39 protein-coding genes and 2 pseudogenes are annotated in these 57671 nt (G+C 68.5%); 24 read left to right on the forward strand and 17 right to left on the reverse strand.

The window, feature by feature from the left end; translation table 11 throughout:
- Positions 1–294: 294 nt before the first annotated feature.
- On the forward strand, positions 295–2316 hold the full coding sequence (locus tag AQJ30_RS24390) for a hypothetical protein (protein ID WP_159052381.1): 2022 nt from the start codon (positions 295–297) through the stop codon (positions 2314–2316).
- Positions 2317–2389: 73 nt separating this feature from the next.
- Here the strand turns inward: AQJ30_RS24390 and AQJ30_RS37245 are convergent, their stop codons facing one another.
- Positions 2390–3337: an SMI1/KNR4 family protein gene (locus tag AQJ30_RS37245; protein WP_245727066.1), complete on the reverse strand. Its 948-nt coding sequence runs from the start codon at positions 3335–3337 to the stop codon at positions 2390–2392.
- Between the two features lie 712 nt (positions 3338–4049).
- Positions 4050–4454 (reverse strand): PIN domain-containing protein, encoded by a 405-nt coding sequence (locus AQJ30_RS24400; protein ID WP_245727068.1) that lies wholly within the window; start codon positions 4452–4454, stop codon positions 4050–4052.
- A gap of 281 nt (positions 4455–4735) precedes the next feature.
- Here AQJ30_RS24400 and AQJ30_RS24405 point away from each other — a divergent pair, with 281 nt between their 5' ends.
- Together AQJ30_RS24405 and AQJ30_RS24410 are read left to right on the forward strand one after the other, a co-directional pair.
- Complete coding sequence (locus AQJ30_RS24405; RefSeq protein WP_067237844.1) at positions 4736–5020, forward strand: hypothetical protein; 285 nt, start codon at positions 4736–4738, stop codon at positions 5018–5020.
- 109 nt (positions 5021–5129) lie between these two features.
- On the forward strand, positions 5130–5432 hold the full coding sequence (locus AQJ30_RS24410; RefSeq protein ID WP_067237847.1) for a hypothetical protein: 303 nt from the start codon (positions 5130–5132) through the stop codon (positions 5430–5432).
- Here AQJ30_RS24410 and AQJ30_RS24415 read toward each other — a convergent pair.
- Entirely contained in the window at positions 5411–5677 is a 267-nt protein-coding gene (locus tag AQJ30_RS24415; RefSeq protein WP_067237850.1) for a hypothetical protein, read from the reverse strand. The genes AQJ30_RS24410 and AQJ30_RS24415 overlap by 22 nt on opposite strands.
- A gap of 87 nt (positions 5678–5764) precedes the next feature.
- Here AQJ30_RS24415 and AQJ30_RS24420 point away from each other — a divergent pair, with 87 nt between their 5' ends.
- Entirely contained in the window at positions 5765–6367 is a 603-nt protein-coding gene (locus tag AQJ30_RS24420) for a hypothetical protein (RefSeq protein WP_067237854.1), read from the forward strand.
- 10 nt (positions 6368–6377) lie between these two features.
- Here AQJ30_RS24420 and AQJ30_RS24425 read toward each other — a convergent pair whose 3' ends face one another.
- A complete protein-coding gene (locus tag AQJ30_RS24425) occupies positions 6378–6941 on the reverse strand; it encodes a DUF6233 domain-containing protein (RefSeq protein ID WP_211279111.1) in 564 nt (187 codons plus the stop codon).
- A 49-nt stretch (positions 6942–6990) separates the two neighbouring features.
- Positions 6991–7821 (reverse strand): hypothetical protein, encoded by an 831-nt coding sequence (locus AQJ30_RS24430; RefSeq protein ID WP_067237858.1) that lies wholly within the window; start codon positions 7819–7821, stop codon positions 6991–6993.
- Between the two features lie 255 nt (positions 7822–8076).
- On the opposite strand from AQJ30_RS24430, the gene AQJ30_RS39510 reads away from it, so the two are divergent.
- The 4 genes and pseudogenes from AQJ30_RS39510 (at position 8077) to AQJ30_RS24460 (ending at position 11882) form a co-directional block, all read left to right on the forward strand.
- A complete protein-coding gene (locus tag AQJ30_RS39510) occupies positions 8077–8991 on the forward strand; it encodes a hypothetical protein (RefSeq protein WP_245727070.1) in 915 nt (304 codons plus the stop codon).
- An 881-nt stretch (positions 8992–9872) separates the two neighbouring features.
- Positions 9873–10603: pseudogene (locus AQJ30_RS37255) on the forward strand (IS5 family transposase); the annotation flags it as partial.
- Positions 10604–11015: 412 nt separating this feature from the next.
- Entirely contained in the window at positions 11016–11615 is a 600-nt protein-coding gene (locus AQJ30_RS24455; protein ID WP_079084264.1) for a P-loop domain-containing protein, read from the forward strand.
- Between the two features lie 45 nt (positions 11616–11660).
- Positions 11661–11882, forward strand: a complete 222-nt coding sequence (locus AQJ30_RS24460) for a hypothetical protein (protein WP_067237867.1) — start codon at positions 11661–11663, stop codon at positions 11880–11882.
- A gap of 22 nt (positions 11883–11904) precedes the next feature.
- Here the strand turns inward: AQJ30_RS24460 and AQJ30_RS24465 are convergent, their stop codons facing one another.
- The gene (locus AQJ30_RS24465; protein ID WP_067237868.1) at positions 11905–15984 is read right to left on the reverse strand and encodes a CHAT domain-containing protein; all 4080 of its coding nucleotides are present in this window, start codon (positions 15982–15984) and stop codon (positions 11905–11907) included.
- Positions 15985–16040: 56 nt separating this feature from the next.
- Here AQJ30_RS24465 and AQJ30_RS38095 point away from each other — a divergent pair, with 56 nt between their 5' ends.
- The 9 genes and pseudogenes from AQJ30_RS38095 (at position 16041) to AQJ30_RS24505 (ending at position 29438) form a co-directional block, all read left to right on the forward strand.
- A complete protein-coding gene (locus AQJ30_RS38095; protein WP_067237871.1) occupies positions 16041–16412 on the forward strand; it encodes a hypothetical protein in 372 nt (123 codons plus the stop codon).
- Entirely contained in the window at positions 16409–17302 is an 894-nt protein-coding gene (locus tag AQJ30_RS24475; protein ID WP_067237874.1) for a hypothetical protein, read from the forward strand. The genes AQJ30_RS38095 and AQJ30_RS24475 overlap by 4 nt, the downstream gene beginning before the upstream one ends.
- Positions 17303–17505: 203 nt before the next feature.
- Positions 17506–18678, forward strand: coding sequence for an IS701 family transposase (locus AQJ30_RS24480; RefSeq protein ID WP_067237877.1), 1173 nt, complete (start codon positions 17506–17508; stop codon positions 18676–18678).
- 253 nt (positions 18679–18931) lie between these two features.
- Positions 18932–19237, forward strand: coding sequence for a hypothetical protein (locus AQJ30_RS24485; protein WP_079084266.1), 306 nt, complete (start codon positions 18932–18934; stop codon positions 19235–19237).
- Positions 19234–19770 (forward strand): IS3 family transposase, encoded by a 537-nt coding sequence (locus AQJ30_RS38100; protein ID WP_107119686.1) that lies wholly within the window; start codon positions 19234–19236, stop codon positions 19768–19770. The genes AQJ30_RS24485 and AQJ30_RS38100 overlap by 4 nt, the downstream gene beginning before the upstream one ends.
- Positions 19713–20117 (forward strand): IS3 family transposase, encoded by a 405-nt coding sequence (locus AQJ30_RS38105; RefSeq protein WP_245727083.1) that lies wholly within the window; start codon positions 19713–19715, stop codon positions 20115–20117. The genes AQJ30_RS38100 and AQJ30_RS38105 overlap by 58 nt, the downstream gene beginning before the upstream one ends.
- Positions 20118–20242: 125 nt before the next feature.
- On the forward strand, positions 20243–23974 hold the full coding sequence (locus AQJ30_RS24495) for a CHAT domain-containing protein (RefSeq protein ID WP_067237879.1): 3732 nt from the start codon (positions 20243–20245) through the stop codon (positions 23972–23974).
- A gap of 184 nt (positions 23975–24158) precedes the next feature.
- Positions 24159–28151, forward strand: a complete 3993-nt coding sequence (locus tag AQJ30_RS24500; protein ID WP_067237882.1) for a CHAT domain-containing tetratricopeptide repeat protein — start codon at positions 24159–24161, stop codon at positions 28149–28151.
- A 106-nt stretch (positions 28152–28257) separates the two neighbouring features.
- A pseudogene (locus AQJ30_RS24505) lies at positions 28258–29438 on the forward strand (IS701 family transposase).
- Between the two features lie 197 nt (positions 29439–29635).
- Here the strand turns inward: AQJ30_RS24505 and AQJ30_RS24510 are convergent.
- The 8 genes from AQJ30_RS24510 to AQJ30_RS24545 form a co-directional block, all read right to left on the reverse strand.
- The gene (locus AQJ30_RS24510; RefSeq protein WP_067237885.1) at positions 29636–30955 is read right to left on the reverse strand and encodes a TIGR02679 family protein; all 1320 of its coding nucleotides are present in this window, start codon (positions 30953–30955) and stop codon (positions 29636–29638) included.
- Positions 30952–35178: a TIGR02680 family protein gene (locus AQJ30_RS24515; protein ID WP_067237887.1), complete on the reverse strand. Its 4227-nt coding sequence runs from the start codon at positions 35176–35178 to the stop codon at positions 30952–30954. Before AQJ30_RS24515 ends, AQJ30_RS24510 begins: the two co-directional genes overlap by 4 nt.
- Complete coding sequence (locus AQJ30_RS24520; protein ID WP_067237890.1) at positions 35175–36428, reverse strand: TIGR02678 family protein; 1254 nt, start codon at positions 36426–36428, stop codon at positions 35175–35177. The genes AQJ30_RS24515 and AQJ30_RS24520 overlap by 4 nt, the downstream gene beginning before the upstream one ends.
- On the reverse strand, positions 36425–38020 hold the full coding sequence (locus tag AQJ30_RS24525) for a DUF2397 domain-containing protein (RefSeq protein WP_067237892.1): 1596 nt from the start codon (positions 38018–38020) through the stop codon (positions 36425–36427). Before AQJ30_RS24525 ends, AQJ30_RS24520 begins: the two co-directional genes overlap by 4 nt.
- A gap of 155 nt (positions 38021–38175) precedes the next feature.
- On the reverse strand, positions 38176–38718 hold the full coding sequence (locus AQJ30_RS24530; RefSeq protein ID WP_067237895.1) for a hypothetical protein: 543 nt from the start codon (positions 38716–38718) through the stop codon (positions 38176–38178).
- Positions 38715–39860, reverse strand: coding sequence for an ImmA/IrrE family metallo-endopeptidase (locus tag AQJ30_RS24535; protein ID WP_159052382.1), 1146 nt, complete (start codon positions 39858–39860; stop codon positions 38715–38717). Before AQJ30_RS24535 ends, AQJ30_RS24530 begins: the two co-directional genes overlap by 4 nt.
- 413 nt (positions 39861–40273) lie before the next feature.
- Positions 40274–43468, reverse strand: a complete 3195-nt coding sequence (locus tag AQJ30_RS24540; protein WP_067237900.1) for an AAA family ATPase — start codon at positions 43466–43468, stop codon at positions 40274–40276.
- Positions 43465–44748, reverse strand: coding sequence for a metallophosphoesterase family protein (locus AQJ30_RS24545; protein ID WP_079084268.1), 1284 nt, complete (start codon positions 44746–44748; stop codon positions 43465–43467). The genes AQJ30_RS24540 and AQJ30_RS24545 overlap by 4 nt, the downstream gene beginning before the upstream one ends.
- Positions 44749–44881: 133 nt before the next feature.
- Between AQJ30_RS24545 and AQJ30_RS24550 the strand changes: the two genes are divergently transcribed.
- The 6 genes from AQJ30_RS24550 (at position 44882) to AQJ30_RS38515 (ending at position 53284) form a co-directional block, all read left to right on the forward strand.
- Complete coding sequence (locus AQJ30_RS24550; RefSeq protein ID WP_067237905.1) at positions 44882–45724, forward strand: hypothetical protein; 843 nt, start codon at positions 44882–44884, stop codon at positions 45722–45724.
- Between the two features lie 38 nt (positions 45725–45762).
- Entirely contained in the window at positions 45763–46911 is a 1149-nt protein-coding gene (locus AQJ30_RS24555; protein WP_067237907.1) for a hypothetical protein, read from the forward strand.
- The gene (locus tag AQJ30_RS24560) at positions 46908–48374 is read left to right on the forward strand and encodes a hypothetical protein (RefSeq protein ID WP_067237910.1); all 1467 of its coding nucleotides are present in this window, start codon (positions 46908–46910) and stop codon (positions 48372–48374) included. Before AQJ30_RS24555 ends, AQJ30_RS24560 begins: the two co-directional genes overlap by 4 nt.
- Positions 48371–49693, forward strand: coding sequence for an AAA domain-containing protein (locus tag AQJ30_RS24565; protein WP_067237913.1), 1323 nt, complete (start codon positions 48371–48373; stop codon positions 49691–49693). Before AQJ30_RS24560 ends, AQJ30_RS24565 begins: the two co-directional genes overlap by 4 nt.
- 16 nt (positions 49694–49709) lie before the next feature.
- A complete protein-coding gene (locus AQJ30_RS24570; RefSeq protein ID WP_067237916.1) occupies positions 49710–51959 on the forward strand; it encodes a DEAD/DEAH box helicase in 2250 nt (749 codons plus the stop codon).
- Between the two features lie 425 nt (positions 51960–52384).
- Entirely contained in the window at positions 52385–53284 is a 900-nt protein-coding gene (locus AQJ30_RS38515) for a hypothetical protein (RefSeq protein ID WP_159052383.1), read from the forward strand.
- 167 nt (positions 53285–53451) lie between these two features.
- On the opposite strand, the gene AQJ30_RS24575 is transcribed toward AQJ30_RS38515, so the two are convergent.
- From AQJ30_RS24575 to AQJ30_RS24585, 3 genes are all read right to left on the reverse strand, one after another.
- The gene (locus AQJ30_RS24575) at positions 53452–54762 is read right to left on the reverse strand and encodes an AlbA family DNA-binding domain-containing protein (protein WP_067237919.1); all 1311 of its coding nucleotides are present in this window, start codon (positions 54760–54762) and stop codon (positions 53452–53454) included.
- 62 nt (positions 54763–54824) lie between these two features.
- A complete protein-coding gene (locus AQJ30_RS24580; RefSeq protein ID WP_067237922.1) occupies positions 54825–56198 on the reverse strand; it encodes an AlbA family DNA-binding domain-containing protein in 1374 nt (457 codons plus the stop codon).
- A 105-nt stretch (positions 56199–56303) separates the two neighbouring features.
- Positions 56304–56921 (reverse strand): hypothetical protein, encoded by a 618-nt coding sequence (locus tag AQJ30_RS24585; protein WP_159052384.1) that lies wholly within the window; start codon positions 56919–56921, stop codon positions 56304–56306.
- A 96-nt stretch (positions 56922–57017) separates the two neighbouring features.
- On the opposite strand from AQJ30_RS24585, the gene AQJ30_RS24590 reads away from it, so the two are divergent.
- Positions 57018–57380: a hypothetical protein gene (locus AQJ30_RS24590; protein ID WP_067237928.1), complete on the forward strand. Its 363-nt coding sequence runs from the start codon at positions 57018–57020 to the stop codon at positions 57378–57380.
- The last annotated feature ends 291 nt before the right edge of the window (positions 57381–57671 follow it).

Below are 57671 nucleotides of genomic sequence, written 5' to 3' on the forward strand. Positions count from 1 at the left end.
CCGCCAATACCCCCACACCGGCCATCAGGCCGCTCGCCCTCTGGCCCGGAGAATTAGGCGGCGCAGGACGCGAACCGTCAGGCCGCCGGTGACTACCAGCGTCAGGAGAAGCAAGGCACTGCTTTCCTGGCCTGAATGAGTTCCCGGCCTGCAAACCATGACTTCAGTCATATGGCTTTTGGTGCGGTCGTGATGAGGTCCGGGCTGTCGTGCACAAGTCACCAATTCGTGAGGGGAATTGAGGAAATGAGACTCTTACGCACGTCGGCATGGAGGCCTGCTGCCGCGGGTGCCGTGCTGGCGTTACTGACCGGGGTGGGCACCGCAGCGGCGGCGCCCACCCCGCCTGCGCCCGGCCTGGAAGCTTCGCCCGCGACCGTGGCGGCCGCCGGCCCGCAGAATTTGGGGGCGATCGCTGCTGGAGGCGAGCGGCCAGTCTCGGGTAAGACACCATCTGCCGGCCCGAAATTCTCGAAGGCGGGCACCGTCTGGCGGGTCATCACTCCGGAGGTGGTGCTGCGCAATACGGTGACCGACGCGGACGGTGATACCGCTAACCTGACGTTCCAGGTGTACACCACGAACGCGGACGGCACCCCGAAGGCGCAGGTCGACCTCGACGGGTCCGGGCAGTACGGCGTGCTGGTGTCGCCCTACGTGGCCTCGGGCGGCACCGCGAAGGTGACGGTGCCCTATGGCATCCTCAAGCCCGGCGTGCTGTACAAGTTCCGCACATCCGCCTACGACGGCAGCCTCTACGAAACGAACTGGTCGCCGTGGGCGGACTTCCGTATCGAGCCGTACATGAAGTTTCCTGCTGCGCAGACGTCGTCGGCGATCGATCCGACTGTCCAGGCGATACAGGAGTTCACTCGGTCCGATCCGGGGCCGGCCCTGCCGACGTTCGCCGCGAACGGTGCGGTGAAGCGGGAGGCCACCCAAAGGCGTACCTGCGGCAAACAGGACCTTCAGGGACGCAAGCTGTGCATCGATCTTTCCCCTCCCACCGCAGAGTCCAAAGCGCGTGCGAAGAAGCGCGCCGAGGCGCTGCACGACACGGCGGAGGCCAAGGCCCACAAGAGCGGTACGCCTCCTACGGCGGTGGCCGTCGCGCCTGCCGTGGAACTGGTCGACTGGTGCTACGACAAGCCGGCAGGCAAGGACTACATCACCCGCACCGAGGCGTGCCTGAAAAACATCGGGTCGGGCAACCTCATCTTCATCGACGCCGACAACAAGCAGATCGGCTTCGCCACCTTCGACTTCGAGCAGAGGATCAAGGCCTACCCGAACAAGGCCGCCTCCGGGTCGGACTTCGGGGAGTTCGACCAGCAGATCGTCATCGTGCCGGTCGCAATCGACGCCGCGCTCAAAGGCGTCACGATGAAGTGGAACATCCAGTCGACGTGCTCGTCGTGTGTGACGTCGAAGACGCGGTGGGCCGACAACCAGAACAACCCCGCGGGCGATACCGCCTACTGGTCAGCACAGGACGCAAGCGCATACAGCGGCCGGTGGGGAACCACCCAGACGACCTGGTCCGGCACGGGCAAGGAAACCATCGACCTGGGCTGGTCGGTGACCGCGACCGTGGACGCCAGTGACACCGCAAAGGCCACGGCGAACTTCGGAACCTCCGGGACGCAGCCGAGGCGCGAGCTGGCGCCACGCTGCGACGACATCCTCAAGTCATCGGCGCCGGGCTGCGTATTGCCGTCCTTCGCGCTGAACTGGACCGTGGACACAAATCTGTACCCGGCCGCGGGGGCGTACTACTGGTACATGCAGCAGGTGATGCCCGATCACGCAGGCTCTCGGCGATGGGACTCGCTGATGCACTACCTGGGTCCGGACACCACCCTGAAGAACAGCGCTGGCGGTACGTGGACATCGGACAACAGCCGCACCCGCGTGTGCGACAGCACATGGAGTGTCCACAAGTCGGACGCGTCCGTGGGATCGGTCGACTGCGATGAGTTCGCGATGGCTTCGACGCACGAGTCCGGCGGCTTTCCCAACAGCGTCAACCTGGTGACCTCGGGCAGCAAGTGCGCCCAGTTGTTCACGGACAAGATGGGAGACGGTTCGGCGAACTTCGGCATCCTCGCCGACACCCGTACTGCCACGAACGGTCCGAGCGGCACGGAGCGGTGCGGGCGCGCGGCAATCCCCAGCGTGCAGAACCAACGCGCGTTCAGCGGGTTCCCGGCTCCGTCCTGGCGGATGCTGGACGGTGACGGCTTCTTCCTCACCCTCCCGGGATTCGAACACTGCACGTCTACCGCGACCACCTGTACGTGGAGCAAGATCAGCTGACGTGCGCCTGAGCGACAGGCAGGTGGAGCCGGAGGGGACCGGTCCGCAGGACCGGCCCCCTCCCTCCTTCGGGTCAGCCGACCAGCGGCTGCCACCGGCCTTCCTGCGCGGAATCGAGCCTGCTGCCCCATACCAACGCCCCGCCCACCAGGCCGGGCCTGTCCCGGGTGGCCAGGGCAGGAAATTCGAGCATGTCCGCGACGCTCTCCAAGTAGGTAGCCAGCGTGTCGAGCTCATCGCCCAGGCTCTCGTTGTAACGGGACCAGCGGCCCAGATAGCCAGTCTCAGCGTCCAGATACGAGCCAGAAGTGCGATCAGCGACGCCATAGGAGACCACTGGGATCCAAGCCGCATTCCACACAGTGACCCGGTCGTCCTCGGTGCGGCGGTCGTTGAGGGTGTCCTGATGGGCTTGAGCGTCCATCTGCTGCCGGTAGAAGTCAGTTACGCCGTCCAATGGCATCAACGCCTGGTTACCGGGCAGACATCCCGAGCCGTCGACCCCGTCGTCGCCCGCCGTGAGAGACCACCAGGCCCGCAGGTCGGCGGGTATGGACATGCCGAGTTCCTGCTCCAGGCTGGCGAGGGTGGCGGGGCTCGCGCCGTGGCGGAGCGCCGCGTGGGAGTCGGGAGCGTTGTGCTGGAGCCAGTGTGTGATGCGTTGCCAGGCGTCGGCAATCTGCCGCTCCGCCACCTCATCGAGGCCGGGACCGGCAGGCTGACTGTCGCTCTCGCCCTGCCCCTGGCTCTCGGCGTTCGTGGCGGCCTCGGTGACCGGGGCCCGGTTCACGTACCGGATCTCGATCCGATCGGGCTCGCGAATGTAGCCAACGGCCAGGGCAGGACAGTCCTCGAACTGGTCGCCGTCGATCATCACAGTGAGGATGCCGGGCAGAGTTGAGGGCCTGCCCATCTCCGGATTGTCCGCCAGCTGGCCAGCCAGGACCTTCAGGGCGTAGGGCGCGCCCGACCCGAACTGTAAGACGGTGTCGCGCACGTGTGGAGAGATTTCGACGTTCACGGCCTGGTGCTCCTTGCTGGTCGGGTGGAGGGCAGTGCCGTTCACACAGTAAGACGCGGACGCTGACAGCAGCCCAGGCGTACATTGTCCGATACAGCGTGCAGTTGGTGTGGCGGCGACCGACAACCTCCGAGCGGCCATCGTCTGGCTACCACGGCAGCACGTGCACTGACCTTGTCGTTAACCTTGCCGCTTGACGAGACGGGCCAGTGATTCCCAGCAGAACCACTATAGGAATGGGTCGCTGACCCCGAAGTAGTGGACGCTGACCCATCCCCGCTCTTGACCGGAGCTTGCACGGTCTACCGGCCGGCGGAGCGGGCGGGCGCGGCGACACGCGCCGGTGCCCCGACTCGCGGCCACCGGCGATGTGACGCCCTCGGCGGCCGAGGCCGCGGATGATGAGCAGTTGGTCCCGCCCGGTCCCCGAGCCGGCGCAGGACCCGCACACCATGCCCGGCATGCACATGCCTCACGGCGGCCGCGCCAGGCGCGATGCCGCGCTGCTGCGCGCCGGACGCCGCGGCCGGTCACCGGACCGCGCGTACACGTCCGGGGCGACCTGGCCGCACACACGTGAGCCCGAGGGGGCGTGGGCACGCTCCCGGGCCGCCGGAGATACGCCGGTGACCCGGTGCCGGAAGCCCGCTGCTGCAGCACCCGGCGCCGCGCGGCCGACCAGGCTCGGGCCGACGCGACGATCGCGCGTCTGTCAGCGGGGGTGGCTGGCGGCTATTGGTCGGGGTGGACGGCTTGGACGCCGGTGCCGGCGTATGCCTTGGAGGTCAGGGTGAGCAGGTAGCGCCCGGTGGGTGGGTGGGTGGGTGGGGGAGGGACGGGCGGAGTGGATGGCGTGGACGGCGGCCCAGGAGTGTCCGAAGCGCAGCAGTTCGGTGGCGGTGACCGCGGCGTCGGTGTCGAAGGCCTCGATCCGGATGAACCGCAGTCCTTTGATGTAGCCGAGCAGGCCCGGCCGTTCGGCGTCGCCGGCCGTCAGGGGCAGGACCGGCGCGTACAGGTCACCGAGTCCGCCGGAGGCCTGCACGTAGAACGCGGCGACCGCCTCGTTGAACGGGTCCTTCGGGTCGTACAGGGCGCCCGCGGTCGTGTGGTCCAATCAGCAGGGGGCCGGTCACGGGGCGTTGGTGATGGTGTCCTCCAGCATCTTGTTCTCGTCCAGGTTGCCGCCCTCGTCGGTCCAGCCGAGGTCGTTGGAGGCCGCGGCGCGGGAGCCGACCGAAGCGGACGCCAAGAAGGGCCGCGGCCTGTTCGGGCGTCGCTGGTAGGAGCAGGGCGCGACGCTAACGAACCCGGCGCCCTACGTTCCCGCCCGCTCGGTCCCGCGACCGCGTCTCCAACCGGGAGACCAACGGGGCCGGGCGGAAAGGGACCGTCACCATGACCTCCATCGAGCCCGGCCTGGTCGTACGCAACGGCTTTGCCGAAGGGCCGCTCGCCGACGCCGCGCTGTCCCGTGCGTACCGCGCCGGGCAGCGCCTCGCCGAAGTGCAGGAGCAGGCGTCCACGATGACCGACGGCCAGCTGCGCGACGGCGTCTACCGGGCGCTGCGCCGCTTTACCCAGGAGCAGCCGCGCACGTGCCAGGTCGACAGCCTCACCGCGCTGATCCGCCGCGGGGTGCGCATCGACTGGCCCGCCTGCGACCGTCTGCCCTGCGCCTGACGCCCGCCCTGCGGGAGGGAGCTCTGGTGCCCTCCCGCAGGGCGGGAGAGGCCGGGCTTCCGGTCGCCGCCGGCCTTCCGCCGTCGGCGGTGGCTGGGAGGCGGGCCGGATGAACGCCGATGACGAGCAGCTGCTGCGCGGCCGGGTGTACGGCCGCGACCACGACGCCCCCAACCCGGGCTCGTTGCCGCACCAGACGTACGCCGCGCTGGTCGGCGGGCCGCTGGACGGGCTGCTGCTCGACATACGGGCTGGCGACCGGAAGAAGATAGACAACGGTGTCGCCCTGATGACCGAGCTGGGACGGTGGCCGGGCAGGCGGGCGCTGTACGACCCGCGCCCCGACGACCCGCGTCCGGGGAGCGGCCCGGGTGTGGTGTGCCGCTTTTACTACTCCGGCGACACACCCTGACCCCGGCCGCCGACCCCGGCGCCAGGGGTGCCCTCGGTCAGCTGGGCGGCGGTGTTCTCCATCCACAGCAGCGTCCACTCGACTCCGGCCCGCCACCCGGGTTCCGCGCTGTCGTACCGGCCTTCGGCGTGGGCGCGGATGTTTGCGGCAAGGGCGCGCAGGTCCTTCTGCAGTCCCTGCCGCTTGGCCGCGTCCATGGCCTGGATCATCTCGTCGGTGATGTCACCGGGTCGCAGTGCGCTCATCGCCCCACCTTGGACGACGTTCCCCGCTGATGGCCATATCTCCAGGGCGCTGACCTGTGACGGGTGGTGGCGATAGCGTCCTGCCTCATGACCACCACCGACACGATCGCGGCCCTGGCTCTGGCCGTCGCGGTCGTCGCTGCCATCGGCTCCTGGAAAGCCGCGCGCAACGCTAACGGGGCCGCGCAGACCCTGTCCCGGATCGAGCAGCAGCGCCTGCACGCCGACCTCACCCCGCACTTCCGCTGCACGATCGTGGCCAACGAGGCCTGCTCCACCGCCATGCTGTGGGTCCACCTCGAAGGCCCGCCCGGCTTGCTGTCCCACGGCACCATCGAGATCACCGCGTCCCTGCGCAACGACAACCCGCACCGCGGCGACGGGCCACAGCTCGCCGGCGCTCCGACTCCCGAAGAGGTCCGCGCTCACATCTGGAGGCCGTGGAAGTTCAGCGCGTACGGCCGCGACGACACCGGCCGTACGGTCGCCCCGCAGCAGCTGGCGATCCGCGAGTGGACGCGATACGGCCTGACCCCCACCACCCCGCCGCCGTGGTCGACGACCACCGCGGACGTTTGGCACCGCGACTACGCGAACGAACCAGTGCGCCTGAGTATCACCGCTAGGTCCAAGGGCAGCGAGTGGACCGTGCCGCTGGAAGTCCCCGTCACCATCGAGGCCGGCTCCTGACCATGACCGGTCAGGAGCCGGTGATGTGGTCGAAGCCGTTCAGCAGCGGCGTCAGCTCTTGAGCGCACCCGCACAGCGTGTACAGCTGAGTCCCCGGGTTCTCCGCGACGTCCAGGGCCCGCTGGACATCGAGCAACGGTGCACCCTCGGGTGCCTTTTCGCAGTCCGGCGCGTGCAGCACGCTGCGGGCCGGCCCCTGCCCCTCGCGGACCTTCGCCAGAACCCAGCCCGAAGGTCGGCGCTCCCCGAGGACCTCGCCCACCGTCGACGTCGGCGGCGCCGGCGGAAGAGGCTCGGTGGGGACGTGGTCGTAGTCGACGCCGTCGACCGGCCGTACGTGGTCGGGGGCACGCACCCACACCCGGTACTCCGCCGCCTCCACCCTGCCGTCCTCGAGGTCCCGGTACGACGGCAACCCCACGAGGTAGGCCCAACCGGTCTCCGTTTGCCGCCGCTTCCACAGTCGCGCGAGGACTTCCTGCTCGGGATGCCCCAGCGCCGGGGCGGCGGGCAGTACGACCCGGACCGCCACGGGTACCGGCTCAGAGTCGGCAGCATCGTCGGAAGGCGTCATCACGGCCCCACGGTAAGCAGGGGAGCTCAAGGCGGACAGGGCGGTCAGATCAGGCGTGGAGTTGGATGGGGTAGCCCATGTCGTCGATGTCTCGTAGCACGCTAACGGCGAGCATAATCCCGGTTACGGCGTTGACCGGGGTGTACTGCGTGGTCGCGGCTGCGTGAGCCGTGGCGTGCCGGTTGAAGTGTTCAGGAACCGGGGCTGGCGGCCAGAACGGCTCCAGCGCCCTCGGGAATGGCAGGAAGGCCGCAGCCTCGCGGAACTGGCGGATTGTGGGGTCGTCGTCATCCACGACCGGGATGTTGTCCAGGACCTTGGCGTAGCCCGACCACTGGCGGTTGGGCCTGAGCCAGCCGGGGTTGGCGAAGGCCAGGCCGCGGATGAGGGTGTCCCACACGTTGGCAGCCAGGGCCTGGGCGCCGCTGAACATGCCGTGCTCAGCCATGTGCACGCACTCTTCGAGCAGTGCCTTCTGCTCACTGAACCGTGCGTCGGTCACGGCTGCGAGAGTCGCCTGGCAGGAGGTAAGGATGGCCGGGCGGCAGTCGTCAATGACCTGCGCACGGGAGGCTGCGTCGTCAGCGGTGAGCAACTGGCGGATCACATCGGCCGGGGGAACCCAGGCTAGTGGAACGCCCTCCTGCATCAGGACGATCATCTCCGAGTAGGCGAGGTGGCTGCCCTGCCAGTTGGCGGGCATCATCGCATCCAGACGTTCCAGTGCTGGCTGGAGGGGGGCGATCGCCTCCGCCAGGTGATCCATCGCGGGTATGCGGATCGCCACCGGCGGCATGACCGTTGATGCGACGGTTCGCCGGATGTTCTCGGTGGCCGCAGCCAAGATCCGCGTCAGATCCGGCCGAAAGCTGCTGTTCATCCCGATGCCCTTCCCTTGTGCGTGGCGAGCATCATCCGACACGTGGGCGTCCGGCGGCCTCCGCTTTTGCCGCTCGGTGTCGCCGAAGGGTGGCGGCAGGCTCCCACGGTAGACACGCAGCCGGGCCTGGACCTCCGACGAAGGATCCCCGCCCGGCTGTGACCAGCGGGTAGTCAGAGGATCTGGCGGTCCTGCGCTGGATGAGCGCGCAAAACTACCCGTCGGATGTCAGCGCGTGAGCCTAGAGTTCTAATCATGTTCATGCGCGGCCGCAGACGGCGTGATCCGCAGACGGATCCTCAACCGTTGATCGAGAAATCCCTCACTGAAGGCGTCCCTAGCCACTTGGAGACGCCCCTTCGGCGATGGATCTTCAGCATCCTCCAGGACGACGAGGACAACGCGGAACGGATCGCGTTGGACCTGCGGATGACAGTGAACACCGGCAGCGTGTACTCACCCGCGAAATTCCTAGCGCTGGGCACCTCCCGGGATCAGCTGATCGACGTTGTCAACTCGATGCTCCGGCTGAGCACCCCGCCCGCAGAGCAGCGCTTCAACCCTGGATCTGGCTATGGCAGGCGCTCCTACTTGACGATGTACGGCGGTGGCAGGCGAGCGGATGAAATCGCGGCCCTACAGGAGATGTTGACGCTCGCGGGCTCGGCATACCGCGTCAATGACGCCCAAACTGGTCTGGAACGCCGTGTTGAGTCGACTGTTCAGCAGGCTGCTGCTCACACCCTCACGACGTCTCGGTCTCCGCAGTCCGGGTCCGCATCCCAGCACCTGGAGACTGCCTGGCAGTGTGCCTATGGGCGGAACCCAGACCCTTCCAAGGCCTACAGCGAAGCGATCAAGGCAGTGGAGTCCGCCTCCCAAGCCTTGATCGAGCCGAACAACTCCAGAGCGACACTAGGAACGATGCTTGGGGTGATCCGCAGCTCGCCACAGCGGTTCAGCACGGCGATTCCGGCAGGCAACAGCGGGACCAACGACTTCGATCTGGTCGCGGACATGATGCGACGCCTGTGGCAAGGGCAGACCTCTCGACACGGCTCGCAGAGTCCCACGCCAATGGAGACACAAGAGCAGGCAGAGATGGCAGTCCACCTGGCCGCTGTCCTCGTGCAGTGGTTCGCAGCTGGCCTCGTTTACCGCAGGCCGTAGCACCATCTTCTGCTGGGATGACGAGGCGCGCCCGCGCCGAAGTCCTCCTTCGCGGAGCCGACGGGGGTTGTCTGCACCGCTGGAAGGCACCGCCCGCTGCGCCCAGAACCGCGCCCGCCTCGTGCGGGCGGACCCTCTGCATGCCACTGGACCACCTCACCAAACCCGATCCGGGGGCACCCATACGCAACCCAGTGCGATGCCGCAGCTCAGACCCCCGGGCATCGCACTCAAGTGCACGTAAGGCCTGAATCCGGTGCCCCTGGCCGGACAGCGAAGGACCCCGGACCGCCCGTGCGCTCTGAGGTCCTGCCGCGGTCTCACCGCCGCCGCTCACCAGTCGTCAGGTGCGCTGCCCACACCACACACGATCAGCCGGCCCTCGCTGTTTCGGCCCCAGAGCGGTTCCTCAAATGTGCGCTGCCCGGACCGGCTGCCGGAGGAGCTCTACCGGCAGGTCCTGGAGCTGCTGTCTGGCTTGTCGCCGGTGGTGCAGGCGTTGCCGCCGTCGGCGGCGCTGGTGGAGCTGAAGGGCGCCCTGCGCTACCACGGTGCCGACACGCGTCGCCTGGGCGAGGTGCTGCGGGTGCGGGTCATCTCTCGGCTCGGGATCGATGTACGCGTCGGGATCGGCCCGTCCATCACCGTGGCGGCGACCGCCTCCGCCCAGGTCGAAGCTCCCGGCGGGGTTCTGGTTGTGGCGCCCGGCGAGGTGGCCGGCTGGCTGGCGCCGCTGGCGGTGGAGGCCCTGCACGGCATCGGCCCCCGCCAGGCCGAAGCGCTGCACGAGTACGGCATCCACACCGTGGGCCTGCTCGCCGCCGTCGCCCCCGCCACCGTGCAGCGGCTGCTGGGCGGGCGGGCCGGACGCCTGGCACAGGTGGCGGGATCACCGCCAGGTGCTCGAGGGCATCGTGTTCAAGTTCCGCACGGGCGTGCCCTGGAGAGATCTGCCGGAGCGGTTCGGACCCTGGCAGACCGTGCACGGACGCTTTGCCCGTTGGGCCGCCGACGGCACCTTCGACCGGCTCCTTGCCGCAGCCCAGCAGCGGGCGGAGGTGGACTGGCTGGTCGCGCTGGACTCCACCATCGTGCGGGCCCACCAGCACACCGCCGCCAAAGGGGGCTCGAGGAACGAGGCCTCGGACGCTCCCGCGGCGGGCTGACCAGCAAGATCCACCTGGCCTGCGACGGGCGGGGCCGGCCGCTGTCCTTCACGGTCACCGCCGGCACCCGCAACGACTGCACCCAGGCCGAAGCGGTCATCGACAAGATCCGCGTCACCCGGCCCGGACCGGGACGCCCCCGCGTCCGCCCGGAGCGGGTGGTGGCTGACAAGGGCTACTCGTCCCGCACCTTACGCGCCTACCTGCGCAGACGCGGAATCAAGGCGACCATCCCCGAACGCGTCGACCAGCTCGCGGGACGACGCCGACGGCGCGAACGGCCCTGCGGCTTCGACAGAACCGTCTACCGACGCCGCAACGTCGTCGAGCGCTGCTTCCACCGCCTCAAGCAGTGGCGTGGCATCGCGACCCGCTACGACAAACAGCCCGATCGCTACCTTGCCGCCATCACCCTGGCCAGCACACTCATCTGGCTCCAGACATGATCGACGAGACACCCCCTAGGCAGTGCCTGCCTGAACGCTGCCGTCGTCCCGGCAGGACACGGGTAGGCCGCCTTCCGTGCCCTGCGCGCGGCCGCCCGCGCCCAGGCCGAGCAGCGCACCGCCTCGGACCACGCCGTCTGGCGCGGCTGGCTCACCACCGCACAACTACCCCTCATCGCCGATGCTGCGGGCACCGCGGCAGCCCGGCTGGAGGCTCAGGACCAAGCAGTGCGTCGCTACCGCGAGGAATGGTCACAAAGGCAGGACATCCTTCCCCTAGCCGACCTCGGGCTGGGACTGACGTCGATGACCGTGCCTGGTATGAGCAGAGCTCTCCGCGCGACGATGCCCGGACAGAGGAACGGACGCGACAGACTGGCCGACACGGTGCGCCGACAGGGGCCGCCTCTTTCTGGTAGGACGGCCGGGGGCCGGCAAAACGGTGGCATCCCGGTGCATCGCGGCACGCTGGGCCGCCCATGAGAAGGCCCCGGTCCCGCTATGGCTGCGCCTGCGTGACCTCATCCCCCTGCTGCCTGCCGCCGGCCCTTACCGGATCGACGCCCGGGACGTCGTCCAGGCGGGCGTGAGCGACGCGCAGCCGCAGTTGGTGGAGGCGTTGCTGGCGCGCATCGAGCAGGGCCATGCCCTCCTCGTGCTCGACGCGCTCGATGAGACCTTGGATCGTCGAGACGCTGTCGTGGAGGCGGTAGCCGATCTCCTCGACCGCCTGCCGGAGGAACTCGACGTGCTCGTCACTTCCCGGCACTCCTGCCTCCGGTCAGCCACGCTGCTGCGCCTGCCCGTCTATGAACTGCGAACTCCCCGAAACCTGGAGGACACCCTCGACCAGCTCCTGAGCGTCGTGGCCGAGCAGCTCGGCGGCCCAGCGGGGACAGTCGCATGGACGGCAGAGCGCAGGGCACGCATCGCACACTCCCGCCGTGCGGAGCCCGATCTGTGGCGTGTGCCCCTGCTGGCCACCTTGATAGTGCTGCTCATCGCCCAGTAGCCGGCCCAGGCCACCCCCTCAAGCCGCGCCGCCCTCCTCAAGGACGTGATCGACAGCAGCGTGCGTCTGTGGGAGATGCGCCGCGCCGCGTCGGCAGTGCCGGACACAGCGCCCGAGGTGACAGCCGACATCCTCGTCGACTGCTTCGACGACATCGCCCGCCTCGTTGCCGCAGACGGCAGCGCCCCGTGGCAGCGCGCCCACGAGACGGTCAGTGCCCGCCTTGACCAGTACTGGGGCAAACCGGCCGGCTCAGCAGCCGCATAGCTGCACCGGTGACGGGCTTCTTCTACAAGCCGTAGTGAATGTAAGGGGCCCACAGTTCAGGCTGGTCGGGGTGGCGGTCGCGCAGGGCGCGGGTGGCTGAGGTGAGAGCAGTGCTGGTCGTGATGTGGCCGCCCGCGGCATGGAAGAGCTGGGCGAACTCGGCGGCGACGAGGTCGCGGACCGGCCAGAGGGTGGCTACGACGCTGCGAAAGCCGGCGAGCTGGAATGCGGCAGCGAGATGGGTCAGCTCGTCCGGTGCGTCAGGAGTAGGCATCACCGTGGCGCACGCCGAGAGCTGGGCGAACTCGGCATCTGGCAGATCCAGACGGGAGAGATCCTCGATGGTGAGAAGGCCGTCAAAGAGGCCAAGTCCACTCTGGTGCGGGCGGGCGTCGTCGCGGACGTTGTGGCAGGCGAAGTAGGCGCGTGTTGCATGGGGGAGCGCGGCCAAGACGCTCTCGCGTCTCGCCGCTTCGTTGAGGAGGGGGACGGCTTGTGGGTGGCGGTCGAGGAGCGCGCGGCCTTCGGCCTCCGCTCCGGCGAGTTCTGATCCGTTCGCGGTGCGGCGTACGGCGACGATCAGGTCGCCGCCATTTCCGGATACAGCGCCCCGAGCGAGGCCACGGGCCAGCAGCCGAATCGTGGGGGCGTAGGACGACTCGATCAAGTCGATCGCAGACCGGCCGTCCGGGGCGGTGGCGGCGTGGAGTGGAAACGCGCCGAGGAGGCCGGTTGGCACCCACCACATCCTGGTGGCCGGGCCGATGGCTTCGAGGACGGGACCGACCACCGTTTCCCACAGCCATGCCAGGATGTCGCTGGTCATCTGAGGGTCTGCGGCGGAGAGCATGTGGTAGGCGTGCGTGTGGAGCTCCTGGTGTGTCAGCCCGCCCAGCGGCAGCACGCGCACACCGGGATCCGGGGTGATGATGAGGGCGTGGCTGCCGAAAGGGCTGACGTTGATCAGTACGAGCGGGCCGGGCAGGTTTAAGGAAGTCAGCTCGCCGGCGGCCGGTGGCCGCAGGAAGGCCTCGTAGCCGGAGGTCGCGCGGATGTCGGCGAGCAAGTTGGTCCAGGCGGTGCGGCTTTGCCAGGCCTGGGCGGTCCGCACGTACCCGTCTGGGGTGCGGGCGCTGTTGGTACGGTCCGTAGTGATGCTGTGGCGCATGCGGTCGAAGCGCTCGGCCAGGTCGGGGCGAGTCTCGCGGAGGCTGGTGACGTCGGTGCGCAGGTCGAGTTCCAGGGTCAGCAGCACCGCGCGTGCTTCCTCGGCTGCCTCCAGCGCGGCGGCAGAGTCGCCAGCAAGGATGTGCGCGGTGACCGCCTCACTGCCTGTCTCGGTGATCTCGGAAAGCCGCGCAGCCCGGTCGATCCGGTCGAATTCCTCCAGAGCGGCCACGCGCATCAGGGCGACGGCCTCGCGGTAGCAGGTGACGGCCAGGTCGTAGCGCTGGTAATGCAGGGCGAGCCGACCAGCGCCGCGAAGCGCAGTCAGACTGTCCAGTGCATCGGTGATCATGGTGAGCGCCAGGTGACAGTGCCGCTCTATCTGCCCGTCGGTCAGCTCTGAATACTCAACGTAGATCCGGCTGAGGATGCGGAGCAGTGGCCCGCGGAATGGGCCGATGCGGGGAGAGAGGTCGAGCGCCTCTTCCAGCAGACTGGCAGCCTCGACAAGCTCGCCTGTTTCCCGGGTCAGCACGTAGCGCTGGAGGTGGATGTTTCCGAGGTGCGACAGGTGGTCGCGTTGGTCGGTTGGGTGTTCGTGCCGGCTGGTCTCAGCTTCTGCGGCCCGCAGGGCGAGCTCCAGGTCGACAGCGAGGCCGGAGCGGCGGAACTCCTCCAGGTAATGCTTGGAGGTTTCGTCGGTGGCCCACTTCTTGGCCATCTCCTCCGCCTCTTCGCTGAGCAAGAACTTTTGCGCTGAGGCATCCAACATTGCAGCAATTTCGGCGCCTTCAGGCCCGTCTGTGTGCTCTTTGACAAGGACTATACGGTCGATCCTGTGGCGCCCGGGGTCTGGAGTGGCACTACGCCGGGCGAAGCGAAGGCGAGAGCTCCGGGCGCGGGCCAGTCGTTCCTGTGCTCGGGTGGCCTCCGGCGGGGCGAGGGCTGCCGCTTCGGCGGCCAGCTCTGTGGCGGTGTCCAAGTCGCTGTTGTTCTGATTGTTGATGCCACGGATCCCATAAGCGTCGCTGAGCGAGCCGAGCCAATCGGACAGTTGTGGATCGTCGGCTGGGGTGACCTCGATCGCCATACTCATGAGCAGGATTGCGGCGTTCACCGCAGCGGGATTCCGTCCCTGGTTGGCGTAGTTGATAAGGGTGTTGGCAAACCCGGCCTGGGCCTCCGGCTCGGCGCATGGTCCGAGCATCCGGTTCAGGGGATCGGGCAAGTCGTCCGGTAGTGCCCGGGGGTCCGGCAGCCAGTGCATGAGCGTCTGCGCCAGTTCGTTGGGCCGGCCGGAGTCGACGGTGGCGTTGTGCCGCAGGATGTGGAGGTCTCCCAGGACGCGACGGGCCTTGGCCAGGCTGCCTGATGCCGGGTCCCGCGTTGAGAGCCGATGGGCCAGCCACCACAGGTACGCGGCGTCAGTCATTGCTTCGGAAGAAATGACGAAGTCGTAGTCGCCAGTCCGGTCACATGCGCGCACGCGACGACTGAGGTTGCCGTGGGCCAGTGATTCCAGCATCGGCAGCAGGCCCGGCTCGGGGGCGGGTGCGGTCGGGTCTGGCCAGGCTTCGAACACTGCGGTGCGGCTGATCTCGATCGCCGCGTGCAACCGCGCCTTATCGGGCCGGACTTCGTAGTCGGCTTCGAGTGCGTCGGCCAGGCCTTCGGCCAGCGTGATCCGGTCAAACGTCGAGGTGTCGCCCCTATGGGCACTTCGGAACACGGCAATGCACTCGTCCAGGTCGGTGGCGTCGCCCAGCGCCTCATAGCGCATTCGCAAGGCGATGGCCAGGAGGGACGTGGACCGCTCCAGGGTGCTCTCACGGAACAGATGGATGGCTTCCTGAAGATCTTCGATGCGCTGGAGTTGCGTGAAACGGGTGGCAAGTGCGAGACCGAGGTCGAGCTGGAGGATCAACTGCGCGCTGCCGGTCGCGCTGGCAAGGGCGGACCGCAGAGGAGTCACGTGGTCCGCCGCCCCGGAATCCGCCGGGTCAAGGTTGTCCGGGTGTAGCGCAAGTAGCTGCGACAGACGGGTGACCTGCGCCTGGATCGTCGCACGCACAGAGTTTCCCGGCGGCAGGCCATCGACCGCAGCCCTGCCGTCGGCTATGGCCAGTCGAAGATCGTCCAAGTGCTGGAAAGCCACGAAGCGATGCCACCGCGCTGCATGGCGATTGGCGAGCAGTTCGGTCGGATCGGCAGCGAGAGTCCTGACGATCGTTAAGGCCTCGTTGTTAAGCGCCAGGTTGCGGTCGATGTCGGAAATCGCCGAGGTCGTCGCGAACCGGTCTGCATACAGCACGGCGACGTTCTGCAGAAGCTGTGCGCGCAGCAGGTCCGCGTCGGTCGCCAGCACGAGGGCGCGTTCTGCGTAGGTGACGACGGCGTCGAGGTCCGCAGCGTCGCCGGTCTCGGCGTGCCGCTCGTTGAGCGCCATGGCCACCTGCAGGAGCGCCGGCGCCTCGTCGGCGGAAAGGTCTGGCGGCCAGTCCGACAACTCGAAGAGGCGGATTCCGGTGTCCCGATGCCTAGTGAGCGTGTAGGCCGCCACCACGCGGAGGAGCCCGCTCGCATGCGCATGGATGTCGTTGATCGCGGTCAGCTTCGTGGCCTCGAAGTGCTCGCGAATCTCCGTTGGCGGCGCGGCCGGCTCGCGTTGCCACAGCGCGTGGAAGAAGCCGAGCGAGAACCGCTGTTCCATCGGTCGCTCGTCCTGCCGTCCGCTCGTGGATCGTGCCCAGTGCAGCCAAGCCAGCAGGTGCAAGGTCTGGTTGAGGTGGTCATCACCGGCGTGTGGAAGCTGCACCCACCACAGTTGGGCGGCTTCAATCAGCGCCTCATCCGCCAGCACACCCTCGGGATCGCCCTGCTGCCACCGCCTGATCCGTTGATCAAGTAGCTCGTTGGGCTGCGCAGTGGTCGCCATGAGCGCTATGGTCGCATCGACTTGACGGGGTTTGCGGCGAGGACGGTGGAATTGACATGCCCGCAGGTACCGCCGACGCCGAACGGGAACGAGCCGCGCTGGCCCATCTCTGTGAGCTTCTTCCCGACATTCGTGCAGCAAGCACTGGTCGCCCGCCCGAATACCAGAGGTTGCTGACGGCGATCGAGGCCGCCGCGCGGGCCCGTACGCCGGTCGCCGACCTGCTGGACGAGCTCTACCGGTTCGACGCTGCCGGCGCCTACCGCCAGATGCCCCACGAGATGCCGTTCGGTCCCGGTCACGCCGACCAGGAGATCGCTCGCTGCCCGGACGGTGCCTGCTCACGTACCGAGCGCCCGCGACCGGCCGGGCTGTCGCCACGCTGCCGCCTGACCGGGGAGCGGATGCCGACACGGGCCACCGGATGACCACCTTCTTCGACGAGCTGGCCAAGAAGCTTGCCGAACGCTGGGTGTCGCTGCTCGCCATTCCCGGCCTGCTCTTCCTCACCGCGATCCTGCTCGGTGCCAGATTGCGGTGGGCGCACGCGCTCGACGTCGCCTATGCACTCGACTCGCTGGACAACCTCGTTGCCGACCTGAGCCGTTGGCCTGCGGCACGCACGGCGCTCTGCGTGGCAGGTGTGCTCCTCGCGGCTGCTGCTGTCGGGCTCGCGGCTGGCGGTCTGGCTGCCGGAATTCGCTTGATTTGGCTCGGCCGCTGGCCGGCGCCCCTGGCGCATTGGCGCCGCAGAGCGCGTCGGGACCGCTGGGACGACCTGGTCGAGCGGAGATTCGCGCTGGAGGATACTTCCGGCCGGACCGAGGAGATGCAAGCCGAGATCGACGACCTGGCGGCTCGGGCGAACCAGCTCGCCATGGCACGCCCGGCCAGTCCAACCTGGATCGGGGACCGCTTCAAGGCACTCGAATCGATCGGCTACCAGCGCTACGGCCTCGATCTGACCTTCGTCTGGCCAGCGTTCTGGCTGGTCGCCCCGGACCTGGTCCGTTCCGAGATAGAGGCGGCTGGCGGCCAGTTCGCCGATGCGACCGTCCGCGGCTCCTGGGCCACCCTGTACGCCATGCTCGCGCTGTTGTGGCCCCCGTCCGCCGCGGTGGCCGTCGTCACTGGCTTCGCCGCCTGGCGCCGTGGCCGGTCCTCGGTCGCGGCACAGACCCGCCTCATCGAAGTCGCCCTCGACCTCCACGGCCGTGCACTGGCCACCGCACTCGGGGTGAGCGACGCGAACGCCACTGGGCCACTCACACCTGACGAGGGCAGCGAGATCACGCGAATCTGCCGCAAGGGACGCTGACCCGCCCGGCCGATGTCACCCATCGGACGCTGCGCATGTTCGAACGGCCAGGTCCAATTACATGACCGCTGACACGATCACATAGGGGCGACCGCTGACGCTCAACCGAGCGTGACCCAAGGGCGGCAAGGCCATGGCTGGGGGGCCTAGTACTGCAACGGTGTTTGCCATGACTGCTGGCCAGTTCGTTCGTTGGTGTGGTTATGGGCGGGAACCTTGCTGATGTCAGGCTGTGGTCGGGTGAACTGGTCGCTCTGCACGGGCGGTTCCTGCACCGTTTCAACAGATCGGAACCGCGGGATTCGGCGCTTGCGTACATGCAGGGGCTGATTGCTCCGCTCGAGGGCAAGAACGGCTGGACGCTGGCCGAAGAGGCCGGTCATGACGGTCCTGACCGTATTCAGCGGATGCTGAACCGGATCGAGTGGGACGCCGACGAGGTCCTGGACGACGTCCGCAGCTACGTCGTCGAACATCTCGGAGACCGGGATGCCGTGTTGATCGTGGATGACACCGGCTTCCTGAAGAAAGGCATCCGCTCGGCCGGGGTGCAGAGGCAGTACTCCGGCACCGCCGGACGCACCGAGAACTGCCAGATCGGTGTGTTCCTCGCCTACGCCACCGGCCGCGGACGCACGCTGATCGACCGCCGTCTGTATCTGCCCACGTCCTGGACGGAGGCTTGGGCACGCTGTCGCCGCGCGGGCATCGGCGACGAGATCGCGTTCGAGACGAAGGTAGCCATGGCCAAGGCGATGGTCCGCCGGGCCATCGCCGACCGGATTCCGTTCGGCTGGGTGACCGTGGATGCCGCCTACGGCTTCAGCAAGGGCTGGCGGTTCGAGCTGGAGCAGGCCGACGTCTTCCACGTCATGGCCACAACGAGGCACGACACAGTCGTCACCCGTTGGTCCATCGATCACCCCGTCCACGACCTGTTCCCCGGCCTGCCGCGGCAGAAGTGGAAACGCCGTTCCTGCGGCGAGGGTGCGCACGGCCGGCGGATCTATGACTGGGCCCGTGTCGAGGTGCGGCCGTCGCACCGCGAGGACCGCCGGCACTGGGTAATCGCCCGCCGCAGCGTGAGCAGGCCCGAGGAGATCTCCTACTGTCCCGCCGACACCACACTCGACGAGCTCATCCGTATCGCCGGAAGCCGGTGGGCGGTCGAGGAATGCTTCCAGAGCGCGAAGCAGGAATGCGGCCTGGACGACTACCAGGTCCGCCGCTACCCCGGCTGGCACCGCCACATGACTCTGGCCATGGCAGCCCACACCTGCCTCACCGTTCTGCGGGCGAGACAGCTGGACACGGACAAAGCAGAAACGGATCCTCCCAGCTCATCCACCTCAGCCTTGCCGAGATCCGACGCCTGATCACCCGCCTCACCGACCGTCGACCCACCGCCATCGACCACATCCTGCACTGGTCGACATGGCGCCGACGACGCCAACACCAAGCCCGCATCAGCCACTACAAACGACGCGGACACAGCCCCTGAAAACTGCCCAGCAATCAGCACAAGCACCGTTGCAGTACTAGAGGCGGGTGGACGGCAGCAGTGAACATTCCCCTTGATCGTGGACACCTGGAGACTGGGACATGAGGTTCCAGAGGAAGTAGTGCCAGGTGGGAAGTAAGAGCAACCGCAGCAGGCGGTACACGGAGAAGTTCGAGCGGGACGCTGTCGCGCTCGTGCGCTCCTCCGGGAAGACCGTCACCGAGGTGGCCCGGTCAGATCGGGGTCAGCGCCGAGGGGCTGCGCAACTGGGTCAAGCAGGACACGATCGACCGTGGGCAGGGGGCGCGGGAGAGCTGACGACGGCCGAGCGCGAAGAGCTGCGTCGGCTGCGGAGGCTGGCCGCCGAGCAGGCGGAGACGATCGAGGTGCTGCGAAAAGCGGCGGTCTTCTTCGCGAAGGAGAGCGATCGATGAGAGAGGTGTTTGCGTTCATCGAGGCGGAGAAGACCACCCACAACATTGCTCTGCTGTGCCGGCTTTTGAAGGTGGCCCGCTCCTCGTTCTACGCGTGGCTGGCCGGGGAGAAGGCGCGCTCGGCGAGGAAGGCCGCCGATGATGCCCTGGCCCACGAGATCACCGTGCTGCACGTCGCTTCCAGGGCCACCTACGGAGTTCCGCGCATCCACGCCGGCCTGCGCCGGCTCGGACACCGCGTGAACCGCAAACGGATCGAGCGCGTCATGCGTGAACGCGGCATCAGTGGCGTCACAGGGCGTCGACGCAAGGGCCTGACTCGCCCGGCGAAACGGGCGGTGCCCGCCCCGGACCTGATCGGCCGCGACTTCAGCGCGAGTGCGCCGGGGATGAAGCTGGTCGGCGACATCACTTACATCCCCACGATGAGGGCTGGCTGTATCTGGCGACCTGGCTGGACCTCGCGACCCGCGAGATCGTTGGTTACTCGATGGCCGACCACCATCGCGCCGGCTTGGTCGTGGATGCGCTGAAGATGGCCGCGGGACGCGGTCAGCTGAAGCCTGGATGTATTGCGCAGTCGGACCGCGGCAGTGAATACACCTCGGACGAACTCCGGTGTGAGATAAGTCGGTTGGGGCTGCGGCAGAGCATGGGCCGCACCGGCTCCTGCTTCGACAATGCCGCCGAGTCGTTCTTCGCTCTGCTGAAGGAGGAGATCGGAACCCGTCGCTGGCCCGACCGGACCAGCGCCCGCGCGGACATCTTCGCTTTCGTCGAGACCTTCTACAACCGACAGCGCCTACGCCGCCATCCGCCCTGGGGCTACCTCACCCACTGGAGACCCGGCAGCGTCTGGAACAACAACACGCCCTCGTAGCGTAAGCATCGAGTGTCCAAGATCACGGGGAAGCTTCATCGCCTGTGGTGCTTGTGGACACGCTGATTCCCCCGTCTCTGCCATAAACCGCTCCGCCCCGTCGAGCCGATGCGACGATAGCTTCTATGACGACCGCCGCGCAGCCCAGCGACCGGTTACGTCAACGGATCTCTCGCTGGGAGCAGGGCGATCCCGAGGGCGTACTGGCGGACGAAGCACTGATTGAGGCCGCGCAACTGTGGCGGAAGTTCACGTTGGAGCCGGCGGACAAGAACCTCGACTTCGTTGTGCAACTGTTGGGCTGGCTGCACTGGGCCCGTGGCACGAGCGGGCCCGAGGGGCAGCGAGCACTTGAGCGGAAAATCTCGCTGCTGTTGTTCCAGCTCCTATGGCAACGAAATCCCGAAGCCACGCCGTCGGCACTGCGGACCTACTTCCGCGACGCGAAACCCGACCCGATCGAAGATCCGAAAGAGCACGTCAGTGGGATTCTTCGCGACATCGCCGCGATCGTGATCACTGAGAAACGTGACACCGGGATCCGCCTCTACGACCTCTCGGAATGGCCGCCGGACCTTCCTCCCGAGCATTCGGCACTGCCACTGCTGCGCGTAGCCGAGGCCCTGGCCAGCCGATACGGCGAGACCGGTGATGTGGCGGACCTCGACGCGGCCGTCTCGTACGGCGAACGTGCCGTCGCGATGGCGCCCGACCCAGGCGAATTGCGCGCCAACGTGCTGCAGGACGTGTCTGTGGTGCTGTGCGGGCGGTTCGAGGTGACGGCGGCGATGTCCGACAGCGATCGGGTCATCGCGTTGCTGAATGAAGCGGTGGAGATCGCCCGATCGCTGGGGCTCAGCCTCGTTGTTCTACTGACCAACCGCAGCCTTGCCCGGGTACGCCGGTTCGTTGCGTTCCACCAGCTCACCGACCTGCAGCAGGCTGAAGCCGACGGCGCCGCAGCGTTGGCGGCGCTGCCCCCACGCAGCCCGCGCCGCGCGGCGGTCGCCGCGCACCTCACCATGCTGTCGCAGCTTCTGGCGGCGCACCCCGGCGACGAAGACCTCGACCACGAAGATCCCGACTTTGATGTCCGGCAGGACCCGGCCAAGCTGTGGGCCGCGATCGAGTCAGAACGATCGGCGATCATGACCGCCTGGCCGGACGCGAACGCACCCGGTGCGGACATCGGCCTGCTGCCCCTGCTCAACCTCCGAGCCCATCAGAACCTGCGCCGCCGGATCCATGCGGCGCAGGCGACTGGGAACGCCGAGTTCGTGCTCTCGGCCGAGGCGATGACCGACGCCGCGTACCTGTGGTGGATAGCTCAGCGGCTCACCGCGAGGGACTCGGCCTCGTCGAGGATCCCTCAGGCCTGCGAGATCCTCGGCGAGTTCCACATTCAGCGGCACAACGCAACGGTCAGCACCCGGCGCCCCGACGAACTGGTGCAGACAATGATGTACTGGTGGGCCGCGCCGGAGGCGGTCCGCGATTCACTGCGCGACCCGCTGGACCGGCTGATCGGGCCGGCCGCTGAGCCTGAGTTGCAGACCCGCTATGCCGGCACCCTGATCCACTATGCCCGCCAGGAATACAATCCGGCCCTCGTGAAAGCCGCGATCCTGCTGCTGACCGACGCTGTCGAGGCCACTGGCGCGGACGATCCCGATCTGCCGGAGCGGCTCAGCCAACTCAGCGACGCATACCTTGCCCGCGGTCAGGGTGACGACTTCGACATCGCGGCCGAGCTGGCTGCGGACGCCGTGGCGCTTGTCCCGGCAGATCACCCTGAGGCTGGGCAATACAAGGAGCGGATGAACCGGGCTCGGAGCCGGCGACTGCGCCACACCAGACGCCCAATCAGTCCAGACCCCGTCGGAAACAGCATGTCCTTGTTCGTGATGAGGCAGGAGTACCTAGGCACACCCAAGGGTGCCGAGAGTGCGGCGGAGATGGACGCCTTGGTGCAGAAGTTTGTCGCCGATGCCCCCGAGAAGGCCGAGTCATCGCACTCGAAACGGTTCCTGAGGGAATACCAGCGGGACGGCCTCGCGGTCAGCCTCGAACTCGCGCTGATCGCGACCGAGGCAGAGACACCTGGGGAGGACGCCGGCTCCACCACGAAGCTGAACCACCTGCTGCACCTCGGAGAAATTCACCATGAGCGCTACCTGCTCACCCAGAACGCGGCTGACCTTGCAGAGACTTCCCGCCTACTCCAGGAGGCGCTCACCGTCGCAACCCCCTTCGGTCCGATCCGCGCCTCGATCGTCAACGGGCTGGCCATGACGTATACCGAGCAGCTGCAGACTGAGGGCCGCACCCTGGACGACGCCCGGCTGGAAGAGCTGTGCCTGACTGCTCGCAGCACGCCCGCGGACGCGCTGTCGACCGTGCGGGCGCTGCGCGGCGTTGGCCGGCTCTGCCTCCGGCACGAGCGGTACGACCTGGCCGCTACCTGCTACCGCGAAGCCGTCGCGATGCTGCGCTTTTTGGTACTGGAGGAGATCGACCGCGAGGATCGGGCCGCCCGGCTCACTCAATTCACTGAAGTCGGCAGCGAGGCGGTCACCGCGCTCCTTCTCGCCGGGGACCCGCACGGAGCGCTCGAACTCGCTGAAGAGGCGCGCGCGGTGCTGCTCTCGCTCGACCTGGACCTGCGCTCCGACCTCAGCGAACTGCGCGCGACGCGACCCGACTTGGCCGATCGGTTCGACCGCCAGGGCCAAGCGCTCACCGCGCAGCAGTTGGACGAGGTCCGTACGCCGGCCGGATACGTCCGCGTTGCCCGTGGCGCGCACAGCCGCGACGCGTGGGCCGCCCTGCTGAGGGACATCCGTAAGGTACCCGGCCACGAGGATTTCCTGCGCCCGCCGCGCGCCGCCGAACTGACCGGTCTCGGTCTGCCCGGCCCGCTCGTGCTGATCAACGTCAGCGAGTTCGGCGGTCACGCTCTGATCGTCGGCGGTTCATCTGACGTGCGTGCGGTCCCGCTGACAGGCCTGACCGCGAAGGACGTTCGCTCGCATGCCCTCGATCTGCTCGCTTCCGCAGCCGCGTTGACCCGCGAAGTCCTGGGACGCACCCTGACCTGGCTGTGGGACACGATGGTCGGCCCGGTCCTGAAGGCAACCGGGCCGGCAACCCGGGTGTGGTGGGTTCCCACCGGCTTGATCACCGTGTTCCCCCTGCACGCCGCGGTGAGCCCAACCGGCCAGTGCACCCTTGACCTGATCGACTCCTCGTACGCCCCAACGATCCGCCTGCTATCCCGCAATATGGCGCGGGCCACCACGCCGCAGCCGGGCAGTGACCTGATCGTCGCGGTACGCCGTGCCGCAGCCGGCGCCGAGCTCCCCGGCGCGGAAGCTGAAGGCCGGGCTCTCCTCGACCGCCTTCCGCAAGCTGTCGCGCTGCTCAACGACGCGGCGACGCGCGAGAGGGTCCTAAGCGCCCTTCCACAGGCGACCCGCGCCTACTTCGCCTGCCACAATCTTCGCGACGACGCCCGCCCGCACCTGAGCGGCCTGGGTCTTTTCGACGGCCTGCTGACTATCGACGACCTGTCCCGCCTGGACCTGCCGAACGCCGAGTTCGCCCAGCTCTCGGCGTGTGCCACGGTCATGCCGACCCCGGATGCCCCGGACGAGCTGACCCATCTGGCCGCCGCGTTCCAACTCGCCGGTTTCCGCAGTGTGGTGGCCACCCTCTGGCCGGTCCGCGACCAGATCGCCGCAGAATTCTCCCAACTCCTGCACGACACAGGCTCCGTCACCGCCGCCGCACGCACCCTGCGCCACCGCTACCCCGACCGCCCCGACGACTGGGCCGCCTTCTTGCAGTACGGTCCCTGACCTGACGACCGTCCGGCCCCGTCCGGGGGCTGCTGGCCAAGTCTCCGGCAGCGGGCAAGCGGACTCCTCGTCGAAGACAACCGTCCGAAGCGGTGCGACAATGTCGTCAATGACGGCCTTAGCACACCCCAGCGATCGACTGGAGCAACGGCTTTCGCGGTGGCAGCACGGCGACCCCGGGGGCGTGCTGGACGACGAGGCTCTGGTCGAGGCCGCGCAACTGTGGTGGGAGCAGGTCGCGGACGCCAATGACGACCGTCTCGACCCGGCCCTTTACCTACTCGCTTGGCTGCACTGGGCGCGTCTCAAGAGCGGGCCACAGGACGAGCGGCAGATCGAACAGCAGTGCGCACTCGGATTCTTCCACGTACTGTGGCAGCGCAGGCCAACTGCGCCGCCGCCGGAGATTCAAAAGTACTTCCAGGGCGCGAAGCCGCCCAAGGTCGGGGACATTAAGGCGCATGCGAGCGGGATTCTCCGCGGCATCGCGGTCTATGCGCTAACTCGGCGCAGGGACACCGGGATCCGTCTTTTCGCGCTGTTGCAGTGGCCGCCGGATCTCACCGCCGACGCGGTGCCGGTGCTGCTGAAGGTGGCCATGGCGCTCACCGACCGGCACCGCGAGACCGGCGACGCCGCAGATCTCGACGCCGCCCTCACTTACGGAGAGCGCGCCCTCGCGCTGGCTGCCGAGCCGGACCTGCTGCGCGCCAAACTGTTGCAGAACGTCGCCGTACTGTACTCCAGCCGGTTCGAGACCACTTCGGCGATGTCCGACATCGATCGGAGCCTGGCGCTGACCGACGAGGCGCTGACGATCACCCGGTCGCTCTCCGCTGACCCGGCCCACCTGCTGGCCAATCGCGGCAACGCGCAGTGGCAGCGCTTCGTGGCCTTCCAGCACCTGGACGATCTGCGGCAGGCAGTGGCCGACAGCACGGCAGCGGTCGATGCACTGCCGCCGGAGAGCCCGTCGCATGCGGCGGTCTACTCGCGGGCCGCCCGCTGGTCGCAACTGCTCTTGCTGCACCCGGATAATCCGGATAAATCGGAGGCCGGGGCTGCGGACGATGTAGGTCCCCTGCGAGCCGCCCTCGCCAGCGCGACCGGCGACGCGCAGGAGACCCTCCGAACCGATCTCGGCCTAGCCCTCGCCGTCCGGTACGAACAGTCCCGGCGGATCGAGGACCTGCAAGAAGCGATCAGGATCTTCCGTGACACCACACCTGAGAGGTCCACGTCACTGCTCGCCACGGCACTGCGGATCCGATACGACGTGCTAGGCGACGCCGCCGACCTGGACGAGTGCATCCGCCTGTTCCGGCGCGCCGGGACAGGGGAAACCTGGACGAATGAGCGGATCTCGGAGGCCGAGAACCTGGCCGAGGCCCTCGAAGCCGAATACCAAGTCCGGCCGGACCCGGCGCGGTTGCACGCCGCGATCGCCGTCGGCCGCACGGCCGTGCTCGCGGCCTGGCCGGACCCGACCGCACCGGAGCCCAACCCGGGCCTGCTGCCCACGCTGGAGTCGCTGGCCCATGAGAACCTGCGCCGCCGGTTGCGCGCGGCCGAGCAGACCGGCGACCACGACTTCGTGCTGTCCTCCGAGGCGATGACCGACGCCGCGTATCTATGGTGGCTGGCCCAGCGGATGACCGCGCGCGATCCGGCCTCGCCGAGCCTGAGCCGGGCCCGTGGCGTGCTTGGCCACTTCCACATCCTGCGGCACAACGCGACGGTTGGCTCTGGCCGGCCGGATGAGCTGGCGCAGACGCTGATGCACTGGCTGCCGACGCCGGAGGCGCTCCCGTACGAGGTGCCCGAACCGCTGGACCGGATAGTCGGACCGGGCGCCGAGCCGGAGTGGCAGGCCCGGTACGCCAACACCCTGATCAACCACGCCTCCCAAAATCAGAACCCGGCTGCGGTGAACGCCGCGGTCCTGCTGCTGAGCGCCGCGATCGAGGCCAGCAGGGCCGACGATCCGCAACTGCCTGAGCGGCTCGGCTGGCTCAGCGACGCGTACTTAATCCGCGGCGTCAACGACCAGGAATCCGGTGACCTGGACATCGCTGAAGGTCTGGCCGCCGAGGCGGTGGCGCTCGCCCCATCGGATGCCGCTCGGCAGCGGCAGCGGTTGGCCCGCGCCCGGAGCCTGCGACTGCGCTTCGCCAAGCGCACGCCCACCCCGGACCCCGGGCGGATCAGAATCGTCAGTGTCGCCTTTCTTAAGGAGTACGTAGACGGCCCTCGGGGTGCCGAAGGCGCCGCGATAATAGACGCCGCGGTGCAGGAGTATCTGCTCGCCGAGCAGGCCGAGGGGCCGGCCACCGAAGAGTCTTCCAGCCGGTTCCTGCGGGAGTTCCGCCGCGCTGGCCTCGCAGTCGACCTGGAGCTCGCCCTGCGCGCCGCCGAGGCCGAGACCATTCGGCACGAACATTTCATCGATCAGCTCGGACACCTGTCGCGCTTTTCCGACATTCGTCTCGAACGTTACCTGCTGACCCGAGAGAACGCTGAGCTGGCTGAGGCCGCCAGCCTGCTGGAGGAGGCGCTCGACCTTACTTCACGAATCGGCCCCTACCGCGGGGTGGTGCTCAGCCAGCTCACGCGGATCTACGAACAGCATTCTGAGCTGACCGGCGCGCAGATGGAACGGCTGTGTCACCTGGCGCGCACCATGATCACCGACGCGATGAACAGCCTGATTGCGCTGCGCGGCGCCGGTCGGCTCGTCCTGCACCACCAGCGCTACGATCTGGCCGTCACCTGCTACCGCGAAGCCGTCGCCCTGATGCGTGTCGCTGCACTGGAGGAGATCGACCAGGTGGACCGGGCTGCCCGGCTCACCCAGATCACCGAAGTGGGCAGCGAGGCAGTCATCGCGCACATCCTGGCCGGCGACCCAGCCACCGCGCTGGAGGCGGCCGAGGAGGCCCGCGCGGTGCTGCTGTCGCTGCAGCTTGACCTGCGCTCCGACCTGACGAAACTCCGCGAAGCCCGACCCGACCTGGCCGAACGCTTCGACCGCCGACGCCAGGCGATCACTGCGGACCGAACCGAGAGTTCCCCCACCCCAGACGGCTACGTGCGCACCGCCCAAGCCTCGCAGAGCCGCGACGCCTGGACCAACCTGCTCGACGACATCCGTGCCGTCCCCGGCCACGAGAACTTCCTGGGCCCATTGGCCGCCGCCGAGCTGACCGCCCTGAACCTGCCCGGCCCGATCGTGCTGATCAACGTGAGCCGCTTCGGCAGCCACGCCCTGATCGTCGGCCCCGAACCGGGTGTCCGCGCGCTGCCGCTTGACGGGCTGCACTACAAGGACGTCCACTCGCACGCCTACGACCTGCTCTCCGCCGCGGCCGCCGGGGTGACCAGCGAGATCCTGGCATGGCTATGGGACACGGTGGTTGGCCCGGTCCTGGAAGCAACCGGACCGGCAACCCGGGTGTGGTGGGTTCCCACCGGCCTGCTTAGCGCGTTTCCGCTGCACGCCGCCACCGACCCGCAGGGCCAGTCCGCGCTCGACCTGGTCGAGTCGTCATACGCCCCGACGATCCGTCTGCTGACCAGGACCCTGACTCGGGGTGCCGCCCCCGGATCCGGCGGCGACCTGATCGTCGCGGTGCGCCGCACCGCGAACGGCGCCGAACTGGCTGGCGCGGAAGCTGAAGGCCGGGCTCTCCTCGACCGCCTTCCGCAAGCTGTCGCGCTGCTCAACGACGCGGCGACGCGCGAGAGGGTCCTAAGCGCCCTTCCACAGGCGACGCGCGCCTACTTCGCCTGCCACAATCTTCGCGACGACGCCCGCCCGCACCTGAGCGGCCTGGGTCTTTTCGACGGCCTGCTGACTATCGACGACCTGTCCCGCCTGGACCTGCCGAACGCCGAGTTCGCCCAGCTCTCGGCGTGTGCCACGGTCATGCCGACCCCGGATGCCCCGGACGAGCTGACCCATCTGGCCGCCGCGTTCCAACTCGCCGGTTTCCGCAGTGTGGTGGCCACCCTCTGGCCGGTCCGCGACCAGATCGCCGCCGAATTCTCCCAACTCTTCCACGAGGCGGGCGGCCACAACACGCCCTCTGCCGCCCTCGCCACCGCCACCCGCGCCCTGCGTGACCGCTACCCCGGCCACCCCGACCTCTGGGCCCCGTTCCTGCACTATGGCCTTTAGATCAAGCCCATTTTTGGGTACGCCCTAGTACTCCAGTCAGAAATCGTTGCCTGAGCTGGCCAGCCTTCGTTGTTCTGGTCGTGGTGGGGACGGATGAAGCCGGTTTGTGGGGCGGTTCTCGAGGGTGGATCTGCGCTGGCGTATGCGGGACTACGTGCGTGGTCTGCTGGCTCCGGTGGAGCGGAAGAACGGCTGGCAGCTCGCCGAGTACGCAGGTCACCGCGGGCCAGCAGGCTTCCAGCATCTGCTGAACGGTGCGGCCTGGGACGTCGACGCGGTCCGGGACGACGTGCAGCAGTACGTCGCCAATCGCCTCGGCACCCCGGACGGGGTCCTGATCGTGGACGACACCGGTTTCCTCAACAAGGGCACCACGTCCGCTGGGGTGCAAAGGCAGTACTCGGGTACGGCCGGCCGGACGGAGAACTGCCAGATCGGAGTCTTCGCCGCCTATGCCACGGCCAGGGGCAGAGTGCTGGTGGACCGGAGCTGTATCTGCCGAAGTCCTGGACCTCGGACGCGGACCGGTGCCGGGCGGCGAAGATCCCTGACAGCCGCGGCTTCGCGACCAAGGGTGAGCTGGCCCGCGCGATGATCCTGCGGGCGCTTGCCTCACCCCTGCCGATCGCCTGGGTGACGGGCGACTGTGCCTACGGACAGGAATGGCGCATGCGCCGCACCCTGGAAGAAGCCGGGGTCGGCTACGTCCTGGCCGTGCCGAAGTCACAGCAACTGCACGCTCCCTTCGGCCGTATCGACCAGGCCATCGCCGATGCCCCCGGCGAGGCATGGGAACGCCATTCCTGCGGCGACGGTGCCAAAGGCCCGCGCCTTTACGACTGGGCCGCCGCACGCCTGCCGGTGATCGGTGTCTTCGACGGCGACCGGCCCACCCACGAGCGGTGGGTGCTGGGCCGCCGCAGCCTGGCCCGCCCGGACGAGATCGCCTACTACCTCGCTTACGCCCCCAACGGCACCAGCGTTGCTGACCTGGTCCGGATCGCCGGCTCGCGCTGGGCGATCGAGGAAGCCTTCCAGGCAGCCAAGAACGAATGCGGCCTCGACCAGTACTAGGTCCGCCGCTATCCGGGCTGGTATCGCCACATCACCCTGGTCATGCTCGCCCACGCGTTTTTGTCCGTCGTCGCTGCCCAGACCACCGAAAGGGGGGCCGCAGAAACGACCCCACCAGCACCATCCGATTCACCGTGGCAGAGATCCGCAGACTGCTGGACACTCTCTTGCCCAGGCCCACACCCCGCCCCGGAGCAGTCATCCATGCCCTGAACTGGTCCCTCTGGCGCAGACAGCACCAAGCGATCGCCCGCCGCTGCCACTACCGAAGAAGAACCAGCTCAGGCAACGATTTCTGACTGAAGTACTAGCCCCCCACACCCGGCATCGGCCCCGCCACCGCCCCGGCTCCCCGTCCGCCGTGGTCACCACACACCGTGGCCGCCGCCTGTCCTCCTGGAACCTGGTCGTTAACCAGCGTCCTGGCTCGACAGATCGGGAAGGAGACGGTGCAGGAGCGCTTCCTCGTGTACGGCGAGACCTCGCTGGTTCATCACGTGCCCAAGATGCGGATCCCAGGGGGTGGCGACGGGATCCCCGGCGAGCGAAGCGAGACAGTCTGCGGGCAGTTCGGCGAGCGCATCGAGGTAGTCGGCGGCGCTCATGCGCCACGGGCGAGCCCCCAGTCGGAGGACTCGCTCGGCGATCGTGACGCCGGGCCAGTCGAAATCCCCGTGGTAGAGAACCTCTGCGTCATTCCTGAGAAGCCGCTGCAATAACTCCCAACCGGCGCTGGAGGGATTCCCACTCCCGCACACCAGGATTCCGGGGAGCCCGTGGCGCGCGGTCGCCTGCAGGACTTGCGGGTTCTCGCACCAGCGCACGGTCGTTCCCGGTGCGGCCAGCAGCACACTGTCGGCAACGGTCCGCAGCTCGTGCACGGTCAGGTGGGTCGCCAGGTTGATGTCGCGGCGGGCGCGCATCATCGAGGACCAGGGATCACCTCCTGGCGGGGCCAATCTCCATACGATGACGGTCCCCGACAGCACGTCAGAACTGACGCCCGCCTGTTCCCACAGCAGCCGCCGGCTGGCCGAGGAAACCGGCGCGGGCAGGGCGCATGCCGCGGCGATCCCCTTGAGCGTCAAAGTGCCAGCGAGGCGCCCCTCATCGAGGCCGTGAGCGTCGCCGGTGGTGTGCGCGGCGAGTTCGCTCAGTTCCCACCACCGCTCCGGCTGCCCAGCGGCGCCAGGGACCGATGGCATGCGTGCAAGTCCGAGGACGGCCATGGTGCGCACGGCCTGCGCCAGCGCCGTCGCCGCGGCTGCTGCGCCCGCCCGGGGCAGGATGCCGCTGCTGCGTAGATCCGAGATCCAGCCGGGGATCCAGCTGGCCTCGGCCAGCTTGCTGCGGGCGAGATCGGCATCGAGACTCTGCCACACTGCCGTCCACGCCGACTGCTGCTCGGCTTTGGCCGCCTGCCGGTCCCTCAGCGGCCGGCCGGTGAGGTCGGCGACGACAGCGACGAGCCCGCACTGGGCAGACGACGCCCTCAACGCCGCGTCGAGGGTGGCAAGCTGGAGGCGGCGCAGCCCCGGCTCCACCCGGGTGCCTAGCAGTCCTCCCAGCCGCTGCGCACCTTCGGTATCGAGGTGTACCTGCATGGTGCCGGTGGGGGAGAGACGGTTGCGTTCGAGCCGGTCTCTGGCTTTGTCCCATAGCGCCGTGAGACTGGGATCGCTGAGGTAACTGCGCAGGGGAGCGGGCAGCGCAGCGGACGCGGAGGTCACGAGACGGTCTGCAGACGGCGGGTGTGGCCGTCCCAGTGGACGTGCGTGGTCACAGCGGCGGTTCCCTCGTCCCGCCGCACTTCGTAGGTGTCCATCTGCGGGACATCAGAGAAGAACCCCCACAGGGCGTGGCCGGTCATCACGAAGTCGAGGTCCAGACGCACCAAGAGAGCCATCAGTTCGCCGATGGTGCGCTGATCGACCTTGGCGAAGGCGTCGTCCAGCAGGATCAGCCGCAGCGCCGAGCCGGTGTCGGGCAGGCTGCTGAGGTAGGCGTCGGCAGCGGCGAAGAGCGTCACATACGACACGAACCGTGTTTCGCCCTGCGAGAGTTTCGCCCGGCGGCTGATCTTGCGTTCTCGGTCTCGCTCGGGGCCGGTGATGATGGCGTCCATGACGTGCCAGGTGCGGTAGTCGAGTGCTGTGCGCAGGTGGGTGGCGTAGCCGGCCTCGGGGTCGCGGCTGTACGACTCGTCGACCAGCGTTTTGAGACGGTTGATGAGTTCTTCGGTCTCCGCGTCGCGCAGCACAGTGATGTCACGCCGCATCAGCTGTTTGACGTGAGTGATGTGCTCTCCCGCCGCGTCCGCCAGCTTCCAGTCGATCCTTACGCCGATGCCGTGGCTGGTCGTGATGGAGCCGAGCGAGGTGTTCATCGCCTTGACGAGTTCCTCGGCTTCTTTGAGGCGCCGGCGGAGTTCTTCCGCCATGCCGCCGAGGACGAAGTTGTGGAAGGCGGTGCGCTCGCGCTGGGTGAGCGCACCGCGGCCGCGGTCCCGGCGCTCGCGCAAGTCTGCTGCGGCATCGGCGATATGGCGGCGTCCGGTGGCATCGGTGAGTTCCACGACATGGAGGTCGTCCTCGACGGTGACGGTGATGTCGTAGGCGCCGGCGGTGTTGCGTTCCAGCAGGGACAGCGCTCGCATGAGAGCCGTGGCGTCCGCCGTGCTGTCCGGCTGCTGCACCGCCGCGCGGACTTGGCGGACAGCTGCCAGGACGTCATCGGCCGCGGCGTCCTGCGACCGCAGTTCGGGCGGCGGCTGCGTCCCTGGGGCCAGCGCGACCGCGATCGAAGGATGCCCCAGACGCTGGTGCAGCGCCTGGGCCTGCTGGGCCAGGAACGTCGTGGCGCGGACGGCCTTCTCGCGTGCGCCCTGCGCCTTTTCCTCTGCGGAGGCGACCAGGCCGGTCAGGGTGAGGATCTGGGAGCGGCAGTGGCGCAGCCTCTCCTCGGTGCGCGTCAGCTCCGCTTCCGCCTCCGTCAGACGCCGGTGCACCTGTTCGGGATCCGCGCCCAGAGCCTCTCGCAGCGCGGCGAGTGCTGCGGCTTCCCGCGACCAGATCAGCCAGGCTGATTCCGCGGTCTCCTCGGCGTGCGTGCGACGCTCGCGCACGGTGTCCAGACGGCCCAACGCCGTGCGGTAGCGGTCTAGATGACCAGTGACTGTCTCGGCACCGTGATCCACACTGCTGCAGGCGGTCTGCGCCTGCAGCGCGTATCCCCGCACTGCCAGCAGCCCATCGACGTCCTCGGGCATACCCAGTGCCGCGCAGATCTCCTGGTGACTGCGGTGGCGGGCGGCCCAGGCCCGTTGCATCCGCTCCGCTTCCTCTGCCAGGGCACGTGCCTCCTTGCGGCACGCGACGATCTGCTCGCGCGCCGCAGTAGCCTGCAGACGCAGGGTCGCCAGCCGTGCAGAGCGCGGCGCGCGCACCAGATGTTCCTCCAGCGCCTTCGACGCCTCCTCAAGAACCTCGTGGTGCTCGCTGCGTTCTTGTGCCCGCTGCTGCACCTGCTGCAGCAGGCCGTCGATCTCCACCAGGCGCGCCGCACGCGCGGCCGCACGCGCGGCCGCTCCGATGAACCGGGCAGCCACGGGACGATGGCCTCCCGTCAGCGGGCCGTTGCCCCATGAGCCGTCGGGGGACACCCACGTGGGGTGACCGGGCTCCAGTGCAATGCGATCCAGGACCGCATTCACCACGGCAGCGTCGATGGCCGTCTCGGCAGGAGCCAGCAGGGCGCGCACGGACCTCAGCGCCCGCGGCCCCCGCGCGCTCAGCAGCAACTGCCCGTCGCCGGCGCGGACCTCTCCGCCAGCGGTGACCTCCCCGTACAACAGCCCCGAGGCCAGCAGCGCGCCCTCCACACCGGCCTGGACCTTCTCGTCCACTCCGGGCTTGAAGTCCAGCAGTTGCCACAGCGCCACGGCGTGCGGCGGACGCTCGCCCAGCCACCCGGGTAGGGCGGGCGGCAGGTCCTGCTCGCTGCGCAACTGCTCGGCTTCGGCCAGGAGTTCCTGCCGCTGGAGTTGGTCCTGGGCCGCCTGCGCGGCCAGTTCGGCGATCTGCTGGGCGTGCCGGGCTCGGGCGGGTGCGGCCGCCTGCTGGGCCGTCGCGTCCAGCAGGGCCAGTTCTTGTTCGGCCTGTGCGGGCTCAAGGTCCTCACCGGCGAGCGCATCGACATCGTCGAGCAGCGGCGCGAGGGCGGTGGCATGCCAGTCGATGTCGCCCAGCAGCTGCCGGGTGAGCGCGGCGGCCGTCCAGGTGCGCCAGGCCGCAGCCAGCCCTGCGGCCTCCCGGTCACGGTCTGCTGCGCGGGTGCGGGCCGTCTCCTCTGCGGCGCTGGCCGCTTGGGCGGCATCGTCCGCGCGGTCCTGGGTGCGCAGGACTTTCTCCCGCTCGGAGGCCAGCTGCCGGGCCTCGTCGGCGCGTGCGGCCGCCTGCTGGGCCCGGCTGGCGGCCGTGGCACGCAGCGCCCGGCTTGCTTCGCCCAGGGCCTCGACCGAGCCAAGGACGCTGTCCGGCTCGGGAACAAGGCGGGCCGGTGCGGGGCGGGTCACGGGCTCGGGATCGTGGTCGATGCCCGTGCGTACCGCCTCCACGATGGGGGAGGGATCCTGCATCTGCAGGTGGACAGCGGCGGGCAGCGACAGGTTCAGCCCGGTTCGTGCCAGCAGATCGTTGGCCTGACTGGCCAGCCGGGCGGCACTCGCAGCGGCGTCGCAGGCGTCCTGGGCTGTCTCGCGACAGGCCTGCGCGGTGCGCTGTTCTTCTTCACGTGCGGCGTGTGCGGTGTTCAGCGCGGTGCTGGAGACCGTTCTGAGGGCCTGCAGGGTACTGAGGCGTTCGCTGAGTTCGCGGGCTGCCTTGTACTCGCTCGACTGCCTGACGCCGTTGACGGTGGCCGCGAGTTCCTCCGCGTATCCGCCCAGCTCGGCGGCCTCGGCCTCGGCGGCGCCATGGTTGTGGACGAGCCGGGTGTGCTCGGACTCCAACCGGTTGGCGTCCGTGTCCGCCTGCCGGGCGTCCAGGGCGGCCTCCTTCGCGCGCTCAGCTGTAGCGAGACACACCCCGGCGGCGTAGCGGGTGTAGACCTTCAGGAAGTCGGAGACGTAGCCATAGGCGGCCTCCAGTCGGGCCAGGGCGGCTCGGGTTTCTTCCAGACCGTCGAGTTCCTCGCCCGCGGTGGCGATGGCCTTCTCGGACAGCGGAGGCAGGGCGTCGGAGAGAATCTGCGGCAGGCGGCCTTCGTCGATGCGGTTGCCCACGTCGGGGGAGCGCAGGGTGTGCAGCAGCTGAAGCAGCCCGGCATACCGTTCGCGCCCCTGGTCGCCGTGGAGCCCGAAGACGGCCGCGCGGACGCGGTCGCGGTGGGTGTCGGGGGAGGAGGTCAGTCGGTCTGCGCCGATGGCCTGGGCCAGGCCTTCCTTGGACAGCGGGATGCGCCCGGTATCGAGCAGCGCCAGGTCGTGGTCGACGCGCAGGGGGGTGAGGAAGTACCAGGCCTTGGCCTCACTCGTACTGTGCGAGTAGCGGATGAGGGCCCCGACGGTCAGGTAACGCTCCTGGAGTCCGTCGTCCGCCGTGCGGGCCAGTTCAACCCAGACATAGCCCAACCGGTTCGCCTGGCCCTGGCCGCCGGCCCGCATCAGGTCCTCCAGACGGACCTTGCCCGACCCGGTGGCGTCCATACGCCGGCGGTCGGCGTCCAGCACGAACGGCAGGAGCATCTCCAACGCCCTTGATTTGCCGGACCCGTTGGACCCGCGCAGCACGAGGCGGCCACCGGACAGGGCGAAGCGCTGGTCGTAGTAGTACCAGACGTTGACGATGCCGGCCCTGTGCAGGCGCCACCGGTGCGGATGGTCTCCGCCGGCAAGCTGCAGGGACCGTGCCTGGTCAGCGGGCAGGCGCGGGGCGGGGAACGCGAGGGTAGTCACGAAGCCTCTTCGGCTGAGGAGTCGGTGAACAGGGTGTCGGGTACGGGCAGGACGGGGCGGGGCGCGATACGTGGAGCCGCAGTGGTGTGGGGCTGGGGGCGGTAGCGGGCGGCCGCCGGGTGCAGGACGAGCCCGTCGGGCAGGCTGCGGGCCAGCGACATGGATTCCAGCAGTGCGACGACATCCTTCTGCAGACGGTCCGGGTCGCCGGTGTAGACGCCGGCCCAGGTCCGCGCGTAGCGGGCGGCGAGAGTCTCCAGTTCGGCGCGCACGGCCTCCCACGAGGCCAGCAGCCCGGGAACGCCGGGGGCACCGGGAACGTGCTGTCCTGCGGTGGGGCGGGCCAGGTCGGTGAGGGCGTCGGTGAGCAGGAGCGCCGCCTGGCGCACGGTGCCGGCTCCGGGGTACGCGGTGTCGCTGAGCGTGCCTTCGGCGTCGTAGGCGAGGGCACCTTCGGCCCGCACCTCCAGGGTCAGTCCGAAGTGTTCCTCCAGCAGGCGGGTGAGCTCGGAGCGTTCCCGGGACAGCACGTCACGCTCCTCTTCGGGGAGTTCCTCGCGTCTGACCAGAGGGTTTTCCACCAGACGCCGGCGCAGGCTGCGCCGGGGCTCGGGGAGCGTGTCCGGCTGGCGGTCCGCAAGGTCTTCGAGGCGGGTGACATCGCGCAGCGGCCGGGGCAGCACGTGCGGCAGCAGGGCGCGGTGCACGTGCAACAGGGCTTCCTCGCGGCGCTCCCCCCAGGCTGCCAGCGATCCTTCGGCCTCGGTCAGCACCCCCCAGTCGACGAGGAGCCCGATGGCCTGCACCAGTCTCCGGTTCTCCGCGGGGGTGTCGCGCAGGTCGACACCGGCCGACACTGCATCCGCCCGTACCTGTTCCACCAGCGCGGACACCAAGAGCCATTCCCCGGTTCCGGGGGTCAGTAGTCCCGCGCACACCAGGCACAGCAGCGCGTAGGTCTGGGGGGTGAACGCGGGGCTGTCTCCCCGCTGTACGGGCCGAGGCGGGCTGTCGCTGCTGGGCGGGGTCTTCACCAGCCGGGCGAAGGAGTGCTCGACGATGAGGTGGTAGCCCAGCAGCCGGCCGAAGCTGGAGCGCAGGGCGGTGGCGTGCCTGCGGACCAGCGCGAGCTGGTCCGGCTGCTGGTGCAGCGTGAGAATGGGCCGGGCCAACAGGATGCGTGCGGCCAGACGCCGTTCGGCCGCATCGTGGGCAGCGGTGGATGCCGTCGGCGGCGGGCTCGTCCTCACAGCTGCTGGCCCTCCTGCCGGAGTGCGTCATTGCCCTCATCGCCGTCGGTGCCGGCTTCGTCCGGGGAAGCGCTGGCCGCGGCGGCGCTGGGGCGCGAGGCGTACAGCCTGAGGCGGAAGAACGTGACGTCGCCGTCGTCGGAGCGGGTGACCGTGGGGCTGTCGGAGTCTTCCGCGTGCACGGTCACCCGGAGGTCGAAATCGTCTGCGCGTCCGGGGCCCCGGGCAGCGAAACCGTGGTCGGCGGCTTCCGACTGCTTGTCCAGCAGCAGGTCGCGGGCGGAGGGAGTCAGGCGCTGTTCGTGCAGTTCTCCGGCCGCGGCGAGTTCGTCGGCGGCCGCCTGCCGTGCGGCCGCCTCCTGTGCGGCCTCCTCCTGCAGCCGCACGATGTCCATGCCCGGGTCGGGGACCTGGGAGGAGCGTCCGCGCGCGGCGCGGTCGCCGCGTTCGCGCAGGGAGACCGGCACGTCCACCGGGCGCGCGTCCCACCAGGACGTGGAGGCGGTGTCGCGGGGGTCGAGTTCGTCCGGGCCGAAGCCCAGATGGCGGGCGGAGTAGGTGCCGAACGAGGCGGCGAAGCCGCGGTGCGCCTCCTCGACGCTGGCCTCGGCGAACAGGGTGGCCAGGTGCAGCAGATCGCTGCGGCGCGCGCCGCCGGTACCGCCGGAGGTGAGCATGCGGCGGGCGTTGGTCAGCAGCTGTCCCAGTGCCTTCTCGGCGGTCGCTCGCAGATGGGCCGGGCCCGACTGGCCGCTGTCGCCCCGGTACCAGGACAACAGTTCGCTCCAGTCCCCGCGTTGGCGTCCGGGCAGCCGTTCGACGGGGGTTCCGTCCGGGGAGGCCAGGGTGGGCAGCGAGTCGAGCGCGGCCAGGACATGGTCCACCAGCGGCAGCAGCTCCTCAAGACGATGCCGTACGGCGGGGGAGTGGCGGGAGACGTCGGTGTCGATGAGGTGGACGTATTCCAGCAGCAGCCCCTTGAAGGTGGAGTACTCCTCACCGGCCAGGTCGTAGCGCGCCAGCACGGAAGCCAGGTAGGCGTAGAACTGGCGGACGGTGTCGGTGAAGTAGGTGTGGCTGGTGAAGACGGTGGTGACGTCGGCCGCCAGTGCATCGGCGTCGATGGCGCGAGGATTGCGTGCCTGCGCGAGGATGTTCTTCAGTAACAAGGCCATGCTGCCCAGCAGTTCGCGGGCCACTTCCCGGGCGCCGTCCCGTCTGTTGAGGAGTTCGGTGACCTGCTCGTGCACCAGGGCACCGAGCTGGGTCACCTGGAAGCGGACTCGGGAGTGGGTCAGGGCGGCGATGGTGGGAACCCGCGGGTCGCGGGCGACCGGCAGCAGGTTGCCCCAGCCCACCAGGCTGTAGCAGCGCGTCTCGGCGTCCTCGACGGACAGGACGATGCCGCGCTCGGCCAGGCTCTCGCTGACCTCGGCCGCAGACAGGTCGGTGAGCAGCGTTCGGGTGAACTGGTCCATGACGGCGATGTATTCGGCCGCGTACCGGTCGGCGGTGACGTAGCGGTACAGGTCCCGCCGTCCGTCGCGCTCTGCCGCCAGGCTGTCCTCGTCCGTGCTGTCGTCAGTCGTCACCCCTGATCCCCCTCCGGGCTCGGTACGGGCCGCAAGGGGCCAGGAAGCGCTGAAAGTTAGGTTAGTTACGGCCGTTGTGGTTTCTTGCGAAACGATCGGAAAGGACCGAAAGTGCTCGCTTGTGATCGGCTGCTGGCCGGACGGCACGCGGCCGGTCAGGTCAGCAGGTCCCGGGCGCTGGCCGGTATCTCCACATGCTCACCGGCGGCCCGCATACGTTGCAGCAGACGGTATGCCTCGGTATGGGTGATGTCGCCCATGCTGCAGCCGTACGCCAGGACGTCCTTGGTCTGCCACGTGGTGATGCCCTTGCGGCGGGCCAGATCGCACGCGGCGCGGTCGTCGCTCAGCCAGTAGGAGCCCTTGAACTCGGGCCAGTTCTGGATGACATGGAGGGTCTGGGCCTCGCCCAGGTGCTGCCGGGGCGTGCCGGGCGCACCGCCGAACGCCGCCCGGCGCACCCTCTCCACGATGTCCGCCTCGGTGTCGTCGTCGATGACCAGCGGATCGCCGAGCCAGCTGTCGGCGGAGACGTCGGCCAACCGCGCATGGGCGCACTGCGCCGACCGGTGTGCTTCGTAGGCGACGGCCTCGGTCCATCGCCCACGACCGTCGAGAACGGCCCGCAGCAGGCCGAGCGCGTCGGCGGCGGCGAAGTTGCACAGGACGGTGTTGTCGGGAAACCACCACAAAGTCACGGGGAGAAGGCCAGTTCTGCAGGACTGGTCGCCGAGATGCCGTGTGGCCCGCCGTCCGGCGTGCCGGGACCCGGATGGAACAGGTCCAGCAGCTGGTCGGGGTCCATCCCGGTCACGGTGGCGACGAGGCGGATGCTGATGTCTCCGCGCACGTAGGCGCAGATGGCCAGTTTGGCCAGGCGGGTGGAGTACCAGCCGTCCCGGGCCTGCTGGGCGTGCTGCATGTGACGCCCCGGGTCGCCGGCGTGCACGGCTGCCATGCGGGTGGTGCAGGCCGACCAGCGGCGGCGTTCGTCGTCGCCGATGATCTCCAGTGTGCGCAGCCGGGTCGCCATGGCGCTGGGGGAGACCAGGTACGCCCAGGAGAGCGCCAACAATGTGTGCTTGTCCAGACGGGGCCGCGCCGCGACCTCCTTGAGCAGTTCGGCGCGCGGCATGAGCAGTTCGGCGGCGAAGGCGTTGGCCCGGATTTCCGCCCTGGTGCGGTCGGAGCCGGGCGCGACGTGCTCCGCGAGGGGACGGTCGGTGGCGTCCCCCGCCAGGATGTGCCCCAGTTCGTGGGCGAGGGTGAAGCGCTGGCGGGTCCACCAGTGCGTGCGGGCGACCAGGATGAGACGGAAGTCCCCCGAATCCCACGACAGACCGTCCAGATCGTCCGGCAGCTCGGCTGCCGCAGCGACGAGCCCGAAGGTCTGCTCCCACTGCTCGGCCAGGGCCCGCGCGGTCAGGCCGCGTGGACTGCGGCCGATCCTGGTTTCTGCCTTCATGGCCAGTTCCACGCCCTGCCGGATCGGGTCGTCACCTGCTGGGACGGCAGACAGGGCGGGAAGCTCGATGCGGTAGTCGATGCCGGCGAGCGCGTCGACGACCTCGGCAAGACGCAGCGCAGCCGCCCGGGCGTCGTCCGATGCCGCGCCCGCCCCTGTCCGGGTGCGGGCCGCCACGCCGGCCGCCGTGCGCGGTTGTGTGCCGTGCAGCAGCCAGTCGACGGTGGTGTGCCCCTGCTCGGCGATCAGAGCAAGTTCCAGCGAGGTGAAGCGCCGCGTGCCGCTCAGGGACTTGCTGAGTTTGTCCGCGGTGATTCCGATGCGCCGGGCGAACTCCGCATGGTTCTCGCCGACGCCCTCGAGTACCTGGCGCACCCGCGCATTCAACGATTCCGTCATTACCCCACCGTAATCACGGGTTGCGAAAACCGCAACGAAATGATCATGGCAGGCCGTGTTCGATCGCTCCTGGATATGACGGTGTCCCCCGGCGTCCGTAGGTGAAGAGCCGTGCTGTGTAACGATCCCGGCCGACTCCCGTGACGGTGCCGCACGCAGCAGCGCCTGTACGGTGCTGCGCCCGGCTCCCCTCGCGGGCAGCTGCTGGCTCCGCTCTTGGTCATGACGATTCCATTACGGGCCCCACGCTCCGGGCTCCTGCGGATCGAGAAAGTCTTGAGTGCGGTGTTCCTGCGGTCCGCCCGTTCCCGCGGAGGCGTTCAGCCGGTGTCCGCCCGAAGCGATTCGTGTGGACACCGGCTGCCTTTCTCCCTGCCACGGCGGGGAGTTCAGGTGAGGTCCGCCAGGTTGTGATAGTCGCTGCGTACGAGGGCGTGATGTTCTTGCGGGGTCAGCCAGCGGGCAGTGGACCCTGATACATCCTTCTCCACCCACAGGACGTCGTTGACGCTCTCTGCGACGGGATGGAGATGACTGATCACGCCCAGGAGCCTGTTGCTGCCGACATGAGTGCGCAGCACGGACAAAGCACTGTCGAGTGCTCCGGCATCCAATGTGGCGAACCCTTCGTCGAGGAAGAGGCTCTCCAGCCGGGCACTGGTGCGGCTGTGCAGCTCGACCAGGGCCATCGACAGGGCGAGTGAGGCTTGGAAGGTCTCCCCGCCCGAGAGGGTCCGGGGGCTGCGGGCCGTGTTGTTCTCGAGAGCGGCGATGCCGAAGTCCTCACTGAAGCCGAATCGGCCCGCCGACAGCTCCATGAGCAGCCGGCTTCCCAGAATGAACAGGGAACGTGTCCGCTGCTTCGTCAGATGACTGGGGAACGCAGAATCGCTTAGCTGATCGTACAGTCCGGCCCAGGCGGACCGCTCCTGCTTGCCGGCGGCGATCGCCGTCTGCAGTTTGAGAACGTGGGGAATCTGAGACAGCGCCTCGTCGCGGGCCGCTGCTGCCTGCACGGCCTCCTTTCTCAGTTCCCCCTCGTATTGATGGAAGGGGACCATGACCTCGGGATCGAACAGCAGATCTGTGGCGGCTGCGGGAAGCGCCGGCGCCTGAGAGACGAAGGGGATGAGAGCCTGGAATGCCGAAGTGGCCTTGGACGCCAGCGCGTCGATGGTCCCCTGAGTGCTGCGGTGCAAGGCGTCGAGCGCTTCGCGAAGCGCCGAGCAGGCCCCGTCGAGGGCGGTGGCGTAGGTCGCGACGTCGTGCGGGCTGTCCCACGCGCCGGGAGCATCGGGCAGACTGATCACGTTGCCCGGAAGCAGCCGCACCGCTGTGACGGCGGCGTCGGCGCGCAGTTCGAGGACGGTCTGCTGCCGGCGTAGCGGTTCGGCGACGCGTCGGCGGTGTTCGCCGGCTAGGGCCTGCTTCTGTTCGGTCACCTTCTGCAGGTCCCTGAGGGCCTGAGTATGGTCGCGCTCGAGTTCGCCGAGGCGGTCGAGATGGGCGGTCACCGCCGATGCGCAGGCGGTGATGGACTCCAAGGACGGCAGCGCGTCCGCGTCTGGGATGCTCATCTGCACCGGGCGCGGCAGCGCCGACAGCTGGGTGAGGAACTGCTGGCGTGCCTGAGTGAGACGCTGCTGTTCCCGTTGGGCCTTCATGCGGCCGTTTTTCAGTGCCTTGCGCTGCTGGGCGATCACTGACTGCCCGGCCTGGATCTCACTCGCGGCCGACCGGGCGGTTTCGTCGGCGGCTTCGGCCAGGCGCTGCGCGTCCTCGATGCGCAGCCGGGCGTCCGGCAGCAGTGTGTCCAGAAGGGCCAGGCGTTCGGCGGCGCTCGGCGGCTTCTGGCCGAGGAACCCCTCGACAGCGGTGTTGACCGTGACGAGCAGGTGCGCGGCGAAGGACTCCGGAGCGTCGTGACCGGTCAGGGCCGCTACGTTGAGGGCCTGCTGCTGAGCGGGAGAGAGCTGGGCGGCCAGACGGACGTGTGCGGCTTCGGCCTTTTCCCGGCACTCCTGTTCGTCCTGTTCGGCCTTGCGGATGTCGGCCTGGATCTCCTGCAGGGTGGTCAGTGAGTCATTGAAGGCCTTGGTGGCTGCCGTTTTGGCCTTCTTGGCCTGCCGCATGGCTTTGGGATCCTGCAGTGCGGGAGGGGTGTAGGAGGTGTCAAGGGTGTGGGTGCAGACCGGGCACTCGTCACCCGGCGCCAGTCCCGTTCCCGCGGTGTGGGCGGCTTCACCGCGCTGGAGGTCCTCCACCGCCTGTGAGGCCTGGTCCAGCAGGCTTTTCTGCTGCTCGGCAGCGTCAGCGGCTTCCGTTTTCGCGGCGGTGAGTTCTTCCTGCCTCTTTTGGGCGGCTGCCTGCCCGGTGCGGTGCTCGGCGACGGCTGCACCTTCCTCAAGGAGGACTTGCACGGTGCCCGTCAGCCGCTCCAGCGCTGACTTGGCCTCGTCGGCTTGCGCATAGGCCTTGTCGGCGCTCTCCCGGAGCCCGTCAAGCCCGGCTGCCTGTTCCGCGAGACGTTCCTCCTCCTCCTTGACGGACTGTTCGTCCGTCTCGAGGCGGTCCAGGTCCTGACGCAGGTCCTGCTGCTGCTCGCCGAGGCCGTTCAGCAGCCCCGGGGCGCTCCTGAGCACTTCCGCCGCGGCGGAGAGCGCGGCGACAGTCAGGCCGGTGTCGCGGTCGGCCTCCAGCGTCGACTGCAACTGCTCACACCGCTGTGTGGCTTCTGCCTGAGCCGCCTCGAGGGCGTCCAGGTGTTCTTGCAGGAGGCGGTCGTCGGCGGCGAGCGCAGCGAGCGGCGCGTGGACGTCGGTGGTGGTGCGCTCGGTCAGAGCAGCCGATGCCCTGGCGGTATCCGTGCTCTGCTGCTGCAGGCCGTCGGCCTGGTGGCGCAGCTGACGCAGCGTCTCCAGGTGCCCGGCCAGGCCGGCCGCTGCCTTTTCAATCTCGGCCTGGCGGACGCCCAGACGGTGGGCGTCGCCTTCCGGATCCGGGAGCAGGTCGCCGCGGGCCTCGGCCGCCTTGAGCAGCAACTCGTCCAGCCGCGTCCGCTGGTCGGCGGCGCGCTGGCGTACCCGCTGGAGCTCGTCGATGCCCAACAGGGACCTCAACAGCTTGGTGCGGTCGGTGTCATTGGAGTTGAGGAGGGTGTCGAACTTGCCCTGGGGCAGCACGACGGCGCTCTTGAAGCTCCTGAAGTCCAGGTTGAGCAGTTCCTCGATGCGCTCGTTGACCCGCGTGGCACCGTTGACCGTCGTGCCCTCGCTGCTCAGGCTCACCTGAGGGACACTGCCGTTCTTTTTGCGGAAGATGCGGGTCACGCGCCAGGTCGTGCCGTCGACGGCGAAGGTGAAGTCGATCGACATCTTCTCGCACGCGTCGGCGATCAGCTGTGATCCATGCGCGCCCCAGGACGTTCTGCCGTAGAGGGCGCAGAGGATGACCTCCAGCAGCGTCGATTTGCCCGCGCCGGTGTCGCCGAGGATGCCGACCAGGCTCTTGCCGGTGAAGTCCAGGGGGCCGCAGGTACCGGTGTAGCTGCGGACTCCGGAGAAGACGATGCTGAGCGGCCTCATGCCGTCTCCGATCCGGTGCTATCGGGCGTCCAGGGGTGTGCGAGGGCTTCCTGCAAGCCGAGTTCGGCCGGGCAGGGCGGCGGTTCGTCGCCGCCGGGATGGTGCAGCAGGGAGCCGAAGGCTGCCAGGACCTCGTCGGCGACCCGGCCCGGAGTTCCGTGCTCGGTGAGGTAGGCGCGGAAGGATTCCGTGAGTTCCGGCTCCTCTTGCGGCAGGTCGCTGACGTTCAGGGGGGTGATCCGGGTCTCGGCGCAGTCTTCGGTCAGGTAGACGACGTCGGCGTCGGGTACAGCGGTGGCGACCTTCTGGGAGAGCTGCGGGATCAGGTTCTGGCTGGTGATGGTCACATCCAGGAAAGTGTTGCTGAACTCCTCTGCTCTGAAGGCGAGTTCTTCCAGGGTGCCGGTGAACTTCTTCAGAAGCCGCCCGGCCGTGAGCCGCTGGGGGGCGGTGCGGGTGGGGCGCTGCGGGTCGGCCTCGACCAGGAGGACGCTCTTGGCGTCGTCGCATTCACCGAAGTCGAACTGCAGGGGGCTGCCGGCGTAGTGGGCGGTGGCCTTGCTGGAGGTGAGGGCCTGCGGCTTGTGGATGTGGCCGAGCGCGCAATAGCTGACGCGCGGCAGATCGTCCGGTGCGGTGGCGTAGGCGTCGCTGACGTCAAGGTGGCGCTCGCTGCCGGACAGCAGCGCACCGCTGAGATAGAGGTGGGTGGCGAAGACGAGAACGTCGTGCTGCGGGGAGTACCCCTCATGCAGCTGTGTGATGAGTTCTTCCTGCAGGCCGCGCAGGCCCTGGGCGTAGGCGCCGTGCGTGGTGCCGAGTCCCGGGAACAGGTGCATGAACCGGTTGGGATGGATGAAGGGCAGCGCCGCCAGCCGGATCCGTTGGCTCTGGTCGCGGGTGGGGAAGTCGAGTACCCGGCCGCCGCCGGAGCCGTCCGCCGCGGTGTGCACGAAGGTGACCGGGTGTGCGCCGGGCTCGGCGGTGTTCTGGAAAACGTGGTCGAGCACATCGAACCAGTGCGGTGAGTCGTGGTTGCCGCCGACGACCACGACAGGAGCGACCGACCGTAAGGCGCTCAGCGACGTCATGGCCCGCATGAGGTCACCGGGGGAGAGGCTGTAGCGGTCGAAGAGGTCCCCGCTGTGCACGATCAGATCGGGCAGGGTCCGGCGGGCGATCTCGACGATCTCGGCGAGGACGGCGTCGAACTCGCTGTCCCGGGAACGGCGTTGCAGCCTCTTTCCCAGATGCCAGTCGGAGGTGTGCAAAAGTTTCATGAGGGTGAAATGTCTCCAGGCAGAGAGGTGCCAACACCCGCTGTCACGAGGGCGGTTGGCAGAGTGACAGGCACTCTACATGGAAATCTCGGGTAAACCTTGGGAAACTTAGGAATCTGCTAGGGTGCCCCGTATGCAGGAGCCACTGGACGCACTCGAGAAACACATGCAGCAGCTGCAGCAAGCCATGCGGCAAGCCCAAATGCAGCGCGACCAGGCCCTGTTGAGCCATCTGCGTGCTGAACTGCGCCGGGCCCAGCGCTCCTACGACGCCCTCTTCGACGCCGACGGCCAAGCACCCGGCACCGAAGAACCCGCCGCCACGCACCCCGGGCCGCGTGCCGCCAAGATGCCGGCACGCGAGCAGGTCCACCAGGTCCTCACCCTGCTCACCGTGCCCGCCGCCCCCAAGCTGATCAGCCAGGTCCACGAAGCCCTCTTCGCCGGATCACTGCCCACCTCCCGCCTGGCCACCCTGCGCCGCGACGAGGAACGCTCCTACCGCTCCTCACCCGGGGCACGCCCCTACTACCTGTGCCCCGCCCTGACCTCAGACCACCTCTCGCCCGCGCGGGCCCTGCTCACCATCAGCGTCTGGCCGCTGGAAGAGCGCATCGTGGGACCACTCAGCGCACGCGTCCACTACCTGACCAGCGCGCTCAAATTCACCGAGGCCGTCCAGCGCCTCACCCCTGACCCGGAGACAATGCCCCTCGGGGCACGCCAGCTCGTCCACCACTACGCCCTCAACATCCCCGGAGCCCTGCCGGCGGACCACCACCCCCAGAACCCCGCCACGGCCCCCGATCTGGCCCTGCTGCGTGAAGCGGCCCAACAGGAACTGGCCGTCCACACCGACGACGACACCCATGACCGGCGGGACGCCGCGCAGCGCGCCCGCCAGCAACTCGACGAAGCAGGCCGACTGTTCGGCGCCCCCTTCCAGACAGCCCGGCACCTGCGCTCCGTGACCTGACCCCCGCCACCTCTTCGCCGTCCTCGCAAGGAACCCTCGTGAGCTCGTTAAGCAGCAGGCTCGGCACGCTCCGCGGCCCGGTAGAGCCCAAACCGCACAACGCACGCAGCCTCGCGGCCCTCACCGCAAACCCCGGATGCCGACGACGCGCAATCCTGGACGCCGCCGGCGTCGACAAGGAAGCCCTGGCCGTCCACCTCGGCCACCCGCTGCCGCCCACCCAGTCCCCCCGCGCCCTGAGCCGCGGCGCCCAGTTCGAAGCCCAGGTCAAAGACCAAGGCGGCGCCGAACTGCTGAGCCTGCTACGGGACAAGCTCCACCTGCCGCTGCCCGAAGCGGCCCACACCGATCTGTCCGTCCTGGGGACGAGCGACAGAGCCATGAACGTCCGCCACGCACGCACCCGCAGCCTCATCCTCGAGGCAGCACACGGCAAAGGCGCAAGCCGGACGATGCTCGACCATCCCGTCCTGGAACTGACCGTCGCCGGCCGACCGGTCTTCCTGGAACCTGACCTCGTCGCCTTCCAGTCAGAGGGCATCTTCCACGTCGTAGAGATCAAGTCCTTCGCCGTGGTCGACGGCCAGGCGCCCGGCGACAAGGCTGCCGGCGCCGTCCTGCAGGGCGCCGCCTACATCATCGCACTGCAAGACCTCCTGACCCGGGCGGGATTCAGCCCCGAACGCGTGTCCACCACCCTGCTGCTCATCACCCCCCGCGACTTCTCCCGCCGCCCCATGGCCTCCACCATCGACGCACGCCACCAGATCAAGTCCCTGCGCCGCCAACTGGACCGCCTGGAACGCATCGAAGACCTCCTCGGCCAGCTCCCCGCCGGCATCACCTTCGACCTCGCCTACGACGGGCCCGACGCCCGCACCCGCACCGCCACCCGCGACCGAGACGACCTGACCAAAGCGCTCAACACCACCGAGGCCCGCTACCGGGCCAACTGCCGACACCACTGCCAGCTGGCCCACTTCTGCCGCGCACAGGCCCACGAAGGCCAACTCATCGACGTCCTGGGCAGCTCCGCCAGTGAAGACCTGGGCGGCATCGACACGATTGCCGCCGCCCTGGGTCTGGCCGACGGCAGCCGTGCCCCAGCCCCGGACCAGGAAGACCTCGCCACCGCACTGCGTCACGCCGAAAGCATCCGCAACGAGCTGTTCGGAGGCGCCGCATGAGCCTGCTGACCACACTCCAGCAGCTGCGGGCCAGCGAAAGGCACCATGCCCAGCCGCTCAGCCGCCTGCGCTACCTCCACGTCGCCGACCAGCCGATGCTCATCCTGCCGCTGAACCGTCCAGGAGAGACCGCCCGGCCCCTGGCCGTCATGGCAGGCTGCGACCCCGGTCACCCGCGCCTTTTCCTGGCGCCCCCCGGCGACGACGACCGCTTCCTCACCGACCTCGCCGAACACCTCCACACCTACATCCACAGCTTTCACTACGCCACGCGGATCCGCCCCGCCAAGGGGGAGCAGCCCGAACGCCGCGAATACCTCGATGCCCCGCAACTCGTGGTCACGGGCACCGCCTCGGCGTACTACCTCAAGATGCTCGGACGCGCCCTGCGCTACCGGCCCGTCCCCGAAGGCACTGATCCCGCCACCAGCGTGTCCCACCTCGGCTGCTGGCTCACCTTCTTCGCCGAACGCGCCGAGTACGCCACCTCGTCCCTCCTGCTCAACCTCACCGGCCTGCTGAGCACACACTGGGCGACCGGCCAAAGCATCCTCGACAACGCGCACCTCGCCCCCCTCATGGCCTGGATCTTCCCGCCCCCCGGCCTCACCGGACATCAGGCGGCACTGGCCGCCGAAAACCCCCTGCAGCACCCTCCCGACGGCCCCACCGTCGACCCATCCTTCGAATCAGCCCGGCTCTCCAGCCTGTTCGCCGCCCTCAAATCTTCCCGGGGCGTCCGCCGACAGCACCACGTCGCCCGGCTGCAGGAGGCCGCAGAGGACTACCTGCAACCCACCTGGGACCTGGCCTGGAAGGCAATCGCCACACTGCGCGGCCTGCCGCCCGTCCGCAGCACTGCGGCCCGCTGGGACACCGACATCCGCCGGTTCACCGCCTACAGCGACCACCTTGCCGCCGGCGGCCCTCCCCAGCCCAAGCACGACGACGTCGTCTCCGCCGCTATACGCCTGGCCGAGCTGGAACACGCCGCGGCCTCCCTCGCCGCCTCCCGCGCGCTGGAAGACGACTTCGTCATGGCCGAACGCCGTACCACTGGCGAGGCGTTCCGAGGAACGGTCACCCACACCGAACCCGACCGCACCATCCCACCCCAGGGCCCCAGACAGCGGCCGAAACGACGGCCCCTGATCACCGTCCGCACCAACGATCCGGTCCGCCTGGAACCCAACCGCCTCCTGGCAGGACCGCACGACCCGGCCGTCCACATGGCCGTGCTCGACCTCACCTACACCACCGATGACACCGAGATCGTCCTCGAGGTGCGAACCCGCACCAGCAACCCGAGTTCGGTCCCCGCCGTCGGCACCACGCTGCTGCTGACCACCGCACCCGACCACTTCCGCCGGCCCCAGTTCCCCAGCCGCGACCAGATCCCCTGGACCCACACAGACACTGGCCTCACGGCACCGGGCCACGAGCCGGGAGAAGACCAGGCATGAACGAACCATCCGCCGCCGAACTCTCCCGCCGCGCCGTCGCACACATCCTCACGACGCTGACCACTACGTCCCACCGAGGTGTGGTCGTGGACTCCCCGCCCGGCGCCGGCAAGACCACACTGGTCGTCCACGCCGCACAGCACCTGACCCGCCCACAGCACCCCTGCATGATCGTCGCCCAGACCAACGCCCAGGTCGACGACCTCGTCAGCCGCCTCACCCAGGACGCACCCCATCTCACGGTGGCCCGCCTGAGCGGCCAGTCCTACCGGGCGCCCGACCGGCTGCAGGCGGGGCCGAACCTGATCATCACCACCGACGCCCGACAGGCGGCGGCGGCCGACGTTGCGGTGGCGACCGCGAGCAAGTGGGCCAACGTCCAAGACTGGCACCGCAGATGGGCCATCGTGGACGAGGCCTACCAGATGAGGTCGGACAACCTCCTGCAGATCGCTCATCTCGCCGACCAGGCTCTGTTCGTCGGCGACCCCGGCCAACTCGACCCCTTCTCCACCATCCCCACCCAACCGTGGAAGGGCCTCGCCCACGACCCCATGGCCAGCGCCGTGTCGATACTGCTGAAGATGAACCCTCAGCTGCCCGTCCTCAGCCTGCCCGTCTCCTGGCGTCTGCCCGCCTCCGCCGCCCCCCTCATCTCCGCTGCCTTCTACACCACCCCCTTCCGCGCCGGAACCACCGACACCGAACGCCGGCTCACCTTCGCCCACCCGGGCCTGCACGGCGGCGCCGTCGAGCAGACCGTGGATCTCGCCGCCCGCACCGGATGGGCCCTGCACGAACTACCCGCCCGACACACCCGCCGCATCGACCCTGAGGCAGCCCACGCCGCGATCAGCATCGCGCAGCGCCTGCTGATCCGCGAAGCCACCGCCTACTGCGAAGACCACCCCACTGGACAGCCTCTTGAACCGGGCCACATCGCCATCGGCACCGCCCACCGCGACCAAGCCGGATACCTCCAGCACCTGCTGCGCACCGACCCCCGCCTGAAGGGGATCGACGTCGACACCGCCAACCGCCTCCAGGGACGCGAATACGCCGTCACCATCGTGCTCCACCCACTGTCCGGACGCCGCGACACCTCCGGCTTCCACCTCGAAGCCGGCCGCCTGTGCGTGCTGACCTCACGCCACCGGCACGCCTGCATCGTCGTCGCCCGCGCCGGCATCGACCGCCTGTTGGACGACCACCCCTTCAACGAACCCGTCCACCTCAACGCCGACGCCAAATTCCCCGACGGCTGGGAAGCCCACCAGCACGTCCTCCACCACCTCACCGGCCACCGCATCCGCGCCTGACCGACGGCGGGAGTCCATGCCCACCCCACCCCTTGTCCTGCGACCCCATCAAAAGGAAGCCGTCGGCGCAGCCGTCCGCGCCCTCACCCAGCACCCCCGCACGAGTGTGATCGCTGCCTGCGGCACCGGCAAAACCTTGATCGCCGCCCGCACCACCGCCCGCATCACCCCGCACGGACGGGTCTTGGTGCTGCTGCCGACACTGGACCTGCTGTCCCAGACGATCCGCTCCTGGCGCCTGGCCGGCCGCAAAGGCCCCGCCATCGCCGTGTGCTCCCAACGCCAGGCCCTCGACCACGAACCTTTCGGCACGGACATCCCCCTCACCACCGACCCCGGCGCACTGACCGCCCTGATCACGCAGTCCGGCTCCGGCCCCGTCACCGCCTACGCCACCTACGCCTCCCTGCCCGCCGTCATCGCCGCCCACCGCGACCACCGCCTGCCCCCCTGGGACCTGATCGTCGTCGACGAGGCCCACCGCACCGCCGGCCGCCTCGGGAAATCCTGGGCCGCCATCCACCACGACGACCGGGTCCCCGCCGCCCGCCGCCTCTACCTGACCGCCACCCCCCGCATCTGGGACCCCGACGACGCCCCAAACAGCGACGGGACGGAGACGGTGGCCTCCATGGACGACGAGACCCTCTTCGGCCCCGTCGCCTACCACCTCAACCTCTCCGACGCCATCGACCTCGGACTGCTCGCCGACTACCAGATCCTCGTCCCCGTCGTCACCAACGCCGACCTGCGCGACTGGCTGGCCACCGGAGCCGGCGCGGGCGTCGACGGACTCCACCTGGCCGGCCGCCAGGTCGCCGCCCTGCGCGCCATCCACGACCACAAACTGCGCCGCATCCTCACCTTCCACCACCGTGTCGCCGACGCCCGCGCCTTCGCCACCACCCTCACGGAGACGGCCGCCGCCCTCCCCGACCCCCTGCGCCCCCAGGGCCTGTGGGCGGACTGGGTCAGCGGCAGCCACACCCCGCAGACCCGCCGCCGCCTCCTGCTCGAATTCACCTCCCACACCAGCCCCGACACCCCGGCCGTCCTGTCCAACGCCCGCGTGCTGGGGGAGGGCATCGACGTGCCCGACATCGACGCCGTGGTCTTCGTCGACCCCAAGAACAGCCCCGTCGACACCGTCCAGGCCGTCGGCCGCGCCCTGCGCCAGCAGCCCGGCGCCGGCAAGAAGGCCACCCTCGTCGTCCCCGTCTACCTCACCCCCGACGAAGACCCCGACGACCTCCTCGGCGCCGATGCCTACACCCCTCTGTGGCGCACCATCCAGGCCCTGCGCGCCCACGACGACCGCCTCGACGCCCGCCTATCCGACCCCCGCACCCACCGCCCCACCATGCCCCCCGAAGACCCCGAAGCCTGGCTGCAGTTCGACCGCCCCACCCAGGCCGACGAGATCGCCCTCGCACTCTCCCTGCGCGTCCTGGCCCCCAAAAGCGCCGAATGGCGCCGCGGCCTCGCCTCAGCCCGCCGCTTCCACCACACCCACCACCACCTCGACGTCCCCCAGACCTACGAAGACCCCACCGGATACCCCCTGGGACGCTGGCTGACCTGGCAACGCCACCTGCACACCAAGGGCACACTCGGCGCCGCACGCGTCCACGCCCTCGAACGCCTCGGCATCATCTGGGACCCCCGCCAGCAGGCCTTCGACCGCGCCCTGGCCCACGCCGCCGCCTACGCCGCCCGCCACGGCCATCTCGCCGCCCCCGTCGATGAGATCCACGACGGATTCCCACTCGGCCGCTGGCTGGCCACTCAGCGCACCCGCGCCGCGACCCTCACCGACCAGCGCGCCGCCGCTCTCACCGCCCTGGACCGGTGGTGGAATCCGCCCTGGCCGATCACCTGGCAACGCGCCTACTACGTCGCCCGCCAGCAGAGCGAGGACGCCGCCACGGACTCACCGACCGGGAAGTGGCTCGAGACACAACGCGTGCGGGCCGGGGACCTTCACCCCGAGCAGCGTCTACTCCTCGGGGCAATCGGGCTCGATCTGCCGGAAGCTTTCCGCCCCGCTAGCAGCCTGTTGCCGGCACGGGAACGAGCCTTCCAGCGAGCTCTGGCTGCCGCACGGGCTTTCCACGCCAGGGAAGGCCATCTCAAGGTGCCCCAGCGCCACATTGAGGAGATCGACGGCGAGCGAGTGCGGCTAGGCCAGTGGCTGAGCAACGTCAGTCGGCGCCGCTCCGGCCTTAGTCCACAGCGCCAGGCTGCCCTGGCAGACCTGGGTCTGTGAAAGCTCTCTCAGCGCAGGCCCTTTAAGCCCTTGGTGAAGGCCAGCCCGGCGTTGCGGATGCGTAGGCGCCTGTCAACGTGCCTACTACGCCACGGCTTCTCGGCGTCGCTAGCGATGCTCTCCGGGTCTTCGTATAGGCGTATCTGCTGGCAGCACGCACAAGCCCGCCGAGTGGCAGAAATGCCGCATTATCGGCAGTAGCCGACAAGATCTCCTCTAGCATCGTCTAACTACTGCTGATGGAGGGGGAGTTCGACATGAGTGACGGAGATGCCCGGCTGGACCCAGCCCGCGGGCCGGAAACGCCCGAGCCAAGACCTGACAGCGAACCATCACCGGCACTCCCACCCTCCGGCGCTCCGCACAGCCCGGCACCGGAGCCCTCTCCGTCGACCGACCCCGCGCCATCCGCAGCGTCCCGGCGCATGCTTGACGGCGCCGCAAGGGCTGGAAGTGAAGCCATACGTGCTGCGGTTGGAGAGCGGCCGGAAGGCGGATCGGATAGGAGATGGATCTCCGTACGGGCGGGCGTAGCCCTGACCATCTTCTTGATAGGAACCGCAGTAGCCAGTCTCATTGGGCTGTGGATCGCAAACGTCTTCGCCGACGACAGCGCAAAGGTGCAGGATGACGCAAACGAAAGGGTCGACGCGAGCAAGCCCGCGTTTGATGTAACGGTCACTCCTGCACTGAGCGATAAGAATCCGTGGACCAGCTGGGAAATAGACCGCAGGCTAACTCCCGCAGAGGAGTCCGAACTTGAGAAGATGCCAGCTTCCGTAGAGAATGCCGATCGTGTATGGGAATTTGTACGCAAGGCGGGCGGAAGAAGGGCTGACGGCGACGCGAACGGCTACCGATTCCAATTCACCAGCGAGCGTCAGGCGGCTGTCTCCATTACGGATACATATGCGAAGGTAGGTAAATGCTGGACCTCCAGAGCGAAGACCTACATCAGCCTAATGCAAGGAGGTTTAACCGGTTGGGAAGACGTCTACTTCGAACTCGACTCGAAGCTTTCCGCTATCCCGCTGTTGCACGGGACCGCTCAGGACTCCCAAGCGGGCATCCCCTTCGACAAGGCCATTGCCCTGGGAGGAAACGAAACGCCTGCGTACCTCAAGGTACTGCCCAACTCAACCACCCGGTCGTGCAACTGGTCCCTTCAGTTCGAGTACAACGTCGCTCCCGACGCCACTCCAAAGAAACGGACTGTATCAAAAGACGGGAAGGGGGACGACCTCGTATTCAACGGCCCCTATGCGACTGACGCCGACGTTTGGGGACCGGGCCCCACAGGAACATTCGCAAAAGATACGTCCTGAATCGCAACTGAACACCAGCTTCGCTATACCCGGCCCTACCCTCGCCGCCGGATTATGTCAGTAACTTTCAGGGACTGGTCCGGAGTCTGGGCCAGGCTGGTCCGAGGATTCAGCCAAAAGCCTGACTGCGCCCTGGCGAAGCCGCCTATAGCATGGACGGTAGCTTCTCAGGTCTGCAGGATGTCCATGCCGAATTGGTGCAGCAACCCTTCTGCAAGATCGGTAGCCGCTGCGATGAGGGCCTGGTCGTCGCTGAAGGGAGCCAACTCGGTGTGGGCGGGCTGTATCGTCCGCGGCTGCCGTGCCCACTCGGCTATTTCAGGGCGCCGATGACCAACGACGACGGGAACGAAGCGGAAGCCGCCACCGGACTCCAGGGCGGCACACAGGTCGATGGGAGTGCCCGCGTGCAGAGCCAGCCGATGTTCGTGGACGAGGGACACGGTCTCGAAGGCGGCACTGATGAGCACCCACGCTGCCACAGGCAGACACACGTCCCCTTCCCCTTCCCCGACGCCCGTATACGGCGAGGCGCTGTGGGAGAGGTCCACGGCGGTGACGACTGTGCCGTCGTGATGCAGTTCCACCAGTATGCGACACCGGTGGGTGGCTCGTGCCGGGACGAGCATGTTGGTGTCCACCCAGCGCCGCAGGCCCTTACGCGGATTGTTGTCGAGGAGATGAGGGAAGAGCTGCGGACCCAGGAGGCGCGGCATCGGGATGGCACTGGCGAGCAGGCTCGCAGCCCGCTTCGAGCTCTGGGACATGACGTGCTGCGCCTGCGCGCGTGACAACGCTGGCACCATGCGGGGGATAGGGCGTGTGGGGCGTGCGGCTACGACCAGCCACGCGGCGGCGTGGTTCTCCGACTCCCCGAGGACAAGCTCGGTGGTGTGCCGCATGTGCTGGTTCAAGGCCGCATCCGCGGCGTCCTGGCGGGCGAAACGGCCCCGGTAGGCGAGCGCAACCTGATACTCGGACATGTAGTCCGTGTCGTCTCGGTGCCGGTAGGGCGCGTTGAAGGTGGTCCTGTCCTTATCCTTCTGCTGCCATCCGTAAAGGAAGTGGGGCGCCATCTCGCTGGCCGGAACGTCAACGACCAGGAGGTCCTTACCGCTGCCATCGGTCGCTGGCAGTTTGAGGTAGCTGACGCCGCTCACGGTGGGCTGAAGATGCACACGTAGCCACTGGCCGAGCTGCTTGTCGTTGACCTTGTCCAGGTCAATACCGACTCTCTCGATGGCGTCGCTCACGCCGTAGACGAGGAGGCCGCCTCGGGTGTTGGCCATGGCGGCGACGTCCTTCGCGAACTCGTTCCACTCTCCCTTGACCCTGGGTTCGGCCGGCAGCGCCTCTTTCCAGTCCAGATCGTCGCTCTCGCCGAGTTTCCGCCGCACGGCCTCGGCGACCATGTCGTAGGTCACCGGTCCGGGCGGATGGCCGAGATACTCGTGCAGCCGTGTCCATGAACGCGCCATCCGAGCAGAGTAGATCCCCAAGGGGCGGCCGTGCTGTCCAACTCTCGATTACCTGCAGGTCGTCAGGACAGCAGGCGCTGCCGCCGCGCCCAAGCGGCGACGGCTCCGGCGTTGCGAGAGCTGAACCTGTCGGGACGGAGTTCGCCGGCACGGGTGATGAGGCCGGTTTCGGGATAACCGAAAGCCTGGAGCAGTTCGTCGGCCAGCGCCGCGGTCGCCTCTAGTAGACCGCGCCCCTGATCGACTACGTCGTCCAGAATCACGGCGGCGTGAGCCTCGGCGTACTGGCAGGTCTGCGTGCTGAATTGGGCGCGCTGTCCGGAGCCGGGATCCAATGGGTCGACGCGGAACGGGAGCGCATCAGGTCGGTCCAGGTCGATGGCCATCCTCCGCGCCGGATGCTCTGCCATGTCCGCTACGAGGGCGGCCTTGACGAGCGCGGTCCCGCTCGCTCCAGCACGATCGCGTGCGTGCCCGGCGAGGAAGGGCAGAGCACACAGCAACTGGTAGACGACGTCGCCGGGTTCGACGAACTGCAGGTCGACATCGTTGCCGCGCATACATGATTGGTGAGTGTGCAGACCCAGCCCGATGACAGCGCTACCGTCTCGGTGCAGTTCGACCCGGGCGGCGCGGTCGCCAGCAGGTTCCGTCACGATGAGCCGTCGCGGGCCGACAGCTGGGCGCACGAAGGTGCGGTGCCCCTGGCCGAGATAGAGCTCCGCGCGCTGAATCTCGTCCTGGTAGCGGGCGAAGCGAGCGGAGTCGATGACCATGTCGCCCGGTGCTTCGGGGGCCAAAGCGACGACGAGGTGGGGCGTGGCGCGGTCGGCGAGGGCATCGACGAGGTCTTCCTCGACGTCGGCCAGGCGTTGGTCGCGTTCGGCGGCCGCCGTGAAGCGAGCGCGGTAGGCGGTGGCGATGTCCGTCTCGGTCAGCCATTCGGTCTTGCTGCTGCCGCGTCGGGGGAAGCGCAGTGTGTCCTTGGAGGGCTTGGTGGGGGGAGCCGTCACGGCGTGTGGGCCGTAGGGACTGCGGGGCACCGCGAGCAGCAGGAAGCCGGTGTCTGGAGCGTCAGGGTTGGGAACGCGGATGGTCTCGTAGGGAACGCGCGGCGCGGTGTTGTTCGCGATGACTTGCCGGATGTGCCGGACGTGGCGGTCGTCCAGGTCGACGTCGAACACCTTGCTGGGCACACCCTTGTCCTCGGCCATCCCGAGAACGAGGAGGCCGCCCGTGTGGTTTGCGAAGGCGGCGACATCCTTGGCCAGTTCCTCGCGGCCTTTGTCGTCCGCGCCATAGTGCTCCTTTTTGTAGTCGAGGTCCTCGCTTTCGGCAGCTTCGGCGTTGCCCACCAGATCGGCCAGGATGTTGTAGTCGACCTGATCGAGCCGTCTACCGAGCAGATCTTCGAGCCTGCGCAGTCGCATCACCATGCGCCGACCCTACTGCCGACACCTCGCAGTTGAGGTGCGCAAGCCACAAGGACGGCGGAGTATCCGCGGGTGCTGGGGGGCGGCTTGTACCGGTAGCAGCTCCAGCTATTCCGGTATCCGGGGGAGGTCGGTCTCCGCAGGCCACGCTGGCAGGTCACCACGGTTCGGTTCGCGGCGGTGGAGTTCCCGCAGGCCCCGGATGCGGGCAGCCGCCTCGGCGAGGGCGGCTTCCGGCGACCACATCCGGAACCCGGGGAACCGCGCGGCGATCGCAGGCGCCTTGTTCAGCAGACGTCGCTCACGCGTAATGAATCCATACCCGCCATACCGGATGGCCGTGGAGACGTGCATGGCGTCACGGATGTGATTGTCCCGGGCGGTCGCCCGGTCCGCGTTCGGGAACAGGATGGCGAACGCATCATCCAGACGGATGCGATCCTCCTCGCTGCCGAAGACGGAGGAATCCCAGCGGGATTGACCCCAGACCATCGGCCCGAGCGCCTCCGGGTACCCGGCACTGGCCTCCGTGAGCCGTTCCCACTTCTCCTCGGGTGCATCAGCAAGCTCTGTGTCCATGGCATCGGTGCGCTGGAGATCGATCCACCCCTCATCACCCAGATGTTTCAGGCACAACGTGGCCTCGTCCATGGCATCGATGATGTGTGTGTCGATGAAGAACGTAAGCCCGGTGAGGTTGTGGGGCACTGGGGCCGCAGCTGCCATACGCAGCACGGTACCCCTGTAGACACACAGCGCCAGCGCCGATGGCACAGCCTGATGCGGTCTCCGCCTTGGTCGCCGAGCCGTCTGCAGCGGACGATGTACACGGACCACAACACAACCTGGGGGCCGGGTGGCGAGGGTGAAGCGTTCTTCAGCAGTGAAGATCACTGGGCCGAGCCGTGGGTGCTGAATGTCGAGTTGATCGAGTCTCTGCGTTTTGGGCCGCCTGCCGATCAGACCGACCTGGGTGTGGCCGTCGTCCTGCCCCGGCTACTGGAGCAGGGCTTCGAAAGCCAGTTCACGAAGGGCCCGTCAGGGCGCTTCAAGAACCTGATGCAGACGAGTACCTGGTGGATCAAGAACCACGAGCCTGACAGCGATGAAATGGCGGCCACCGATTCCCTCTGCCGGCGCCTGCACCGTGATGCGCACCTACTGCGCCCGCTACGCCCAGCCTGACGGACTCGATCTCCCGGCGCTGATCCCGCAGGTCTACCTCCGAGCGGCAATGTGTTGACTTTCAGGCACAGCTCATCACCCCTCCACGCCCCACCAGTGGTATTCGGGGCCATTCCAGACGGGCCAACAACTCCGGGAACCTACACGCCCGGTCTGACAACGCCCCCGAAAACCAACCAAGATGTGCCCCGCGACAGCGGGGCACCGCAAGGAACTGGACAGACCGGCAGACACGCCGCGGGGCCACCAGGCCCCGCCTCACCCCGCTCTGTCGGCCCGCCAGGGCCGGAC

The organism is Streptomyces longwoodensis (assembly GCF_001514125.1).
Classification (GTDB): Bacteria; Actinomycetota; Actinomycetes; order Streptomycetales; family Streptomycetaceae; genus Streptomyces; species Streptomyces longwoodensis.

Excerpts from the sequence above, each read along its gene's own strand:
- AQJ30_RS39510 (WP_245727070.1), top strand. The coding sequence starts at position 8,077 with ATGTTCATGCGCGGCCGCAGACGGCGTGATCCGCAGACGGATCCTCAA.
- AQJ30_RS24585 (WP_159052384.1), bottom strand. The coding sequence starts at position 56,921 with ATGGCAGCTGCGGCCCCAGTGCCCCACAACCTCACCGGGCTTACGTTC.
- AQJ30_RS24475 (WP_067237874.1), top strand. The coding sequence starts at position 16,409 with ATGACCACCTTCTTCGACGAGCTGGCCAAGAAGCTTGCCGAACGCTGG.
- AQJ30_RS24570 (WP_067237916.1), top strand. The coding sequence starts at position 49,710 with ATGCCCACCCCACCCCTTGTCCTGCGACCCCATCAAAAGGAAGCCGTC.
- AQJ30_RS24580 (WP_067237922.1), bottom strand. The coding sequence starts at position 56,198 with ATGGTGATGCGACTGCGCAGGCTCGAAGATCTGCTCGGTAGACGGCTC.
- AQJ30_RS24425 (WP_211279111.1), bottom strand. The coding sequence starts at position 6,941 with ATGACGCCTTCCGACGATGCTGCCGACTCTGAGCCGGTACCCGTGGCG.
- AQJ30_RS24430 (WP_067237858.1), bottom strand. The coding sequence starts at position 7,821 with ATGAACAGCAGCTTTCGGCCGGATCTGACGCGGATCTTGGCTGCGGCC.
- AQJ30_RS24420 (WP_067237854.1), top strand. The coding sequence starts at position 5,765 with ATGACCACCACCGACACGATCGCGGCCCTGGCTCTGGCCGTCGCGGTC.
- AQJ30_RS24415 (WP_067237850.1), bottom strand. The coding sequence starts at position 5,677 with ATGAGCGCACTGCGACCCGGTGACATCACCGACGAGATGATCCAGGCC.
- AQJ30_RS24550 (WP_067237905.1), top strand. The coding sequence starts at position 44,882 with ATGCAGGAGCCACTGGACGCACTCGAGAAACACATGCAGCAGCTGCAG.
- AQJ30_RS24545 (WP_079084268.1), bottom strand. The coding sequence starts at position 44,748 with ATGAAACTTTTGCACACCTCCGACTGGCATCTGGGAAAGAGGCTGCAA.
- AQJ30_RS24575 (WP_067237919.1), bottom strand. The coding sequence starts at position 54,762 with ATGGCGCGTTCATGGACACGGCTGCACGAGTATCTCGGCCATCCGCCC.
- AQJ30_RS24560 (WP_067237910.1), top strand. The coding sequence starts at position 46,908 with ATGAGCCTGCTGACCACACTCCAGCAGCTGCGGGCCAGCGAAAGGCAC.
- AQJ30_RS24540 (WP_067237900.1), bottom strand. The coding sequence starts at position 43,468 with ATGAGGCCGCTCAGCATCGTCTTCTCCGGAGTCCGCAGCTACACCGGT.
- AQJ30_RS38515 (WP_159052383.1), top strand. The coding sequence starts at position 52,385 with ATGCTTGACGGCGCCGCAAGGGCTGGAAGTGAAGCCATACGTGCTGCG.
- AQJ30_RS24465 (WP_067237868.1), bottom strand. The coding sequence starts at position 15,984 with ATGGCGACCACTGCGCAGCCCAACGAGCTACTTGATCAACGGATCAGG.
- AQJ30_RS24590 (WP_067237928.1), top strand. The coding sequence starts at position 57,018 with ATGTACACGGACCACAACACAACCTGGGGGCCGGGTGGCGAGGGTGAA.
- AQJ30_RS38100 (WP_107119686.1), top strand. The coding sequence starts at position 19,234 with ATGAGAGAGGTGTTTGCGTTCATCGAGGCGGAGAAGACCACCCACAAC.
- AQJ30_RS24405 (WP_067237844.1), top strand. The coding sequence starts at position 4,736 with ATGACCTCCATCGAGCCCGGCCTGGTCGTACGCAACGGCTTTGCCGAA.
- AQJ30_RS24480 (WP_067237877.1), top strand. The coding sequence starts at position 17,506 with ATGGGCGGGAACCTTGCTGATGTCAGGCTGTGGTCGGGTGAACTGGTC.
- AQJ30_RS24410 (WP_067237847.1), top strand. The coding sequence starts at position 5,130 with ATGAACGCCGATGACGAGCAGCTGCTGCGCGGCCGGGTGTACGGCCGC.
- AQJ30_RS38095 (WP_067237871.1), top strand. The coding sequence starts at position 16,041 with ATGCCCGCAGGTACCGCCGACGCCGAACGGGAACGAGCCGCGCTGGCC.
- AQJ30_RS24565 (WP_067237913.1), top strand. The coding sequence starts at position 48,371 with ATGAACGAACCATCCGCCGCCGAACTCTCCCGCCGCGCCGTCGCACAC.
- AQJ30_RS24495 (WP_067237879.1), top strand. The coding sequence starts at position 20,243 with ATGACGACCGCCGCGCAGCCCAGCGACCGGTTACGTCAACGGATCTCT.